The sequence below is a fragment of the Heyndrickxia vini genome, from assembly GCF_016772275.1.
In the GTDB taxonomy this organism is placed as follows: domain Bacteria; phylum Bacillota; class Bacilli; order Bacillales; family Bacillaceae_C; genus Heyndrickxia; species Heyndrickxia vini.
Genome location: NZ_CP065425.1, coordinates 57,672 through 115,342 on the forward strand (window position 1 = coordinate 57,672; position 57,671 = coordinate 115,342).

General features: G+C 38.9%; 47 protein-coding genes, 11 tRNA genes and 6 rRNA genes (2 of these 64 cut by a window edge). 61 read left to right on the forward strand and 3 right to left on the reverse strand.

Features of this window, described 5'->3' with window-relative positions:
• The 11 genes from pth to I5776_RS00350 form a co-directional block, all read left to right on the forward strand.
• A protein-coding gene (pth, locus tag I5776_RS00300; protein ID WP_202778502.1) for an aminoacyl-tRNA hydrolase crosses the window boundary here: on the forward strand, positions 1 to 117 show its 3' end. The gene continues 441 nt to the left of window position 1, outside the view; the window shows 117 of its 558 coding nt (coding positions 442-558); its start codon lies off the left edge, out of view; it ends in the stop codon at positions 115 to 117.
• Positions 118 to 188: 71 nt separating this feature from the next.
• Complete coding sequence (gene fin / locus I5776_RS00305; protein WP_202778503.1) at positions 189 to 419, forward strand: anti-sigma-F factor Fin; 231 nt, start codon at positions 189 to 191, stop codon at positions 417 to 419.
• 90 nt (positions 420 to 509) lie between these two features.
• Positions 510 to 4,040: a transcription-repair coupling factor gene (gene mfd, locus I5776_RS00310; protein ID WP_202778504.1), complete on the forward strand. Its 3,531-nt coding sequence runs from the start codon at positions 510 to 512 to the stop codon at positions 4,038 to 4,040.
• A 233-nt stretch (positions 4,041 to 4,273) separates the two neighbouring features.
• Entirely contained in the window at positions 4,274 to 4,810 is a 537-nt protein-coding gene (gene spoVT / locus I5776_RS00315; RefSeq protein ID WP_202778505.1) for a stage V sporulation protein T, read from the forward strand.
• 124 nt (positions 4,811 to 4,934) lie between these two features.
• A complete protein-coding gene (locus I5776_RS00320) occupies positions 4,935 to 6,503 on the forward strand; it encodes a putative polysaccharide biosynthesis protein (protein ID WP_246483864.1) in 1,569 nt (522 codons plus the stop codon).
• A gap of 15 nt (positions 6,504 to 6,518) precedes the next feature.
• Positions 6,519 to 7,979, forward strand: coding sequence for a bifunctional methyltransferase/pyrophosphohydrolase YabN (gene yabN / locus I5776_RS00325; protein WP_202778506.1), 1,461 nt, complete (start codon positions 6,519 to 6,521; stop codon positions 7,977 to 7,979).
• Positions 7,980 to 8,023: 44 nt separating this feature from the next.
• A complete protein-coding gene (locus I5776_RS00330; RefSeq protein ID WP_202780617.1) occupies positions 8,024 to 8,290 on the forward strand; it encodes an RNA-binding S4 domain-containing protein in 267 nt (88 codons plus the stop codon).
• A 175-nt stretch (positions 8,291 to 8,465) separates the two neighbouring features.
• Positions 8,466 to 8,774: a sporulation protein YabP gene (gene yabP / locus I5776_RS00335; protein ID WP_202778507.1), complete on the forward strand. Its 309-nt coding sequence runs from the start codon at positions 8,466 to 8,468 to the stop codon at positions 8,772 to 8,774.
• Entirely contained in the window at positions 8,771 to 9,409 is a 639-nt protein-coding gene (gene yabQ / locus I5776_RS00340; protein ID WP_202778508.1) for a spore cortex biosynthesis protein YabQ, read from the forward strand. Before yabP ends, yabQ begins: the two co-directional genes overlap by 4 nt.
• Before the next feature lie 54 nt (positions 9,410 to 9,463).
• A complete protein-coding gene (locus tag I5776_RS00345; RefSeq protein ID WP_202778509.1) occupies positions 9,464 to 9,865 on the forward strand; it encodes an FtsB family cell division protein in 402 nt (133 codons plus the stop codon).
• A 74-nt stretch (positions 9,866 to 9,939) separates the two neighbouring features.
• Complete coding sequence (locus I5776_RS00350; protein ID WP_202778510.1) at positions 9,940 to 10,347, forward strand: S1 domain-containing RNA-binding protein; 408 nt, start codon at positions 9,940 to 9,942, stop codon at positions 10,345 to 10,347.
• Between the two features lie 150 nt (positions 10,348 to 10,497).
• Here the strand turns inward: I5776_RS00350 and I5776_RS00355 are convergent.
• The 3 genes from I5776_RS00355 to I5776_RS00365 all read right to left on the reverse strand — a co-directional run bounded on the left by I5776_RS00355 (position 10,498) and on the right by I5776_RS00365 (position 12,248).
• Positions 10,498 to 11,846 (reverse strand): IS3 family transposase gene (locus tag I5776_RS00355; RefSeq protein WP_202778511.1). Its coding sequence is split into 2 segments (ribosomal slippage): positions 10,498 to 11,387 and positions 11,387 to 11,846, totalling 1,350 coding nucleotides; the frame shifts between segments, so codons are not numbered across the junction.
• Between the two features lie 81 nt (positions 11,847 to 11,927).
• A tRNA-Glu gene (locus I5776_RS00360) sits at positions 11,928 to 11,999 on the reverse strand.
• Between the two features lie 175 nt (positions 12,000 to 12,174).
• Positions 12,175 to 12,248, reverse strand: a tRNA-Met gene (locus I5776_RS00365).
• Positions 12,249 to 12,607: 359 nt separating this feature from the next.
• Here I5776_RS00365 and spoIIE point away from each other — a divergent pair.
• The 50 genes from spoIIE to rplA all read left to right on the forward strand — a co-directional run.
• Positions 12,608 to 15,088: a stage II sporulation protein E gene (gene spoIIE / locus I5776_RS00370; RefSeq protein WP_202778512.1), complete on the forward strand. Its 2,481-nt coding sequence runs from the start codon at positions 12,608 to 12,610 to the stop codon at positions 15,086 to 15,088.
• A 116-nt stretch (positions 15,089 to 15,204) separates the two neighbouring features.
• A complete protein-coding gene (locus I5776_RS00375) occupies positions 15,205 to 15,942 on the forward strand; it encodes a vWA domain-containing protein (RefSeq protein WP_202778513.1) in 738 nt (245 codons plus the stop codon).
• Positions 15,911 to 16,900 carry a protein kinase domain-containing protein gene (locus I5776_RS00380; RefSeq protein WP_202780618.1) on the forward strand — a complete coding sequence of 330 codons (990 nt, stop codon included), beginning with the start codon at positions 15,911 to 15,913 and terminating at the stop codon, positions 16,898 to 16,900. The genes I5776_RS00375 and I5776_RS00380 overlap by 32 nt, the downstream gene beginning before the upstream one ends.
• A 132-nt stretch (positions 16,901 to 17,032) precedes the next feature.
• On the forward strand, positions 17,033 to 18,448 hold the full coding sequence (gene tilS / locus I5776_RS00385; RefSeq protein ID WP_202778514.1) for a tRNA lysidine(34) synthetase TilS: 1,416 nt from the start codon (positions 17,033 to 17,035) through the stop codon (positions 18,446 to 18,448).
• Positions 18,445 to 18,990, forward strand: coding sequence for a hypoxanthine phosphoribosyltransferase (hpt, locus tag I5776_RS00390; protein WP_202778515.1), 546 nt, complete (start codon positions 18,445 to 18,447; stop codon positions 18,988 to 18,990). The genes tilS and hpt overlap by 4 nt, the downstream gene beginning before the upstream one ends.
• 115 nt (positions 18,991 to 19,105) lie before the next feature.
• Positions 19,106 to 21,124 (forward strand): ATP-dependent zinc metalloprotease FtsH, encoded by a 2,019-nt coding sequence (gene ftsH / locus I5776_RS00395; RefSeq protein WP_202778516.1) that lies wholly within the window; start codon positions 19,106 to 19,108, stop codon positions 21,122 to 21,124.
• Positions 21,125 to 21,243: 119 nt separating this feature from the next.
• Entirely contained in the window at positions 21,244 to 22,014 is a 771-nt protein-coding gene (locus I5776_RS00400; RefSeq protein ID WP_202778517.1) for a type III pantothenate kinase, read from the forward strand.
• 13 nt (positions 22,015 to 22,027) lie between these two features.
• Positions 22,028 to 22,906, forward strand: coding sequence for an Hsp33 family molecular chaperone HslO (hslO, locus tag I5776_RS00405; RefSeq protein ID WP_202780619.1), 879 nt, complete (start codon positions 22,028 to 22,030; stop codon positions 22,904 to 22,906).
• A gap of 151 nt (positions 22,907 to 23,057) precedes the next feature.
• Positions 23,058 to 23,984: a cysteine synthase A gene (cysK, locus tag I5776_RS00410; RefSeq protein ID WP_202778518.1), complete on the forward strand. Its 927-nt coding sequence runs from the start codon at positions 23,058 to 23,060 to the stop codon at positions 23,982 to 23,984.
• Between the two features lie 150 nt (positions 23,985 to 24,134).
• Positions 24,135 to 24,968, forward strand: a complete 834-nt coding sequence (gene folP, locus I5776_RS00415) for a dihydropteroate synthase (protein ID WP_202778519.1) — start codon at positions 24,135 to 24,137, stop codon at positions 24,966 to 24,968.
• A complete protein-coding gene (gene folB / locus I5776_RS00420) occupies positions 24,961 to 25,326 on the forward strand; it encodes a dihydroneopterin aldolase (RefSeq protein ID WP_202778520.1) in 366 nt (121 codons plus the stop codon). The genes folP and folB overlap by 8 nt, the downstream gene beginning before the upstream one ends.
• On the forward strand, positions 25,323 to 25,808 hold the full coding sequence (gene folK, locus I5776_RS00425; protein ID WP_202778521.1) for a 2-amino-4-hydroxy-6-hydroxymethyldihydropteridine diphosphokinase: 486 nt from the start codon (positions 25,323 to 25,325) through the stop codon (positions 25,806 to 25,808). The genes folB and folK overlap by 4 nt, the downstream gene beginning before the upstream one ends.
• Entirely contained in the window at positions 25,799 to 26,008 is a 210-nt protein-coding gene (locus I5776_RS00430) for a helix-turn-helix domain-containing protein (RefSeq protein ID WP_202778522.1), read from the forward strand. Before folK ends, I5776_RS00430 begins: the two co-directional genes overlap by 10 nt.
• A gap of 277 nt (positions 26,009 to 26,285) precedes the next feature.
• Positions 26,286 to 27,773, forward strand: coding sequence for a lysine--tRNA ligase (gene lysS, locus I5776_RS00435; RefSeq protein ID WP_202778523.1), 1,488 nt, complete (start codon positions 26,286 to 26,288; stop codon positions 27,771 to 27,773).
• A gap of 334 nt (positions 27,774 to 28,107) precedes the next feature.
• Positions 28,108 to 29,657, forward strand: a 16S ribosomal RNA gene (locus I5776_RS00440).
• Between the two features lie 189 nt (positions 29,658 to 29,846).
• A 23S ribosomal RNA gene (locus tag I5776_RS00445) occupies positions 29,847 to 32,796 on the forward strand.
• Between the two features lie 74 nt (positions 32,797 to 32,870).
• Positions 32,871 to 32,987, forward strand: a 5S ribosomal RNA gene (rrf, locus tag I5776_RS00450).
• 12 nt (positions 32,988 to 32,999) lie between these two features.
• Positions 33,000 to 33,075 (forward strand) — tRNA-Val (locus tag I5776_RS00455).
• Positions 33,076 to 33,095: 20 nt separating this feature from the next.
• Positions 33,096 to 33,171, forward strand: a tRNA-Thr gene (locus tag I5776_RS00460).
• Positions 33,172 to 33,185: 14 nt separating this feature from the next.
• Positions 33,186 to 33,261: transfer RNA gene (locus I5776_RS00465), tRNA-Lys, on the forward strand.
• A 10-nt stretch (positions 33,262 to 33,271) separates the two neighbouring features.
• A tRNA-Leu gene (locus I5776_RS00470) sits at positions 33,272 to 33,353 on the forward strand.
• Positions 33,354 to 33,370: 17 nt separating this feature from the next.
• Positions 33,371 to 33,445: transfer RNA gene (locus tag I5776_RS00475), tRNA-Gly, on the forward strand.
• A gap of 10 nt (positions 33,446 to 33,455) precedes the next feature.
• Positions 33,456 to 33,544, forward strand: a tRNA-Leu gene (locus tag I5776_RS00480).
• Positions 33,545 to 33,580: 36 nt separating this feature from the next.
• Positions 33,581 to 33,657, forward strand: a tRNA-Arg gene (locus tag I5776_RS00485).
• Positions 33,658 to 33,664: 7 nt separating this feature from the next.
• Positions 33,665 to 33,741: transfer RNA gene (locus tag I5776_RS00490), tRNA-Pro, on the forward strand.
• A 20-nt stretch (positions 33,742 to 33,761) separates the two neighbouring features.
• Positions 33,762 to 33,837, forward strand: a tRNA-Ala gene (locus I5776_RS00495).
• A gap of 146 nt (positions 33,838 to 33,983) precedes the next feature.
• Positions 33,984 to 35,541, forward strand: a 16S ribosomal RNA gene (locus tag I5776_RS00500).
• A 189-nt stretch (positions 35,542 to 35,730) separates the two neighbouring features.
• A 23S ribosomal RNA gene (locus I5776_RS00505) occupies positions 35,731 to 38,682 on the forward strand.
• 74 nt (positions 38,683 to 38,756) lie between these two features.
• A 5S ribosomal RNA gene (gene rrf / locus I5776_RS00510) occupies positions 38,757 to 38,873 on the forward strand.
• Together the 16S, 23S and 5S rRNA genes with 9 tRNA genes alongside form the textbook arrangement of a ribosomal RNA operon.
• Before the next feature lie 466 nt (positions 38,874 to 39,339).
• Positions 39,340 to 39,801, forward strand: a complete 462-nt coding sequence (locus I5776_RS00515; RefSeq protein ID WP_202778524.1) for a CtsR family transcriptional regulator — start codon at positions 39,340 to 39,342, stop codon at positions 39,799 to 39,801.
• A 17-nt stretch (positions 39,802 to 39,818) separates the two neighbouring features.
• The gene (gene mcsA, locus I5776_RS00520) at positions 39,819 to 40,367 is read left to right on the forward strand and encodes a protein-arginine kinase activator protein McsA (RefSeq protein WP_202778525.1); all 549 of its coding nucleotides are present in this window, start codon (positions 39,819 to 39,821) and stop codon (positions 40,365 to 40,367) included.
• Positions 40,364 to 41,437: a protein-arginine kinase McsB gene (gene mcsB / locus I5776_RS00525; RefSeq protein WP_202778526.1), complete on the forward strand. Its 1,074-nt coding sequence runs from the start codon at positions 40,364 to 40,366 to the stop codon at positions 41,435 to 41,437. The genes mcsA and mcsB overlap by 4 nt, the downstream gene beginning before the upstream one ends.
• 12 nt (positions 41,438 to 41,449) lie before the next feature.
• Positions 41,450 to 43,891, forward strand: a complete 2,442-nt coding sequence (gene clpC / locus I5776_RS00530) for an ATP-dependent protease ATP-binding subunit ClpC (RefSeq protein ID WP_202778527.1) — start codon at positions 41,450 to 41,452, stop codon at positions 43,889 to 43,891.
• Between the two features lie 241 nt (positions 43,892 to 44,132).
• Positions 44,133 to 45,509 carry a DNA repair protein RadA gene (radA, locus tag I5776_RS00535; RefSeq protein WP_202778528.1) on the forward strand — a complete coding sequence of 459 codons (1,377 nt, stop codon included), beginning with the start codon at positions 44,133 to 44,135 and terminating at the stop codon, positions 45,507 to 45,509.
• Positions 45,510 to 45,513: 4 nt separating this feature from the next.
• The gene (gene disA, locus I5776_RS00540; RefSeq protein WP_202778529.1) at positions 45,514 to 46,587 is read left to right on the forward strand and encodes a DNA integrity scanning diadenylate cyclase DisA; all 1,074 of its coding nucleotides are present in this window, start codon (positions 45,514 to 45,516) and stop codon (positions 46,585 to 46,587) included.
• Between the two features lie 145 nt (positions 46,588 to 46,732).
• A complete protein-coding gene (locus tag I5776_RS00545) occupies positions 46,733 to 47,827 on the forward strand; it encodes a PIN/TRAM domain-containing protein (RefSeq protein ID WP_202778530.1) in 1,095 nt (364 codons plus the stop codon).
• 17 nt (positions 47,828 to 47,844) lie between these two features.
• Complete coding sequence (ispD, locus tag I5776_RS00550; RefSeq protein ID WP_202778531.1) at positions 47,845 to 48,534, forward strand: 2-C-methyl-D-erythritol 4-phosphate cytidylyltransferase; 690 nt, start codon at positions 47,845 to 47,847, stop codon at positions 48,532 to 48,534.
• Positions 48,535 to 48,666: 132 nt separating this feature from the next.
• The gene (gene ispF / locus I5776_RS00555) at positions 48,667 to 49,143 is read left to right on the forward strand and encodes a 2-C-methyl-D-erythritol 2,4-cyclodiphosphate synthase (RefSeq protein ID WP_202778532.1); all 477 of its coding nucleotides are present in this window, start codon (positions 48,667 to 48,669) and stop codon (positions 49,141 to 49,143) included.
• Between the two features lie 120 nt (positions 49,144 to 49,263).
• Positions 49,264 to 50,721: a glutamate--tRNA ligase gene (gene gltX, locus I5776_RS00560; protein WP_202778533.1), complete on the forward strand. Its 1,458-nt coding sequence runs from the start codon at positions 49,264 to 49,266 to the stop codon at positions 50,719 to 50,721.
• 400 nt (positions 50,722 to 51,121) lie between these two features.
• A complete protein-coding gene (gene cysE, locus I5776_RS00565) occupies positions 51,122 to 51,793 on the forward strand; it encodes a serine O-acetyltransferase (protein ID WP_202778534.1) in 672 nt (223 codons plus the stop codon).
• Positions 51,774 to 53,171 (forward strand): cysteine--tRNA ligase, encoded by a 1,398-nt coding sequence (cysS, locus tag I5776_RS00570; RefSeq protein WP_202778535.1) that lies wholly within the window; start codon positions 51,774 to 51,776, stop codon positions 53,169 to 53,171. The genes cysE and cysS overlap by 20 nt, the downstream gene beginning before the upstream one ends.
• Positions 53,172 to 53,174: 3 nt before the next feature.
• A complete protein-coding gene (locus I5776_RS00575; protein WP_202778536.1) occupies positions 53,175 to 53,582 on the forward strand; it encodes a Mini-ribonuclease 3 in 408 nt (135 codons plus the stop codon).
• 34 nt (positions 53,583 to 53,616) lie between these two features.
• Positions 53,617 to 54,360, forward strand: a complete 744-nt coding sequence (rlmB, locus tag I5776_RS00580; RefSeq protein WP_202778537.1) for a 23S rRNA (guanosine(2251)-2'-O)-methyltransferase RlmB — start codon at positions 53,617 to 53,619, stop codon at positions 54,358 to 54,360.
• 2 nt (positions 54,361 to 54,362) lie between these two features.
• Positions 54,363 to 54,872 carry an NYN domain-containing protein gene (locus tag I5776_RS00585; protein ID WP_202778538.1) on the forward strand — a complete coding sequence of 170 codons (510 nt, stop codon included), beginning with the start codon at positions 54,363 to 54,365 and terminating at the stop codon, positions 54,870 to 54,872.
• Between the two features lie 84 nt (positions 54,873 to 54,956).
• On the forward strand, positions 54,957 to 55,595 hold the full coding sequence (gene sigH / locus I5776_RS00590) for an RNA polymerase sporulation sigma factor SigH (RefSeq protein WP_202780620.1): 639 nt from the start codon (positions 54,957 to 54,959) through the stop codon (positions 55,593 to 55,595).
• 110 nt (positions 55,596 to 55,705) lie between these two features.
• On the forward strand, positions 55,706 to 55,855 hold the full coding sequence (rpmG, locus tag I5776_RS00595; RefSeq protein ID WP_202778539.1) for a 50S ribosomal protein L33: 150 nt from the start codon (positions 55,706 to 55,708) through the stop codon (positions 55,853 to 55,855).
• Positions 55,856 to 55,911: 56 nt separating this feature from the next.
• Entirely contained in the window at positions 55,912 to 56,091 is a 180-nt protein-coding gene (gene secE, locus I5776_RS00600; protein ID WP_202778540.1) for a preprotein translocase subunit SecE, read from the forward strand.
• 164 nt (positions 56,092 to 56,255) lie between these two features.
• Positions 56,256 to 56,789, forward strand: a complete 534-nt coding sequence (gene nusG, locus I5776_RS00605; protein ID WP_202778541.1) for a transcription termination/antitermination protein NusG — start codon at positions 56,256 to 56,258, stop codon at positions 56,787 to 56,789.
• Positions 56,790 to 56,953: 164 nt separating this feature from the next.
• On the forward strand, positions 56,954 to 57,379 hold the full coding sequence (rplK, locus tag I5776_RS00610; RefSeq protein WP_202778542.1) for a 50S ribosomal protein L11: 426 nt from the start codon (positions 56,954 to 56,956) through the stop codon (positions 57,377 to 57,379).
• Positions 57,380 to 57,497: 118 nt separating this feature from the next.
• Positions 57,498 to 57,671, forward strand: partial view of a 50S ribosomal protein L1 gene (rplA, locus tag I5776_RS00615; protein WP_202778543.1) — the 5' portion only. It continues 528 nt past the right edge of the window; the window shows 174 of its 702 coding nt (coding positions 1-174); its start codon is at positions 57,498 to 57,500; its stop codon lies beyond the right edge, outside the window.

Here is a 57,671-nt window from a genome sequence, read left to right on the forward strand (position 1 = left end):
GGAAAGTTTAGGAAAGATGAGTGGGAAGAAATACAAACAACCATCCAAAAAAGTGCGGATGCATGTGAAGAATGGCTTAAGAAACCTTTCCTTGAGGTAATGAATAATTATAATTAAGCTTGCCGTGAATAACTCATTATTAACAGGTTAATACTAAATAAAAAGTACTGTTGATAGGGGGCCTCAATATGGCGATTCATTATTTTTGCCGTCATTGTGGTACAAATATAGGAAGTATTGACCATCAATCACTTCATTCAAAACAAATTGGCATTCAAACACTAACAAATGAAGAGAGACAGGAAATGGTTTCTTATGAGTCAAATGGGAATATTCATATCCATTCTATTTGTGAGGATTGTCAGGAAGCATTTGAAAGAAGTCCAAACTTACATGAATATGATTATTTGATTCATTAACCGCTTTGGAGAAAAGCTCCAAAGCATTTTTCTGTTTGAATAATCGGTTAAATATAGATAATTTCTTTTTTGAAGGGAGGGGCTATTAGTTTGAAAGATTTACAAAAGATTATTTTACAGCAAGATGAAATGAACTCAGTTATTACCGGTCTTGAGGCAGGGCTAAAAGAACAACTTATTGCTGGTCTTTCAGGGTCAGCAAGGGCACTATTTATTGCATCAATTTATCAAAAAGTAGGCAAGCAATTAATTATTGTCACTCATAATTTACTTCAAGCTCAAAAATTATATGAGGATTTACAAATTTTTATTGATGAAAATAGGCTCTATTTATATCCTGCGAATGAACTAATTGCAGCCGAAATTGGAATTGCTAGTCCGGAGTTAAAAGGACAAAGAATCGAAGCCCTAAACTTTATGATTTCTCGGTCAAACGGGGTTGTAATTGTTCCTATGGCAGGATTGCGGAGAATTCTACCATCCCCAACTACTTGGAAAAAGTATCAACTATCATTCAAAATTGGCCAGGATATTAATTTAGAAAATATATTAAACAATCTAATTATTATGGGTTACCAAAGAACAGAGATGGTGAGTGCTCCAGGAGAATTTAGTCTCCGAGGAGGAATATTAGACCTTTACCCATTAACGGAAGCAAACCCAATTCGTATAGAACTTTTTGATACTGAAATTGATTCTATTCGTTTATTTTCATTAGAAAGTCAAAAATCTCTTACAAAGGTAGAAGAGATTATTATTGGACCAGCCACAGAATCCCCAATCGATTCTGAGAAGTTACCAGTAGTGGCGGATAAGTTGGAAAAGAATTTATCAACTACTTTAAAAAAGGTTAAAAGGGATTCGGCGAAAGAACTGTTAGTTCAAAATATTGGCTATGATATCGAAATGCTTCGCAATAAGCAAAAACCTGAACAATTTTTTAAATATACATCATTAGCCTATGAAACTCCTGCTAGTTTACTAGATTATGCATCAACAGATGGAGTACTAATGCTTGATGAATATAGTCGAATCCAGGAAATAAATGATCGACTATTAAATGAAGAGGCAGAGTGGTTTACTGCAATGTTGGAAGATGGGCAGATTGTTCACGATATTGAGGTGTCACATAGTTTATCAAAATTATTAGTTCAAACCAATCTTTCTCGTATATACTTATCTTTATTTTTACGTCACATCCCTAACACAAGCCCACAAAATATTCTTAATATTACTTGCAGACCGATGCAGAATTTCCATGGGCAAATGCATGTATTAAAATCTGAAGTGGATCGATGGAAAAAAGGGCGTTACACGGTTATTTTCCTAGGAAGTGATAAAAATCGTGTAAACAAGTTACACAGTGTACTAGAGGATTACGATATCGAGGCTGCAGTTGTTGAAGAGAAAGAAAAGGTATTGCCTAATCATATACAAGTGATTGAAGGAAGCTTAAATACTGGTTTTGAACTATCCATGATGAAATTAGCAGTTATTACAGAAGAAGAGCTTTTTAATAAAGGTACGAAAAAACCAAAAAGTAGACAGAAGCTGTCAAACGCGGAGAAAATTAAAAGCTATTCGGAACTCAAAGTGGGCGACTATGTTGTTCATGTAAATCATGGGATTGGCAAGTATTTAGGAATAGAAACATTAGTGATTAATGGCATTCATAAAGATTATCTGCACTTAAGATATCAAGGGAATGATAAACTATATGTCCCTGTTGAACAAATTGAATTGGTTCAGAAATACGTTGGGTCTGAAGGAAAAGAACCAAAGATATATAAATTAGGCGGCAGTGATTGGAAGCGTGTGAAGAAAAAGGTTGAATCATCCGTACAGGATATTGCAGATGATTTAATTAAACTTTATGCAGAAAGAGAAGCTGCAAAAGGGTACGCGTTCTCACCTGATGGAGATTTGCAAAGGGAATTTGAAACAACCTTCCCGTACCAACCGACAGAGGACCAAATCCGTTCCGTGCAAGAAATTAAGCACGATATGGAAAGGGAACGGCCAATGGATCGTTTATTATGCGGGGATGTTGGTTATGGAAAAACAGAGGTAGCTATTCGATCTGCATTTAAGGCAATTATGGACGGTAAGCAAGTAGCCTTTTTAGTGCCTACCACAATATTAGCACAGCAACATTTTGAAACAATAAAAGAGCGTTTTCAGGACTACCCAATCAATATTGGTCTACTAAGTCGTTTTCGAACGAGAAAACAGCAAACAGAAACATTAAAGGGGTTAAAAAGTGGCACAGTGGATATTGTTGTAGGAACACATCGACTTCTTTCAAAGGATGTTCAGTATCATGATTTAGGCTTATTAATTATTGATGAAGAACAGCGCTTTGGCGTGACACATAAGGAAAAAATAAAGCAACTGAAAACAAATGTGGATGTATTAACATTAACGGCAACACCAATACCAAGAACGCTTCATATGTCCATGTTGGGTGTTCGAGATTTATCTGTCATTGAAACACCGCCAGAGAATCGTTTTCCAGTTCAAACATATGTAATGGAGTATAATGGTCACTTAGTTCGTGAAGCCATCGAACGTGAATTAGCCAGAAACGGACAAGTGTACTTTCTATATAATAGAGTAGAAGATATTGCAAGAAAAGCTGAGGAAATTTCCGCGCTAGTTCCTGATGCGCGAGTAACGTTTGCTCATGGTCAAATGACGGAAGGTGAATTAGAGTCAGTTATATTAAGCTTCTTAGAGGGCGAATATGACGTATTAGTAACAACAACGATTATTGAAACAGGTGTGGATATCCCAAATGTTAACACGTTAATTGTTTATGATGCAGACCGGATGGGCTTATCTCAATTGTATCAATTGCGTGGACGTGTTGGCCGTTCGAATCGGGTTGCATATGCGTATTTTACGTATCGAAAAGATAAAGTCCTTACCGAAGTATCCGAGAAGAGATTGCAGGCGATTAAGGAATTTACTGAACTAGGTTCGGGTTTTAAAATTGCGATGCGAGACCTATCGATACGCGGTGCAGGTAATATTCTAGGTGCACAGCAACATGGATTTATTGATTCTGTAGGATTTGACCTTTATTCCCAAATGTTAAAAGAGGCAATTGAAGAACGGAAAGGGCAAGGACAAACGACCTTACCTCCATTTGAAGTAGAATTAGAAATTGATGCCTATATACCAGATACATATATAGCTGATGGCCATCAAAAAATTGAGATGTATAAAAGGTTTAGAGGAATCACTTCTCTTGAAGAGGTTGAGGAGTTAAAGGAAGAGATGATTGATCGGTTTGGCGATTATCCACTGCAAGTTGCTCTTTTATTTAAGGTTGCCGAAATAAAAGTGTATGGATCAAGTGCGAAATTAGAATCAATCAAACAGGTGAAACAACAAATCACAATCCTTATGACAGAACAAGGAACAAAAAATGTGGACGGTCCGAAACTAGTAGAGTCTTTAAATAAATATGGACGTTCAGTTGGTTTTGGTATGGATGGTAACAAGTTGAAAATAACGTTAGTAACAAAAGGTCTAGAGCAAGAGAAATGGGTTTCACTCGCTTACCAAATTATAAAAGAAATAAAAGATGCGGTAAAAGAAGAGGAGCATGTCGGCTAAAGATATGCTCTTTTTCTTATTTAACGTTTTTTTTCTAAAAAATGGGGAAAAGAAAATTAGGATTAAGTTTTACAATATCTATTTTTTTCAAAAAGGTCAGCAGAAAAAATAAGTCATATGCATAGAACTTTTTAGATGTAAGATACTAATGTCAACAAAGGGAAAAGATTCAATTAAATCCATAGTAATAAAATAATGTAAAAAATCATCTGATGAAAGTGAGGCAACATAGGATGAAAGCAACTGGTATTGTTCGTCGAATTGATGATTTAGGAAGAGTGGTTATTCCGAAGGAAATTCGTAGAACCCTCCGAATTCGTGAAGGGGATCCATTAGAAATTTTTGTGGATCGTGATGGAGAAGTCATTCTTAAAAAATATTCACCAATTAGTGAATTAAGTGATTTTGCGAAAGAATATGCGGAGGCTTTATACGATAGTTTATCCTGCCAAGTGTTAATCTGTGATCGTGATGCAGTCATCTCTGTTGCAGGTGTATCCAAAAAGGATTACTTGAACAAAAATATCGGCGAAAAAGTGGAAAAAGTGATGGATGATCGTAACCCATTACTAGTGACGCAAAAAGGACAAGCAGCACTTGTGGAAGGTGTAGAGGAGGAGTTGTCTTCCTATACGGTTTCACCAATTATAGCAAATGGAGATCCGATAGGAGCAGTTATCCTATTCTCCAAAGATCGCACACTAGGTGAAGTGGAACAAAAAGCAGCAGAAACTGCTTCAGGGTTTTTGGCTAGACAAATGGAGCATTAAAAAATTAAAGTTACATACAAAAGGTATGTACTATCCCCTTTTAAAGAAGCAGTCACTCCTGCTTCTTTTTTTTCTGATATGCTATAATACATAAGATTTGAATAAATGAGGTAGGTCGAAAATAGTGCCTTTTGATAATTCAAGAGTATTAATTAAGGGTGCCTTTATCTTAACAATTGCGGCAACCATTACAAAAGTATTAAGTGCAGTTTATCGTGTTCCATTTCAAAATATAGTTGGTGATATTGGATTTTATATTTATCAACAGGTGTATCCAATTTATGGTCTTGCGATCGCCTTAACCACATATGGATTTCCTGTTATCATATCCAAGTTAGTTGCTGAAGCTGAAACTACTAAGGAAATGGATAGTCGTCAGATCGCACATACATCTTTTTTGCTATTAGGCATCTTTGGCCTTTTTACTTTTTTGTTAGTTTTCTTCGGATCAAATTTTATAGCAGGGTGGATGGGGGATAGACAATTAACACCACTAATAAAAATCGTCTCATTCTCATTTTTACTTGTTCCATTTATCTCTACGATTCGTGGTTATTTCCAAGGGAAAGGGAATATGATTCCAACAGCAATTTCACAAGTGCAAGAGCAACTCATTCGAGTAATCTTTATCCTTTTATTAGCAACAGTATTAGTGAAGAATGGGTCATCTCTTTATAAAGTTGGAAGCGGCACAGTATTAAGCTCTATTATTGGTAGTTTGGCTGCATTGTTGACATTATTCATTTTTTATTCTCGGCATAAGAGCAGTAATGTGAAGCTTACTACAAGCAGTGTGACATTTATAGCAAAAAATTTGTTAATACAAGGGACAGCCATTTGTATTAGTGGGGCGCTTCTTATTTTGCTTCAGTTTGTTGATTCGCTAAATATTTATTCTTTATTAATTAAATCTGGTGTAGAAATTGACCAAGCGAAAGAACTGAAGGGGATTTTTGACAGAGGACAGCCGTTAATCCAATTAGGTACTGTCGTTGCCACATCGTTTTCTTTAACACTTGTTCCTGCATTGACATCAAGTAGAACTTCAATAAGAGAAACTAACTTTTTTGATAAAATTGGTTTAGCTATTAAAATTAGTGTAATCGTTGGATTAGGTGCAGCTGTTGGCATCATTTGTATTATGGAGCCAACAAACATCATGCTTTTTTCTAATAATGATGGTACAAGTGTACTTCAAGTATTTTCAATCGCGATATTATTTGGTTCAATGATCTTAACGATGTCCGGAATTTTACAAGGGATAGGATGCATGAAGGATTCTGCAAAATATGTACTTATCGGTGTGCTTGTGAAGTATTTGGGAAACTACATATTCATTCCTAAATATGAAACAATGGGGGCAAGTTTTTCAACAATTATCGCCTTATTTTTAATATTAGTGCTATGTATATATAAGCTTAAAAAGATGGGTATACCATTATTATCCTATCTTTTTTACGCAAAAATTATTGTAAGTGCGTTTTTTATGGCATTTATTTTATACCTTTGGACAGCCGTTTTTAGCTATTTTAACTTAACGAGTAGAGGGTGGAGTACAATTAATGCTTTAGGCGGTGTGATGGTTGGGGGAATTGTTTATATATTCATGGTAAGGGGTTTAAAACTATTAAATGAAAAGGAATTAGAGAGCATCCCCTTTGGGAAATACTTCATACATACAAAGAAAAATTGAAGACGGAGGAATAGAATGTCCAAACAGATAACAATTATAGGATTAGGTGCCGGAAACATTGATCAGCTCCCTCTTGGCGTGTACCGTTTATTAAAAGGTGAAAGAAAAATATATCTACGAACGAAGGAACACCCCGTTATTCGTGAACTCGAAGGCGAAGGTTTGACGTATACAAGTTTTGATTCTGTATATGAAAGACATGATCAGTTTGAGGATGTGTACCAAGAGATCACAAAACTTCTCTTGGATGCGGCCCAAAGTGAAAACATCATATATGGTGTTCCAGGTCACCCGTTAGTTGCCGAAAAGACCGTTCAACTATTGATAGAAGAAGGACCAAAACAAAATGTGGTTATTACAATTGGTGGTGGCCAAAGCTTCATTGACGCCTTATTTTCCGCTGTTAAAGCCGATCCAATTGAAGGTTTTCAGCTTTTAGATGGGACAGATTTACATTTACACGATATTCGTACTGCACAGCATCTGATTATTGGCCAAGTGTATGATGCTTATGTTGCTTCAGATGTGAAACTTACTTTAATGGAAAAATACCCAGATGATTACGAGGTAACAATCGTAACGGCAGCTGGCAGTGATAAAGAATTAATACAAAAGGTGCCCCTTTTTGAACTAGATCGACAAATTTCCTTAAATAATTTAACAAGCCTTTACGTACCACCGATGAAAGAAGTGTTACTTAAGGAATTTGTCGCGTTAAGAGAGATTATTTCCGTATTAAGAGGGCCAAATGGATGCCCCTGGGATAAAAAGCAGACCCATCAATCATTGAAAAAGTATTTAATCGAAGAATCCTATGAATTACTTGAAGCGATTGATGAAGATGATATTGACCATATGATAGAGGAGCTTGGGGATGTTCTTTTACAGGTCATGCTTCATTCACAAATTGGTGAGGATGAAGGGATGTTTTCTATCGATGATGTAATTGAAAGTATTTCTGAAAAGATGATTCGAAGACATCCTCATGTGTTTGGTGATCGGCAAGTTTGGGATGCTGAAGAGGTTCTGAAAAATTGGAATGAATTAAAGGCAGAGGAAAAAGGCAGAGATGAAACTGCGACATCTATTATCAATCAGGCGGGAAAAGGACTACCAGCAATTATTCGAGCGTTTAACTTACAAAAGTATGCTTCGAAATTAGGTTTTGATTGGAAACATGCAAAGGATGCATGGGAAAAAGTTCATGAGGAAATAAAGGAATTTGAAATAGAAATGACGAATGAACATAAAGAGAATCAACTTGAGGAGTTTGGTGACCTTTTATTTGCGATCATTAATACGGCTCGCCTTCTATCTATTCATCCAGAAGAGGCACTTGAAAAGGCAAATCAAAAGTTTATTAGACGGTTTTCCTATATTGAAAATCATGTGAAGAATAGTGGGAAACCTTTTCGAGCGTTCACATTAGAAGAATTAGACGCTATTTGGAACGAAGCAAAAGTCAAAGGATTATAAAAGGGCAACGTTAAGATTTTAATGAGGTGATATAGATGTCAACGATGCGTTTAGATAAATTTTTAAAAGTATCAAGGTTAATTAAAAGAAGAACATTAGCAAAAGAGGTCGCAGACCAAGGAAGAATTACAATAAATGGTGTGACAGCAAAGGCAAGTTCAAACGTTAAGATAGGAGATGAATTACAGGTTCGTTTTGGGCAGAAACTTGTTACGGTAAAAATTACAAATCTCCATGAATCCACTCGTAAAGAAGATGCAGCAAACATGTATTCTATCCTTAAAGAAGAACGAATAAATGTAGAGCAATAATAGGTTAACCAAAAAGTATTTCAATAAGGTACTTTTTGGTTAACCTTTATTTTTTCAATTTCCCTGTATAAGTTTTTTGAAAATAGGAGTGTTCTTTTTTTAAAAAGCTTGTCATACATATAATACAAAGCTTGTTCAATAATTTAGAACTGTGTAATGAAAGCGGGGGAGTTCTTTGAATCAGTATTATGATAGTTCATCAAATAGTAAATCTACAACAACCCAAGAACATGATGTGATGATGAGAGGAAGGAAACTTTTAGATATTACTGGCGTAAAGCAGGTGGAAAGTTTTGATAATGAGGAGTTTTTACTAGAAACAGTTATGGGCTTTTTATCGATTCGTGGTCAAAATTTGCAAATGAAAAACCTGGATGTTGATAAAGGGATTGTATCGATTAAAGGTAAGGTTTTCGATTTGGTCTATTTAGATGATCATCATGGAGAGAAAGCTAAAGGACTCTTTAGCAAAATATTTCGATGAGCTTGGCTACCCAATTTTATACCATGCTTGCCATGATCTCCATGGGAAGCTTTTTTGGTGCAACCCTTGACACGTACAATCGATTTTTAAAGCGTAGTGTGAGGAAGCGTTGGATTGTTTTTATTCATGATGTTATGTTTTGGTTATTGCAAGGCTTACTAATATTTTATATTTTGTTTTTAGTGAATTTTGGGGAAATCCGTTTTTATATTTTTGTTGCATTAGTCTGTGGTTTTGCTGCATATCAAGCATTAATGAAAACAACTTATCTTAAATTATTGGAGACAATCATTTATGTTACAATAACAATCGTTTCTTTTCTTAAAGATATATTTACCGCATTAATATATAACCCTTTAAAATGGATGATTATCTTATTTATTACGATTTTAGTCGGGATAGGAAAAGGTTTATATTCTCTTGTACAATTTATTCTTAAGGTGTTATTATTAATGGTAAAGATTCTATTTAAACCAATTATTTGGATTGGCAAAATTTTATGGCGAGTATTTCCGACATCTGTTAAAAAATATATCGAAAAGTTTTATATAGGAATTGAAGGAATTGCAAAAAAAGGAACGAATAAATTAGTGAATGGCTTTAAAATAATCTTTCGTTCACACAAAAATAAATAATCCCGCCATCTAGGCAACAAAAATTTACTCATTACTAGAAAAGGAGGGGTAGAAATGGGTAGCAAATCAAAGCAAAAAATTATGGCAATGGAAAATACGTATACGAAACAACAAGAAGTAAAAGAAAGAGCATTAGCCAGGAGAAAAGTGCTGCTTTTGCGTCGTTTATCGTTATTATTAATAATAACTGTCGCCTTTTCCTATATCTTAATTTCTACTCTTATTTCTAGAAATGATCTTCTCAAGGAAAAGAAGCAAGAAAAGGTAAAGCTGGAAAAGACATTAGCGAAATTGGATAAGAAGAAATCACTACTGAAAGATGAAGTAGTAAAGTTGAATGATGATGAGTATATTGCCAAGCTTGCGAGAAGTGAATACTTTCTTTCTCAGGATGGAGAAATCATTTTTAATATTCCAGAGCCAAAAGAAAAAGAGGAAGAAGATGAGTTATATTGACACCCTTTTTTGTCGTTGGCTATAATATATAGTAAGGTTTATTTTTTATCTTATTAAGGAGGAAAACATTTTTTATGTCAATCGAAGTAGGCAGCAAGTTACAAGGTAAGGTAACAGGCATCACAAATTTCGGAGCGTTTGTAGAATTACCAGAAGGCTCAACTGGACTTGTTCATATTAGTGAAGTCGCTGATAATTATGTTAAAGATATTAATGAGCATTTAAAAGTAGGCGATGAAGTACTAGTAAAAGTGATCAATGAGAAGGATGGGAAAATCGGTCTTTCTATAAGAAAAGCGAAAGAACAGGCACAAGCTCAAACACATAGGCCTCGCCAAAACAAACCCAATAATAATTTCCGCACAAAGGAAAACTTTGAGCAAAAAATGGCGCGCTTCTTAAAGGATAGTGAAGATCGATTATCATCATTAAAGCGAAATACTGAATCAAAACGTGGTGGCCGTGGTGCTAGACGAGGCTAACTTGCTGTCTATTCCTATATAGCAGGTTGAACGTGAAAAAAGGCAGGACTGTATTGGACAGTTCTGCCTTTTTAATTTTCCTTTTCGGAATGTGGTTAAAATAAAAAGACCAGCAAATTTGATCTGAACCCCAAAAGTTAGACACGGGATTTAGGCAGCTACTGGGGCATGAGTTCGGTATTGAACCGGACTCATGCCTTTTAATTTTGCCTTAATCCGTTTGTGGTTATAGTAGTGAATGTAATTCACTAACTCTACTTTAAAATGTTCCATACTCTCAAATTCTTTTAGATAAAGCAATTCAGACTTTAATAAGCCAAAGAAGTTCTCCATGACTGCGTTATCCAAGCAGTTCCCTTTACGGGACATACTCTGAATGATTCCTCGTTCTTTTAATGCAGATCGATACTGATTCATCTGATAATGCCATCCTTGGTCAGAATGGAGGATAGGAGTGTCTTCCTCATTTAATCGGTCAAAGGCTTCGTCCAACATTTTTGAAACAAGTGAGAATACAGGGCGATGTTCTATATTATAAGCTATAATCTCACCATTATATAAATCCATAATTGGCGACAAATATAGCTTTTCCCCATGTAGGTGGAATTCTGTCACATCCGTCACCCACTTTTCGTTAGGTTTAGATGCATGGAAATCTCGTTCTAATATATTAGGTGCAGTTTTGCCCACTTGTCCTCGGTATGACCGATATTTTTTCATTCGTACGAGACACTTTAAACCCAGCTCAATCATTAAACGGCGGACCGTTTTATGATTAATTGTATACCCTTTATTACGTAATTCTAATGTAATTCGACGGTAACCATAACGTCCCTGATGTTCTTCAAAAATCTGCTTAATTAACTCCTTCATTTCCTTATATTTATCCGGTCGATCCATTTGTTTTACCCAATAATAATAAGTGCTACGTGGAATTCCAGCGATCTTTACTAACTCAATCACCTTAAATTCGTGCCTTAACTCATATATTATTTGCGCTTTGTCTTGTTCGGTGATTTTTCTTTTTCTTGAATTAAGGCTCGTAACTTTTTTAAATAGGCAATCTCCATGCGTAAACGCTCATTTTCAGCTTGTAATGCTTCATATGAACCCTCTACAGGAACTGATTTCTTAATTTCCTTTTTCATGGATGGACGCCCCTTTTTCTTTGGTAATAGAGCGTCCACACCTAATCTTTCAACCTGCCTCTGCCATTGAAGAATCGTAGAAGGGGAAGAAATATTATAAACAGCCGCAGCTTGTGTTAAGGACGCTCCAAATTCACTCATATAATTTAGTACGTCCATTTTAAATTGAATATCATAATTTGTATAGTTGGAAATTAAACCAGCTTCACCATTTTTTCTATAATGTGCCACCCAATTCTTTAAAGGAGTCAGGCTGACATTAAAACGGCTAGCGACTATTTGAAAGGAATCTTTGCCCTCTAAATAATCTAATACTGCCCTTAATTTTAATTCAAACGAATATTTAGACATAGAAAAACTGCACCTCCAATTGTTAGTTGTGTCTAACAATTGGGGTGCAGTTCATTTGCTGGTCTTTACCTGTTTCTTTGATGACCCGTACGGGATTCGAACCCGTGTTACCGCCGTGAAAGGGCGGTGTCTTAACCGCTTGACCAACGGGCCAAAGTATATCAATTCATTATTGTCCAGCTCAAGAGGCTGACAAAGATGCTCTCGCCTTTTTTATTGTCTAGCTCCAGCGCCTATCGACTAGAAAACTTCAGGACTTTTCCCTACGATAAGTCAAAATCCCGTAAGTCTTTTACGTCGATGAACAAGGCGCTTTCGCTTTTCTTGATAGCGGCGGAGGGGATCGAACCCCCGACCTTACGGGTATGAACCGTACGCTCTAGCCAGCTGAGCTACACCGCCATATTAAAAGATCAATTAAAAAACACAATTTCTATATTACATAGGAAATTAAATGGTGTCAATACATTTTTTAAGCTTTTTGTTGGTTCATGTAGATTTTCAACTGAATGCGCCATATTCTGAGGTTATTTATATTTTTGCAAAAAATGAAAGATGCGTAGAAATCCACATTATAAAGGATTTCTACGCATCTTTACTAATTAGAAGCTATCTAAATAATTCAAATATTGTATTGTTATTAAAGTTTTCGCTGAAAGAAGTCGAACTTTTCTTTCAATTGACCCCTCTATTTTGACAAAGTTTTATGCTTGTCCATTTTATAATGATAAGCAACGAATACGAATAGGGAGTGTTTAAAAATGGCGAAGGTGAATCAAAGCTTTTTTGAACCTGGACGAAATGTTGATTTACACGAAACAAAAGTTGAGTTTTCGGAAGGGCTAAGGCGTTTTCAACTAAAGTTAAACCTTTTATTTTTGCAGAAGGGAGTCGTTTTATTATTAATAGGGTTTTTACTTGGACGTGCTATGATATTATCTCATTTAACCCCTTTTGCATTACCGTTTTTTGCATCCGTTTATATGATGAGACGTAAAAAAGCTCCGATTGTTCTAATTGGACTAGCAGTCGGAGCATTAACCGTTTCGATGGGAAACTCCTTTTACACATTACTGTCGGGAATATTTTTTCTATTAACATATAAAACATTTAGTAAATTTCATAAGGATGAAATGAAAGTTATCCCTTTCTACGTATTAACCATTTCATTTATTTCCAAATGTTGCTATTTCTATATAATCCAACATCAAAATTTTACTATGTATGATAGTATGATGGCCGTTGTTGAAGCAAGTCTTTCATTTATTCTTACTCTCATCTTTATGCAGAGTATTCCGTTATTATCACTAAGAAAAAGGAAAAAAACATTAAAAACAGAAGAAGTAGTAAGCTTAATTATTTTATTAGCTTCCGTATTAACAGGCACGATCGGCTGGTCGATGTATGACTTGTCCATTGAGCATATATTATCGAGATATTTAGTCCTAATTTTTGCTTTTGTTGCCGGAGCAACAGTTGGTTCGACCGTTGGGGTAGTGACTGGGCTCATTTTTAGCTTAGCGAATGTTTCTAGTTTCTATCAAATGAGTTTACTTGCCTTTTCTGGATTATTAGGCGGTCTTTTAAAAGAAGGAAGAAAAGTTGGTACTGCAATAGGTCTCCTCATTGCTACTTTGCTTATCGGAATGTATGGAGAGGCAAAGGCACCGTTAATCGTTAATATCTATGAATCAGCAGTTGCGATTTTTCTTTTGTTTTTAACTCCTCAAAGTTTGACAGCTAAGCTTGCTAAACATATCCCTGGAACAAATGAACACACACAGGAACAACAACAGTATATAAGGAAAATAAGGGATATTACAGCCAATAGAGTGGAGCAGTTCTCCTCTGTTTTTCAGGCACTCTCCAAAAGTTTTTCACAATATGATCAGTGGAGGGATCATGATGGGGAAGAACGTGAAATTGATTATTTCTTAAGCAATGTGACGGAGAAGACATGTCAAACCTGCTTTAAAAAGGAGCATTGCTGGGCAAAAAACTTTAATAAAACCTATGATTTAATGAAAAAAGTAATTCATGAAACAGAAAACGGGGATGGGACAATTCCACATAGAGTTCATCGAGAATTTGATAAACATTGTACAAAAGCAAAAAAAGTAGAGGATGCAATCTTACAAGAATTGACGTTCTATCAAGCAAATCAAAAGTTAAAACTACAAGTTAAAGAAAGTAGGAAGCTTGTAGCAGAACAGTTGCTTGGGGTTTCAGAAGTAATGGGGGACTTTGCGAAGGAAATTCAACGAGAACGCGAAAACCATCATAAACAAGAGGAAATGATTTTGGATGCCCTTCAGGATTTTGGTCTGGATATTGAACATGTAGAAATTTATAGCTTGAATGTTGGAAACGTGGATATTGATATGACGCTCCCATACTGTAATGGTCATGGTGAATGTGAAAAAATAATTGCTCCTCTCCTTTCTGATATTCTTGGCGAAACTATTGTTGTACAGAAAGAAGAATGTGCATCGTATCCGGATGGTTTCTGTTATGTAACGTTTCGATCAGCTCAGGCATTTGTGGTAGAAACCGGTGTTGCGCATGCGGCTAAAGGAGGAGGGTTTGTGTCAGGCGACAGTTATTCAACAATAGATCTAGGTACGCGGAAATATGCAGTAGCGATAAGTGATGGTATGGGGAATGGGGAACGAGCCCATCATGAAAGCAATGAAACATTACGGCTTTTGCAAACTATTTTACAATCCGGGATTGAAGAGAAGGTAGCAATTAAATCTGTTAATTCAATTTTGTCTTTACGAACAACAGATGAGATTTTTTCAACACTTGATCTAGCAATGATTGATTTGCAAAATGCTAGTGTCAGGTTTTTAAAAATAGGATCGACGCCAAGTTTTATTAAACGGGGCGATCGAGTATTAAAAGTAGAATCAAGTAATTTACCAATGGGAATTATTCAAGAGTTTGACGTAGATGTAGTATCTGAGCAGCTTAAGGCAGGAGATCTTTTAATCATGATGAGTGATGGAATTTTCGAAGGACCAAAACATGTAGAAAATTATGATTTATGGATGAGAAGGAAAATCCGTGAAATTGAAACGAAAGATCCACAAGAGATAGCTGACTTAATAATGGAGGAGGTAATTCGAACACGATCAGGAATGATTGAGGATGATATGACAATTGTAGTATCCAAAGTGGAGCACAATACACCTAAATGGGCATCCATTCCAACCGGAAAACTTAAATCAATGATTTCCTAGGATAGTAGGTATGAATAGAATAGAAAATTCCTAAAGTATAAAATCTTTCCTAATCGTCGAAAATGATTGTAGGAATTCGATAATTAGCTTATCGACAGATTTAGGAGGGGAAAATATTGAAAACAGGTACGCTAAAACAAATCCTATTAATTACTGATGGCTGCTCCAATCAAGGTGAGGATCCAGTAGCGATGGCAGCTCTTGCAAATGAACAAGGTATTTCCGTGAATGTAATTGGTGTAGTAGAAAATGACGTAATTGATGAAAAGGGAATGAATGAAATTGAAAATATTGCAATGTCAGGTGGTGGTGTAAGTCAAATTGTTTACTCACAAACTCTATCCCAAACGGTACAAATGGTAACTAGAAAGGCAATGACCCAAACATTACAAGGTGTAGTAAACAAAGAATTAAAACAAATTTTAGGAAAATCGGTAATGATTGATGAGCTTCCTCCTGACCAAAGAGGTGAGGTGATGGAGGTTGTCGATGAATTAGGTGAAACAGTTGATCTGGAATTGTTGGTTCTTGTCGATACGAGTGCAAGTATGAAGCATAAACTTCCAACCGTTAAAGAAGCCTTATTAGATCTATCTTTAAGCCTAAATGCCAGAATGGGAAATAACCAATTCTCGGTCTTTGTATTTCCCGGGAAAAAGAAAGATGTCGAAAAATTGCTGGATTGGACACCTAAATTAGAATCTTTAACAGGCATTTTTTCCAAACTAAGTGTCGGTGGAATAACGCCTACAGGTCCCGCAATGAAAGAAGCTTTGGCTCATTTTAACAAAAAACGATCTTTAAGGGGATTGCTATCAAATGATGATGAACAATACTTTGAAGAATCAATATAGTTTTCCTTCCGGAACGATTGTCTATGGAAAGTGGCATCATAATCGTTACACCATCGTTAAGGAGCTTGGATCGGGTGCTAACGGAATTGTTTATTTAGCTAAATGCCAAAACGATTTGGTAGCATTAAAAATGAGTGATAACACAATGTCTGTTACTTCCGAGGTTAATGTTCTAAAAGCATTCAAGAAGGTCCAAGGGTCAACCCTCGGGCCTTCTTTGTTAGATATTGATGATTGGGAAAGGAAAACAAGGAGAATCCCTTTCTATGTGATGGAGTATATACAAGGCCCTGATTTATTAACGTTTATTCAAACAAAGGGTCATTCATGGTCGGGAGTCTTAATTCTTCAACTATTAAATGATCTTTATCGTCTCCACCAAGAAGGTTGGGTGTTCGGTGATTTGAAACCTGAAAATTTAATTATTACGGATTCCCCAACCAAAATTCGTTGTATTGATGTGGGCGGTACAACAATGCAAGGAAGAGCTATAAAGGAATTCACGGAGTTTTTTGACCGGGGATATTGGGGTGCAGGATCAAGAAAGGCGGAACCGTCTTATGATTTATTTGCAGTTGCTATGATACTTATTAATTTGTCCTTTCCTTCAAGATTCACAAAAAAAGGTGATGGCATAGAACAATTAATAAAGGTTGTTGAAGCGAAACCAGAGCTGGACAAATATCGTAATGTCCTAATAAAGGCGTTAACCGGTAAATATGTTACAGCATTAGAAATGCGAAAAGACCTTTTGAAAGTTCTATCAAATGATTCTAACGGTACCCAACAGCGAAAACCTATTCAAAGAAACAAAATGAAACCAAACGGGAAACCAATTAATCGAACTAGGCAGGGAAAACGGAAACAAAGAAAAACTACTCGTGTATTTGAAACGGTTTGCATTGTTTTGATTGTCTCCTTCCTCTATTTTATCTATATTTATGGTCAGTTATTGTAGAGAACATATTAAAACAAACTTTTCACAAATTAATCGATTATGAGAATTCATTTATTGGTACAATGAAAAGTATAAAATAGCCAAGTGGAAAGTTAGGAAAACCATTATTCATTACGAAAAGGAACGAGTTTAATGCTTGTGTTTGAAAAGAAAATAGCCGATTTTATTAAAAAGAATAACTTATTAAACCACGGTGATTCTGTTTTAGTTGGTGTGTCAGGTGGCCCTGATTCTATTGCATTACTTCATTACCTACATCAAAAGAAAACTAAATATCACCTTTCAATTATGGTGGCACATGTTGACCACATGTTAAGAGGGAATGAATCATATAATGACCTTAAGTTTGTTCAAAATCTTTGTGAACAGTGGGATATTTTTTGTGAGTCAGTCCAAATAAATATTCAAGAAAAAATGATACATGAACAAAAAGGGTTCGAAGAAACAGCACGAATATATCGTTATCAATTTTTTGCAGAAATGATGGAACGATATGATCATCACAAACTTTTATTAGGTCATCACGGAGACGACCAAATAGAAACCATATTAATGAGATTAACACGTGGTAGTACTGGTAAGGGAAGAGCAGGTATTCCAATCACTCGCCCTTTTGCAAACGGAGAAATTGTCAGGCCACTCCTTTGTTTAACTAAAAAGGAGATTGAAGAATATTGTAATTTTTATGATTTACATCCAAGAATAGATCCAAGCAATCATGATCAAGATTATACGAGAAATCGTTACCGATTAAAGGTTTTACCCTTTTTAAAAAGGGAAAACCCTCATGTACAGGAACATTTTCAACGTTTTAGTGAGGAAATAACCGAAGATGAGGATTATTTACAGGAATTAACGCTGCTAAAAATGAATAAGTTATGGAATAAAAATGAAAATGAAATTACGATTGAAATTCCCTTGTTCAATGCAATGCCTTTGCCTTTACAAAGAAGAGGGATTCAACTAATATTAAACTATCTTTACAAAGAAAATCTTTCTATTACAACTACCCATCATACAGACGCTATTCGAGACTTATTGGCAGATCAAAAACCATCGGGTCAACTAGACCTTCCATTAGGTTTAAAAGTAAGAAGGTCATATCAAAGATGTATATTCTCTTTTAAGCGAGAGAAGCAAACACATACATATGAAGTAGAATTATTCAAAGATAAGGAAGAAAGTTTACCTAATGGGTATTTGATGAAATTAACCGAAGGGAAGGTATATGAACTTCAAGATGATGAAATATATTTACAATTAGATGAAGCTCAGCTCCCATTAATTATAAGAAGCAAAAGAATTGGCGATCGAATGAGGGTAAAAGGACTAAACGGAACCAAAAAAGTGAAGGATATATTTATTGATGAAAAAATCCCGAAAGATAAAAGGGAAGATTGGCCGATTGTCACTGATAATGAAGGCAAAATTTTATGGATACCGCATTTGAAAAAATCCAGCTTCTGTTTTTTGCCAAATCCAGAACAATCTTGTTACATCTTACAATACTCAAAGCAAACAACTCCTAGGGGGCAAGCATTTCAATGAAACAGGATATTGAAAAGGTATTAATTAGCGAAGAAGAAATACAGAAGAAAACAAAGGAATTAGCTGAACAACTAACAATGGAATATAAGGATCGTTTCCCATTGGCAATCGGTGTTTTAAAAGGCGCTATGTTGTTTATGTCAGATCTGTTAAAGCAAGTGGATACATATTTGGAAATGGATTTTATGGATGTATCCAGCTACGGTAAATCTATGGTTTCTTCAGGAGAAGTGAAGATTTTGAAAGATCTCGATACTTCTGTTGAAGGAAGAGATATTTTAATCATAGAAGATATCATTGATAGCGGTCTTACTTTAAGTTATTTAGTTGAGTTATTCCGTTATCGAAAAGCAAAATCCATAAAAATTGTAACCTTATTAGATAAACCAACTGGAAGAAAAGCAAATATTGAAGCAGATTATGTCGGCTTTAATGTTCCGGATGCCTTTGTTGTAGGATATGGATTAGATTATGCTGAGAGGTATCGTAATTTACCTTATATTGGAGTGTTGAAACCATCTGTGTATAACAAAGGTGAATAAGTTCAAAATAAAGTTTGAGAACATCTAACATAATCCAAAAGGTAAATTGTTGTAATGTTGAGAATTTCTATGATACTATTGAATATAGTTTTTTGACCGTGGGAGGAGGTAAGGAATGAGTAGAATCTTTAGAAATACCATCTTTTATGTATTATTATTTCTCGTCCTTATTGGAATTGTAAGCTATTTTAACAATAACAATGAGTCGACAAAAGATTTAACATATGACCAATTTATTTCCCATTTAGAAAAAGGGGACGTAAAGGATTTTTCATCGCAGCCTGAAAGAGGTGTGTATGAAGTTCGAGGGGAATTAAAGGATAACGAAAAGACAAAGTTCGTTACGTATGTACTGAATAGTCCGTCAGCTCTCGAACGTATTGAAAAGGCGGTAAATGCCACTAATACTGAAATGAAAAATATGCCTGCTAAAGAAACCAATGGTTGGGTGTCGTTTTTCACATCAATTATTCCGTTTGTGATTATTTTTATCCTTTTCTTCTTCTTGTTAAATCAAGCCCAAGGCGGCGGTGGCCGTGTAATGAATTTTGGGAAAAGTAAAGCGAAGCTTTACAATGATGAAAAGAAAAAGGTTCGTTTCCGTGATGTTGCCGGGGCGGATGAAGAGAAGCAAGAACTTGTTGAAATAGTAGAGTTTTTAAAGGACCCACGCAAATTTGCTGAGTTAGGTGCAAGGATTCCGAAAGGTGTTTTACTTGTTGGACCTCCCGGAACTGGTAAAACTTTATTAGCGCGTGCTGTTGCCGGTGAAGCCGGAGTTCCGTTTTTCTCAATCAGTGGTTCTGACTTTGTAGAAATGTTTGTCGGTGTCGGTGCTTCTCGTGTTCGTGATTTATTTGAAAACGCGAAGAAAAACGCTCCATGTATTATCTTTATCGATGAAATCGACGCTGTAGGTCGTCAACGTGGTGCAGGTCTTGGTGGCGGTCATGATGAACGTGAACAAACATTAAACCAATTACTTGTTGAAATGGATGGCTTTGGAGCTAACGAAGGAATTATTATTGTTGCAGCAACAAATAGACCTGATATTCTCGATCCCGCTTTATTACGTCCCGGACGTTTCGACCGTCAAATTACTGTAGATCGTCCAGATGTAAATGGTCGTGAAGCTGTTCTGCGTGTTCACGCAAGAAATAAGCCGTTAGATGGAGATGTTGATTTAAAAGCCATTTCTCAAAGAACACCAGGATTTTCAGGTGCAGATTTAGAAAACTTATTAAATGAAGCGGCTCTTGTTGCAGCTAGACAAAACAAAAAGAAAATTGATATGTCAGATGTAGACGAAGCGACAGATAGAATCATCGCGGGTGTATCGAAGAGAAGCCGTGTTGTTTCTAAAAAGGAAAGAAAAATTGTTGCTTATCATGAAAGTGGACATACGATAATAGGGCTAGTGTTAGATGAAGCGGAAATGGTTCATAAAGTTACAATCGTTCCACGCGGTCAAGCTGGAGGGTATGCAGTCATGTTACCGAAGGAAGATCGTTATCTAATGACAAAACCTGAACTACTTGATAAAATCACAGGACTTTTAGGTGGACGTGTTGCAGAGGAAGTTACTTTTGGCGAAGTTTCGACTGGGGCTTCAAACGACTTCCAACGCGCGACTAATATTGCTAGAAAAATGGTGACTGAATACGGAATGAGTGACAAGCTTGGTCCTCTTCAATTTGGTCAATCACAAGGTGGTCAAGTGTTCTTAGGCCGCGATTTTAATAATGAGCAAAATTACTCTGATAAGATTGCTTATGAAATCGATACTGAGATTCAAGATATTATTAAAGAATGTTATGAACGAGCTAGAAAGATCATCCTTGAAAATCGTGAAAAATTCACGATCATTGCAGAAACATTGCTAGAAGTTGAGACGTTAGATGCTGAACAAATTAAGCATATTTATGATCACGGTACATTACCTGATAGAAAATCCTCTACAACTGAACAATTAAAATTCGATAAAGAAGACTCAACTGATCCGTTAAAGGTCAATATTCAGAAAAAGCAGGAAGACTTCATTAAATCAGATGAATCAAAAGATGAGGATCGTCCTGAAAAATTTGGACCTACAAGAGTTTCTAACCAAGAGGATAAAGACGAACCGAAAGAATAAAATATTTCTTAAAAGGACATCGTTATTATATAATAGCGATGTCCTTTTTTTTTACGTTTATAAGCAAAATTATGGTATGATGTTGGCATGTAAATTAGAATAGTTAAAGTGGTGAAAATATGTTATTCGTATTAGACGTTGGAAATACAAATATTGTATTAGGTGTATATGATAAAGATGATTTAAAGTATCATTGGCGCGTTGAAACTAACCGCCATAAAACAGAAGACGAATATGCAATGATTATCCGGTCGCTATTCCAGCATGTTGGAATAGAATTTAAAGATATAAATGGAATAATTATTTCAACCGTTGTTCCACCAATTATGTATACATTAGAAAGAATGTGTAATAAGTATTTTCATGTAAAACCTTTAGTAGTTGGACCGGGAATTAAAACGGGCTTAGATATAAAGTATGAAAATCCTCGTGAGGTCGGTGCAGATAGAATTGTTAATGCTGTGGCAGGGATTAATGAATATGGCAGTCCCCTTATTATTGTTGATTTTGGCACTGCGACAACCTTTTGTTATATAAATGAACATAGCCAGTATATGGGGGGAGCAATCTCTCCTGGCATTGGAATATCAGCTGAAGCTTTATATTCAAGAGCGGCAAAACTACCAAGAATAGAAATTGCAAAGACGGAAGAAATAATCGGCAAAAATACTGTTGCTGCGATGCAAGCTGGTCTTGTATATGGCTATGTCGGACAAGTTGAAGGTATTGTTAACCGTATGAAAGCAAACAGTAAAAAGGAGCCGATTGTCGTAGCAACTGGGGGCCATGCAAATTTAATAGCTAGTGAATCTAAGGCCATTGATATTGTAGATTCATTTTTAACTTTAAAAGGCTTGCGGCTAATTTATAAAAGAAATATGAATGATTGAAGGGAATGTTATCATGGGTGATTATTTAGTAAAGGCTTTAGCGTATAATAATCAAGTTCGTGCTTATGCGGTAACAAGTACAGAAACAGTCGGAGAGGCTGTTCGAAGACATTACACATGGCCGACAGCATCTGCTGCATTAGGACGCTCAATGACAGCGGGTGTGATGATGGGCGCAATGTTAAAAGGGGAAGAAAAACTTACTATCAAAATTGAAGGTAACGGTCCGGTTGGCCCGATTCTTGTTGATAGTAATTCAAAAGGTGAAGTGCGTGGCTATGTTACAAATCCCCAAGTTCACTTTGATTTGAATGAAAAAGGTAAATTGGATGTGCGAAGGGCTGTAGGCTCCGAGGGAACATTAACAGTTGTTAAGGATTTAGGTTTAAGGGAAAACTTCTCGGGGCAAGTTCCTATCGTATCTGGTGAACTTGGCGAGGATTTTACTTATTATTTTGCTACATCCGAACAAACTCCGTCATCCGTAGGTGTAGGAGTACTTGTAAATCCTGATAATTCGATTCTTGCATCTGGTGGATTTATTATTCAATTACTACCTGGAACAGACGATCGTGTCATTGATGAAATCGAAAAAAGACTTCAATCAACAGAACCGATTTCAAAATTAATCCAAAAGGGGTTGAAACCAGAAGAAATTTTAGAGAATATACTAGGGGAAGACAATGTAAAAGTTGTTGAAACGATGCCAGTACAATTTAAATGCAATTGTTCAAAAGAACGTTTTGGCGCAGCTATTATTAGCTTAGGAAAAGATGAAATTCAGGATATGATTGTTGAAGATGGAAAAGCCGAAGCTCAATGCCATTTTTGTAATGAAAAGTACTTATTTTCCAAAGAGGAATTAGAAGAACTCCTAGACGAAGCGAATTAATTATTCATACGGATATTTTAGGAAGAAAGGCATAAGTATATAATACTTGTGTCTTTATTTTTTAAAAGTTTTTTCTTTGACTTTTTAAGTAGTAAATGATAAATTTGAAATAATTAAACCAATAAAAATACTCGGAATTTGAGGTGGTAAAATGGCTCGTTTAGTTAATTCAATTGCCGAATTAGTCGGCGGAACACCGGTAGTGAAATTAAAACGTGCAACAAATGAAAATCAAGCAGAAGTATATCTCAAACTTGAATATATGAATCCTGGAAGTAGTGTGAAGGATCGTATTGCGCTAGCCATGATTGAAGCTGCGGAGAAGGATGGAAAAATAATGCCTGGTGATACAATTGTTGAACCTACAAGTGGAAATACAGGTATAGGTCTAGCGATGATTGCCGCGGTAAAAGGCTATAAGGCAGTTCTAGTGATGCCTGATACGATGAGCCTTGAACGTAGAAACCTGCTCCGTGCTTATGGTGCTGAACTTGTGTTAACCCCTGGGGCAGAAGGGATGAATGGTGCCGTTAAGAAGGCTGAAGACTTAGCTAGTGAGCATGGATACTTTATGCCTCAACAATTTAAAAACGAAGCAAATCCTGAGATTCATCGTCTAACTACAGGTAAAGAAATAGTCGAACAAATGGGTGATCAATTAGATGCGTTTGTATCTGGGATCGGTACAGGTGGGACGATTTCAGGTGCGGGTCAAGTTCTGAAAGAAAAATACCCCAACATTAAAATAGTTGCGGTTGAACCAAAAGATTCACCAATTCTTGCTGGTGGAAAACCTGGCCCTCATAAGATTCAAGGACTCGGTGCTAACTTTGTACCCGATACATTAAATAAAGAAATCTATGACGAGATTATTCATGTAGGCACTGAGGAAGCATTTGAAGCTTCAAGAAGAGTGGCTAAAGAAGAAGGGATCTTAGGTGGAATATCTGCTGGTGCGGCCATTTATGCTGCTTTAAAAGTTGCGTCAGAACTTGGAAAGGGCAAAAAGGTATTGGCTATTATTCCAGACAATGGAGAGCGCTATTTAAGTACTGCGTTATACCAATTTGAAGATTGAGGATAGTATAGCTTAATCTTTTAGGCAAACGGAAACCCCGTTTGCCATTTTTGTGTTTACATATTTATTTAACTTTGATTATGGGTTGTGAAATATAATGTGGAAGCGTTAGACTGTTAATAGGAATCGCTTATGGAAGGAGATTAATGAATGACTCAAGTACTTCATTGTCGCTCACATCAATTAGATTATAAAAATAAAACATTAATTATGGGAATTTTAAATATAACACCTGATTCCTTTTCAGACGGTGGAAAATACGACAATATAAGTAACGCAGTGAGACGCGCAAAACAAATGATTAGAGATGGTGCTGATATCATAGATATTGGAGGAGAGTCCACCAGACCTGGTCACGTTACAGTTGATGCTGAAGAGGAAATTTCGAGGGTTGTCCCTATCATAAAAGAATTATCTAATACAATCGATGCCCCTTTGTCTATCGATACATATAAAGCAAAAACCGCAGAACAAGCAATACTAGCCGGAGCGCACATTATCAATGATATTTGGGGTGCAAAGAAAGATCCTGAAATTGCAAACGTTGCTTCTGAATATAATGTCCCTATTATTCTTATGCATAATAGAGAGAATCTTAACTATACGGAGTTTATCCGCGATGTTATAGCAGATTTATTTGAGAGCATTACTATTGCAAAAAAGGCCGGAGTAGAGGATAAAAATATTGTATTAGATCCGGGGATAGGTTTTGCTAAAAGTTTAGAACAGCAAGTTGAATTGATGAAAAATCTAGATAAAATTGTTGGATTAGGGTACCCGGTTTTGTTAGGAACTTCAAGAAAATCAATGATCGGGCAAATTATGAACTTACCGGTTGAAGAAAGAATGGAAGCAACAGGGGCTACGGTGTGCTATGGTATTCAAAAAGGGTGCCAAATTATGAGGGTACATGATGTTAAAGAAATTAGTAGAATGACAAAAATGATGGACGTTCTTATAGGTAAGGGTGAAATAAATGGATAAAATATTAATTAATAATATGGAGTTCTATGGATATCATGGAGTATTGCCAGAAGAAAATCGACTTGGTCAAAGATTTCGGGTAACTTTAACACTTGAACTAGATTTACAAAAGGCGGGAAAAACTGATAACTTACATGATACTGTGAGCTATGCGGAAGTTTATGAAGTTTGTAAAGAAATCGTAGAGGGGAAACCCTACCAATTATTGGAGGCAGTTGCAGAAGAGATTTCCAAACTAGTTTTGGAAAAATTTCCGCGTATTGAACAAGTTACTGTTCAATTGATCAAGCCGGATCCGCCAATCCGCGGACATTACCAATCTGTAGCAGTTGAGATATCAAGGAGAACAAGCCGATGAAAAATATTGCGTATATTTCAATGGGGTCGAATATTGGTGATCGCGAAAAAAACTTGAAAGATGCATGTGCGTCGTTAAAAGATAATGGATTGGAACTACTGGCGGAATCTTCCGTTTACGAAACAGATCCCGTTGGCTATACTGATCAAGGTGAATTTTTGAATATTGTTGTTAAAGTAAAAACAGAGTTATTACCTGAACAGCTATTAAAAAAGTGTTTAGAGATAGAAAAGGAATTGGGGAGAACCAGGGATGTTAGGTGGGGACCAAGAACAATTGACCTTGACATTTTACTCTATAATAACGAAAATGTTGAAACAGAGCATTTGGTTATTCCCCATCCACGAATGCATGAACGAGCATTTGTGTTAGTGCCCTTAATTGAAATTGATCCTGGTGCTCAGTTGCCCAATGCAACAATTCCTTTACGTCAAGTTCTAAATGAAATACCTGATAAAGAAGGTGTTCGATTATGGAAATAGATAAATGGGGAAGACGAATTCGCGCGTTTCGAAAATTAAAAGGATATACACAAGAAAGTCTTGCGAAAGAACTTGGAATATCTGTCTCTATTTTAGGTGAAATGGAGAGAGGAACGCGTTTACCATCAGATGAATTTTTGAATAAGGTGGCGAGTCTTCTAGATATATCTGTAGATGAGCTAACACCTCCGGCAAATTAATATAAATGGATACATTAGTTGAAGCTGCTGAGTTTATAATTTGTATTTAAAACTTTTAACTTACTTTGTAAAAGAAGTTAAATCATGCTCTATTAAAGTTAGTTGATACAAAAAACTACTAGTTAGAACTGGTGGTTTTTTCTACATAATCATCCCTTAGAAATAGATTTTTAAAAATCTATTTCTAAGGGATGTCTGAAAATGTGAAATTGTGTACAATAATAAAGTATAATGAGATATTAGTACAAGCTTTATAATATAGGATGGAGTGACAAAAATGAGCTTTGAGGAATTAAATGACCAATTACAGGTTAGAAGAGAAAAAATGAATTCTATCCGTGATAAAGGTATGGATCCGTTCGGAAAACGCTTTGACCGAACTCACAATACACAATTAATTAAAGAACAGTACGAAGAGTTTTCAAAAGAAGAGTTAGATGAGAAAGAGGTAAATGTAACGATAGCTGGTCGGGTAATGACAAAAAGAGGCAAAGGAAAAGCTGGTTTTGCCCATGTTCAAGATTTGAATGGCCAAATCCAAATTTATGTACGTCAGGATAGTGTAGGCGAGGAACAATACGAGATTTTTAATTCAACTGATTTAGGTGACATTGTCGGAGTAACTGGAACAGTTTTTAAAACAAAAGTAGGAGAGCTTTCAATTAAAGTAAAAGACTTTAAACTATTAACCAAATCTCTTCGTCCGTTACCAGATAAATTTCACGGTCTAAAAGATATTGAGCAGCGTTATCGTCAACGATATTTAGATTTAATTATGAGTGACGATAGTAAGCGTACTTTTATTACAAGAAGTTTGATCATCCAATCAATGCGACGTTATCTGGATAGCCAAGGATATTTAGAGGTGGAAACACCGATGATGCATGCAATTGCCGGGGGAGCTTCAGCAAGACCGTTTATTACCCATCATAATGCGTTAGATATACCTTTATTTATGCGAATTGCTATTGAGTTACATTTAAAACGATTAATCGTTGGTGGACTAGAAAAGGTGTATGAAATTGGCCGAGTTTTCCGTAATGAAGGGGTTTCAACGAGACATAACCCTGAGTTTACCATGATTGAATTATACGAGGCGTACGCGGATTATAAAGATATTATGAAATTGACTGAAAATATGGTTGCTCATATTGCAAAAGAAGTTCTTGGTAGTACGAGTATCGAGTATGGAGAATATGAAGTAAATCTTGAACCGGAATGGCGCCGACTACATATGGTTGATGCTGTGAAGGAATATACCGGAGTAGATTTTTGGAATGTCACTTCTGTTGAAGATGCACGCCAGTTAGCAAAAGAACATGGAATTGAAATCACTGAGCACATGCAATATGGTCATATAGTTAATGAGTTTTTTGAACAAAAGGTTGAGGAAAAGCTTATTCAGCCTACGTTCATTTATGGTCATCCAGTTGAGATTTCACCATTAGCAAAGAAGAATGATGAAGATCCACGCTTTACGGATCGCTTTGAGCTTTTTATTGTAGGAAGAGAACACGCAAATGCCTTTACTGAATTGAATGATCCTATTGATCAACGTGAACGCTTTGAAGCGCAGCTAAAAGAACGTGAACAAGGTAACGATGAGGCACATATGATGGATGATGATTTCATCGAAGCACTAGAATACGGCATGCCTCCAACTGGTGGACTGGGTATTGGAATTGACCGTCTAGTCATGCTTTTAACTAATTCGGCATCTATTCGTGATGTTTTGTTGTTCCCATTAATGAAAAACCGTGATTAATTGCAATCTTAAACTCCAATCAATTAATTGATTGGAGTTTTTTTATCCATATAAAACAATCTATTTATTAGTATTTTGAAATAGTAATATTAAAAAATAAAAAGTTGAAAAAAAGTATTGCATCACCTGAAAAAAGGTGGTATATTATTATTCGTTGCCCCACAAAAGGACAACGAAGCAAATAAAAAGAAATAAAAAAAGTTGTTGACAATAACAACTTGAAGTAGTAAAATATAAAAGTCGCTTACGAAAGCGAAAGAAAATTGATCTTTGAAAACTGAACAAAACGAAACGTCAATTAATTTATTTTTAAACTAGAGCTATATCAAACATCTTTTTGGAGAGTTTGATCCTGGCTCAGGACGAACGCTGGCGGCGTGCCTAATACATGCAAGTCGAGCGAATCTTCGTGGGAGCTTGCTCCTGCGATGATTAGCGGCGGACGGGTGAGTAACACGTGGGTAACCTGCCTGTAAGACTGGGATAACTCCGGGAAACCGGGGCTAATACCGGATAACTTTTTTCTTCGCATGAAGGAGAATTGAAAGATGGCTCCGGCTATCACTTACAGATGGACCCGCGGCGCATTAGCTAGTTGGTGAGGTAACGGCTCACCAAGGCGACGATGCGTAGCCGACTTGAGAGGGTGATCGGCCACACTGGGACTGAGACATACTACCAGACTCCTAGGGAGGCAGCAGTAGGGAATCTTCCGCAATGGACGAAAGTCTGACGGAGCAACGCCGCGTGAGTGATGAAGGTTTTCGGATCGTAAAACTCTGTTGTTAGGGAAGAACAAGTATCGTTCGAATAGGGCGGTACCTTGACGGTACCTAACCAGAAAGCCACGGCTAACTACGTGCCAGCAGCCGCGGTAATACGTAGGTGGCAAGCGTTGTCCGGAATTATTGGGCGTAAAGCGCGCGCAGGCGGTTTCTTAAGTCTGATGTGAAAGCCCACGGCTCAACCGTGGAGGGTCATTGAAACTGGGAGACTTGAGTGCAGAAGAGAAGAGCGGAATTCCACGTGTAGCGGTGAAATGCGTAGAGATGTGGAGGAACACCAGTGGCGAAGGCGGCTCTTTGGTCTGTAACTGACGCTGAGGCGCGAAAGCGTGGGGAGCGAACAGGATTAGATACCCTGGTAGTCCACGCCGTAAACGATGAGTGCTAAGTGTTAGAGGGTTTCCGCCCTTTAGTGCTGCAGCTAACGCATTAAGCACTCCGCCTGGGGAGTACAGTACCGCAAGGCTGAAACTCAAAGGAATTGACGGTACCGCACAAGCGGTGGAGCATGTGGTTTAATTCGAAGCAACGCGAAGAACCTTACCAGGTCTTGACATCCTCTTGCCCTCCCTAGAGATAGGGATTTCCCTTCGGGGACAAGAGTGACAGGTGGTGCATGGTTGTCGTCAGCTCGTGTCGTGAGATGTTGGGTTAAGTCCCGCAACGAGCGCAACCCTTGACCTTAGTTGCCAGCATTTAGTTGGGCACTCTAAGGTGACTGCCGGTGACAAACCGGAGGAAGGTGGGGATGACGTCAAATCATCATGCCCCTTATGACCTGGGCTACACACGTGCTACAATGGATGGTACAAAGGGTTGCTAGACCGCGAGGTTACGCCAATCCCATAAAACCATTCTCAGTTCGGATTGTAGGCTGCAACTCGCCTACATGAAGCCGGAATCGCTAGTAATCGCGGATCAGCATGCCGCGGTGAATACGTTCCCCTTTGTACACACCGCCCGTCACACCACGAGAGTTTGTAACACCCGAAGTCGGTGAGGTAACCTTTGGAGCCAGCCGCCGAAGGTGGGACAGATGATTGGGGTGAAGTCGTAACAAGGTAGCCGTATCGGAAGGTGCGGCTGGATCACCTCCTTTCTAAGGAATATGGAAGACCACTGACGTGGTTACAAAAAGACGCTTTCGTTTTGTTCAGTTTTGAGAGGTTAATTCCTTTCAAACTAATTGTTCCTTGAAAACTAGATAAAATGAGAAATAACCAAGTAATAACCGAGAATCGCCACTTTATGGATGAATCCATTAAGTAAGTAATAAACAACCTTTTTAGGTTAAGTTAGTAAGGGCGCACGGTGAATGCCTTGGCACTAGGAGCCGATGAAGGACGGGACTAACACCGATATGCTTCGGGGAGCTGTAAGCAAGCTTTGATCCGGAGATTTCCGAATGGGGAACCCACTGCCCGTAATGGGGTAGTATCCTTACTTGAATACATAGAGTATGGAAGGCAGACCCGGGGAACTGAAACATCTAAGTACCCGGAGGAAGAGAAAGCAAACGCGATTTCCTGAGTAGCGGCGAGCGAAACGGAAGAAGCCCAAACCAAGAGGCTTGCCTCTTGGGGTTGTAGGACACTCTATACGGAGTTACAAAGGAACGAAGTAAATGAAGAGGTCTGGAAAGGCCCGTCAAAGAAGGTAACAACCCTGTAGTTGAAACTTCGTTCCCTCCAGAGTGGATCCTGAGTACGGCGGGACACGTGAAATCCCGTCGGAAGCAGGGAGGACCATCTCCCAAGGCTAAATACTCCCTAGTGACCGATAGTGAACCAGTACCGTGAGGGAAAGGTGAAAAGCACCCCGGGAGGGGAGTGAAAGAGAACCTGAAACCGTGTGCCTACAAGTAGTTAGAGCCCTATGCGTATTTCCTTCGGAAAGACGCCGGGTGATAGCGTGCCTTTTGTAGAATGAACCGGCGAGTTACGATTTCAAGCGAGGTTAAGCTGAAGAGGCGGAGCCGCAGCGAAAGCGAGTCTTAATAGGGCGAATGAGTTTGAGGTCGTAGACCCGAAACCAGGTGATCTACCCATGTCCAGGGTGAAGGTAAGGTAACACTTACTGGAGGCCCGAACCCACGCACGTTGAAAAGTGCGGGGATGAGGTGTGGGTAGCGGAGAAATTCCAATCGAACTTGGAGATAGCTGGTTCTCTCCGAAATAGCTTTAGGGCTAGCCTTAAGGTAAGAGTCTTGGAGGTAGAGCACTGTTTGGACTAAGGCCTCATCGGGTTACCGAATTCAGACAAACTCCGAATGCCAATGACTTATCCTTAGGAGTCAGACTGCGAGTGATAAGATCCGTAGTCAAAGGGAAACAGCCCAGACCACCAGCTAAGGTCCCAAAGTATACGTTAAGTGGAAAAGGATGTGGAGTTGCTTAGACAACCAGGATGTTGGCTTAGAAGCAGCCACCATTTAAAGAGTGCGTAATAGCTCACTGGTCGAGTGACTCTGCGCCGAAAATGTACCGGGGCTAAACGTATCACCGAAGCTGTGGATGGACACCGTCTGGTGTCCGTGGTAGGAGAGCGTTCTAAGGGCTGAGAAGCTAGACCGTAAGGACTGGTGGAGCGCTTAGAAGTGAGAATGCCGGTATGAGTAGCGAAAGAAGGGTGAGAATCCCTTCCACCGAATGCCTAAGGTTTCCTGAGGAAGGCTCGTCCGCTCAGGGTTAGTCGGGACCTAAGCCGAGGCCGAAAGGCGTAGGCGATGGACAACAGGTTGATATTCCTGTACCACCTCTTCACCGTTTGAACGATGGGGGGACGCAGGAGGATAGGGTAAGCGCGCTGCTGGAATAGCGCGTCCAAGCAGTTAGAGGGGTGACGAGGCAAATCCCGTCACCATGTACCTTGAGCTGTGATGGCGAGGGAAATATAGTACCGAAGTTCCTGATTCCACACTGCCTAGAAAATCCTCTAGTGAGGTGAAAGGTGCCCGTACCGCAAACCGACACAGGTAGGCGAGGAGAGAATCCTAAGGTGAGCGAGAGAACTCTCGTTAAGGAACTCGGCAAAATGACCCCGTAACTTCGGGAGAAGGGGTGCTCTGTTAGGGTGCAAGCCCGAGAGAGCCGCAGTGAATAGGCCCAGGCGACTGTTTAGCAAAAACACAGGTCTCTGCGAAGCCGCAAGGCGAAGTATAGGGGCTGACGCCTGCCCGGTGCTGGAAGGTTAAGAGGAGAGGTTAGCGCAAGCGAAGCTTTGAATTGAAGCCCCAGTAAACGGCTACGTAACTATAACGGTCCTAAGGTAGCGAAATTCCTTGTCAGGTAAGTTCTGACCCGCACGAAAGGCGCAACGATCTGGGCACTGTCTCAACGAGAGACTCGGTGAAATTATAGTACCTGTGAAGATGCAGGTTACCCGCGACAGGACGGAAAGACCCCGTGGAGCTTTACTGCAGCCTGATATTGAATTTTGGTACAGCTTGTACAGGATAGGTAGGAGCCTTTGAAGCCGGAGCGCCAGCTTCGGTGGAGGCGTCGGTGGGATACTACCCTGGCTGTATTGAAATTCTAACCCGCACCCCTGATCGGGGTGGGAGACAGTGTCAGGCGGGCAGTTTGACTGGGGCGGTCGCCTCCTAAAAGGTAACGGAGGCGCCCAAAGGTTCCCTCAGAATGGTTGGAAATCATTCGCAGAGTGTAAAGGCACAAGGGAGCTTGACTGCGAGACCTACAAGTCGAGCAGGGACGAAAGTCGGGCTTAGTGATCCGGTGGTTCCGCATGGAAGGGCCATCGCTCAACGGATAAAAGCTACCCCGGGGATAACAGGCTTATCTCCCCCAAGAGTCCACATCGACGGGGAGGTTTGGCACCTCGATGTCGGCTCATCGCATCCTGGGGCTGTAGTCGGTCCCAAGGGTTGGGCTGTTCGCCCATTAAAGCGGTACGCGAGCTGGGTTCAGAACGTCGTGAGACAGTTCGGTCCCTATCCGTCGTGGGCGTAGGAAATTTGAGAGGAGCTGTCCTTAGTACGAGAGGACCGGGATGGACGCACCGCTGGTGTACCAGTTGTCTTGCCAAAGGCATCGCTGGGTAGCTATGTGCGGAAGGGATAAGTGCTGAAAGCATCTAAGCATGAAGCCCCCCTCAAGATGAGATTTCCCTTAGTTTATCTAAATAAGACCCCCTGAAAGATGATCAGGTTGATAGGTTCGAGGTGGAAGTGTGGCGACACATGGAGCTGACGAATACTAATCGGTCGAAGACTTATCCTAATTTGATTCAATGTTATTACGAAGTATTTCTCATCTATCTAGTTTTGAGGGAACAAACCCTAAAATTTTTATAGTCTGGTAATTATGGCGAGAAGGTCACACCCGTTCCCATCCCGAACACGGAAGTTAAGCTTCTCAGCGCCGATGGTAGTTGGGGGCTCTCCCCCTGCAAGAGTAGGACGTTGCCAGGCTGTATAATAAATGGAGGATTAGCTCAGCTGGGAGAGCACCTGCCTTACAAGCAGGGGGTCGGCGGTTCGATCCCGTCATCCTCCACCATATTAACAAAATAGTAATATGCCGGCCTAGCTCAATTGGTAGAGCAACTGACTTGTAATCAGTAGGTTGGGGGTTCAAGTCCTCTGGCCGGCACCATTTTTAAAAGAAATGAGCCATTAGCTCAGTCGGTAGAGCATCTGACTTTTAATCAGAGGGTCGAAGGTTCGAGTCCTTCATGGCTCACCATTAAATTTACGCGGGTGTGGCGGAATTGGCAGACGCACCAGACTTAGGATCTGGCGCCGCAAGGCGTGGGGGTTCGACTCCCTTCACCCGCATTATAACTAATTAAGTCGCGGAAGTAGTTCAGTGGTAGAACACCACCTTGCCAAGGTGGGGGTCGCGGGTTCGAATCCCGTCTTCCGCTCCAGACAACCCTTGCCGGGGTGGCGGAACTGGCAGACGCACAGGACTTAAAATCCTGCGGTAGGTGACTACCGTACCGGTTCGATTCCGGTCCTCGGCACCAAAGTTTTTTTGCGAAGCGAAATAACTTTCATTATATGCGCCCGTAGCTCAATTGGATAGAGCGTTTGACTACGGATCAAAAGGTTAGGGGTTCGACTCCTCTCGGGCGCGCCATTAAGTACGGGAAGTAGCTCAGCTTGGTAGAGCACTTGGTTTGGGACCAAGGGGTCGCAGGTTCGAATCCTGTCTTCCCGACCATTATATACAAAAACTAATATGGGGCCTTAGCTCAGCTGGGAGAGCGCCTGCTTTGCACGCAGGAGGTCAGCGGTTCGATCCCGCTAGGCTCCACCATAAGATATTTTAATGAAAAAAGTTATTGACAAAGAAACTTAATAATGATAAATTATAAAAGTTGTCTTTGAAAAATTGATCTTTGAAAACTGAACAAAACGAAACGTCAATTAATTTATTTTTAAACTAGAGCTATATCAAACATCTTTTTGGAGAGTTTGATCCTGGCTCAGGACGAACGCTGGCGGCGTGCCTAATACATGCAAGTCGAGCGAATCTTTGTGGGAGCTTGCTCCTACGATGATTAGCGGCGGACGGGTGAGTAACACGTGGGTAACCTGCCTGTAAGACTGGGATAACTCCGGGAAACCGGGGCTAATACCGGATAACTTTTTTCTTCGCATGAAGAAGAATTGAAAGGTGGCACTAGCTACCACTTACAGATGGACCCGCGGCGCATTAGCTAGTTGGTGAGGTAACGGCTCACCAAGGCGACGATGCGTAGCCGACTTGAGAGGGTGATCGGCCACACTGGGACTGAGACACGGCCCAGACTCCTACGGGAGGCAGCAGTAGGGAATCTTCCGCAATGGACGAAAGTCTGACGGAGCAACGCCGCGTGAGTGATGAAGGTTTTCGGATCGTAAAACTCTGTTGTTAGGGAAGAACAAGTATCGTTCGAATAGGGCGGTACCTTGACGGTACCTAACCAGAAAGCCACGGCTAACTACGTGCCAGCAGCCGCGGTAATACGTAGGTGGCAAGCGTTGTCCGGAATTATTGGGCGTAAAGCGCGCGCAGGCGGTTTCTTAAGTCTGATGTGAAAGCCCACGGCTCAACCGTGGAGGGTCATTGGAAACTGGGAGACTTGAGTGCAGAAGAGAAGAGCGGAATTCCACGTGTAGCGGTGAAATGCGTAGAGATGTGGAGGAACACCAGTGGCGAAGGCGGCTCTTTGGTCTGTAACTGACGCTGAGGCGCGAAAGCGTGGGGAGCGAACAGGATTAGATACCCTGGTAGTCCACGCCGTAAACGATGAGTGCTAAGTGTTAGAGGGTTTCCGCCCTTTAGTGCTGCAGCTAACGCATTAAGCACTCCGCCTGGGGAGTACGGCCGCAAGGCTGAAACTCAAAGGAATTGACGGGGGCCCGCACAAGCGGTGGAGCATGTGGTTTAATTCGAAGCAACGCGAAGAAGAACCTTACCAGGTCTTGACATCCTCTTGCCCTCCCTAGAGATAGGGATTTCCCTTCGGGGACAAGAGTGACAGGTGGTGCATGGTTGTCGTCAGCTCGTGTCGTGAGATGTTGGGTTAAGTCCCGCAACGAGCGCAACCCTTGACCTTAGTTGCCAGCATTTAGTTGGGCACTCTAAGGTGACTGCCGGTGACAAACCGGAGGAAGGTGGGGATGACGTCAAATCATCATGCCCCTTATGACCTGGGCTACACACGTGCTACAATGGATGGTACAAAGGGTTGCTAGACCGCGAGGTTACGCCAATCCCATAAAACCATTCTCAGTTCGGATTGTAGGCTGCAACTCGCCTACATGAAGCCGGAATCGCTAGTAATCGCGGATCAGCATGCCGCGGTGAATACGTTCCCGGGCCTTGTACACACCGCCCGTCACACCACGAGAGTTTGTAACACCCGAAGTCGGTGAGGTAACCTTTTGGAGCCAGCCGCCGAAGGTGGGACAGATGATTGGGGTGAAGTCGTAACAAGGTAGCCGTATCGGAAGGTGCGGCTGGATCACCTCCTTTCTAAGGAATATGGAAGACCACTGACGTGGTTACAAAAAGACGCTTTCGTTTTGTTCAGTTTTGAGAGGTTAATTCCTTTCAAACTAATTGTTCCTTGAAAACTAGATAAAATGAGAAATAACCAAGTAATAACCGAGAATCGCCACTTTATGGATGAATCCATTAAGTAAGTAATAAACAACCTTTTTAGGTTAAGTTAGTAAGGGCGCACGGTGAATGCCTTGGCACTAGGAGCCGATGAAGGACGGGACTAACACCGATATGCTTCGGGGAGCTGTAAGCAAGCTTTGATCCGGAGATTTCCGAATGGGGGAACCCACTGCCCGTAATGGGGTAGTATCCTTACTTGAATACATAGAGTATGGAAGGCAGACCCGGGGAACTGAAACATCTAAGTACCCGGAGGAAGAGAAAGCAAACGCGATTTCCTGAGTAGCGGCGAGCGAAACGGAAGAAGCCCAAACCAAGAGGCTTGCCTCTTGGGGTTGTAGGACACTCTATACGGAGTTACAAAGGAACGAAGTAAATGAAGAGGTCTGGAAGGCCCGTCAAAGAAGGTAACAACCCTGTAGTTGAAACTTCGTTCCCTCCAGAGTGGATCCTGAGTACGGCGGGACACGTGAAATCCCGTCGGAAGCAGGGAGGACCATCTCCCAAGGCTAAATACTCCCTAGTGACCGATAGTGAACCAGTACCGTGAGGGAAAGGTGAAAAGCACCCCGGGAGGGGAGTGAAAGAGAACCTGAAACCGTGTGCCTACAAGTAGTTAGAGCCCTATGCGTATTTCCTTCGGAAAGACGCCGGGTGATAGCGTGCCTTTTGTAGAATGAACCGGCGAGTTACGATTTCAAGCGAGGTTAAGCTGAAGAGGCGGAGCCGCAGCGAAAGCGAGTCTTAATAGGGCGAATGAGTTTGAGGTCGTAGACCCGAAACCAGGTGATCTACCCATGTCCAGGGTGAAGGTAAGGTAACACTTACTGGAGGCCCGAACCCACGCACGTTGAAAAGTGCGGGGATGAGGTGTGGGTAGCGGAGAAATTCCAATCGAACTTGGAGATAGCTGGTTCTCTCCGAAATAGCTTTAGGGCTAGCCTTAAGGTAAGAGTCTTGGAGGTAGAGCACTGTTTGGACTAGGGGCCCTCATCGGGTTACCGAATTCAGACAAACTCCGAATGCCAATGACTTATCCTTAGGAGTCAGACTGCGAGTGATAAGATCCGTAGTCAAAAGGGAAACAGCCCAGACCACCAGCTAAGGTCCCAAAGTATACGTTAAGTGGAAAAGGATGTGGAGTTGCTTAGACAACCAGGATGTTGGCTTAGAAGCAGCCACCATTTAAAGAGTGCGTAATAGCTCACTGGTCGAGTGACTCTGCGCCGAAAATGTACCGGGGCTAAACGTATCACCGAAGCTGTGGATGGACACCGTCTGGTGTCCGTGGTAGGAGAGCGTTCTAAGGGCTGAGAAGCTAGACCGTAAGGACTGGTGGAGCGCTTAGAAGTGAGAATGCCGGTATGAGTAGCGAAAGAAGGGTGAGAATCCCTTCCACCGAATGCCTAAGGTTTCCTGAGGAAGGCTCGTCCGCTCAGGGTTAGTCGGGACCTAAGCCGAGGCCGAAAGGCGTAGGCGATGGACAACAGGTTGATATTCCTGTACCACCTCTTCACCGTTTGAACGATGGGGGACGCAGGAGGATAGGGTAAGCGCGCTGCTGGAATAGCGCGTCCAAGCAGTTAGAGGGGTGACGAGGCAAATCCCGTCACCATGTACCTTGAGCTGTGATGGCGAGGGAAATATAGTACCGAAGTTCCTGATTCCACACTGCCTAGAAAATCCTCTAGTGAGGTGAAAGGTGCCCGTACCGCAAACCGACACAGGTAGGCGAGGAGAGAATCCTAAGGTGAGCGAGAGAACTCTCGTTAAGGAACTCGGCAAAATGACCCCGTAACTTCGGGAGAAGGGGTGCTCTGTTAGGTGCAAGCCCGAGAGAGCCGCAGTGATATATACCAGGCGACTGTTTAGCAAAAACACAGGTCTCTGCGAAGCCGCAAGGCGAAGTATAGGGGCTGACGCCTGCCCGGTGCTGGAAGGTTAAGAGGAGAGGTTAGCGCAAGCGAAGCTTTGAATTGAAGCCCCAGTAAACGGCGGTACCGTAACTATAACGGTCCTAAGGTAGCGAAATTCCTTGTCAGGTAAGTTCTGACCCGCACGAAAGGCGCAACGATCTGGGCACTGTCTCAACGAGAGACTCGGTGAAATTATAGTACCTGTGAAGATGCAGGTTACCCGCGACAGGACGGAAAGACCCCGTGGAGCTTTACTGCAGCCTGATATTGAATTTTGGTACAGCTTGTACAGGATAGGTAGGAGCCTTTGAAGCCGGAGCGCCAGCTTCGGTGGAGGCGTCGGTGGGATACTACCCTGGCTGTATTGAAATTCTAACCCGCACCCTGATCGGGGTGGGAGACAGTGTCAGGCGGGCAGTTTGACTGGGGCGGTCGCCTCCTAAAAGGTAACGGAGGCGCCCAAAGGTTCCCTCAGAATGGTTGGAAATCATTCGCAGAGTGTAAAGGCACAAGGGAGCTTGACTGCGAGACCTACAAGTCGAGCAGGGACGAAAGTCGGGCTTAGTGATCCGGTGGTTCCGCATGGAAAGTACCATCGCTCAACGGATAAAAGCTACCCCGGGGATAACAGGCTTATCTCCCCAAGAGTCCACATCGACGGGGAGGTTTGGCACCTCGATGTCGGCTCATCGCATCCTGGGGCTGTAGTCGGTCCCAAGGGTTGGGCTGTTCGCCCATTAAAGCGGTACGCGAGCTGGGTTCAGAACGTCGTGAGACAGTTCGGTCCCTATCCGTCGTGGGCGTAGGAAATTTGAGAGGAGCTGTCCTTAGTACGAGAGGACCGGGATGGACGCACCGCTGGTGTACCAGTTGTCTTGCCAAAGGCATCGCTGGGTAGCTATGTGCGGAAGGGATAAGTGCTGAAAGCATCTAAGCATGAAGCCCCCCTCAAGATGAGATTTCCCTTAGTTTATCTAAATAAGACCCCTGAAAGATGATCAGGTTGATAGGTTCGAGGTGGAAGTGTGGCGACACATGGAGCTGACGAATACTAATCGGTCGAAGACTTATCCTAATTTGATTCAATGTTATTACGAAGTATTTCTCATCTATCTAGTTTTGAGGGAACAAACCCTAAAATTTTTATAGTCTGGTAATTATGGCGAGAAGGTCACACCCGTTCCCATCCCGAACACGGAAGTTAAGCTTCTCAGCGCCGATGGTAGTTGGGGGCTCTCCCCCTGCAAGAGTAGGACGTTGCCAGGCAAATGAAACACGGAGTGTATGCTCCGTGTTTTTTTGTTTTTATATATAAAAAGCAATAAAAAGACAGTCCCTGATAAAACAATTTGCAAAAATAAAAAGACCAATAAAAAAAGACTACAAATCAATCGAACAAGTAAAAGGACCAATCAAAAAAAGATAGAAACCAATCAAAAAAGGTCAGAAACGAATTAAATAAAGAGCAACCGATCAAAATAATTAACAAACCAATTATGAAAAGCTCAAAACCAATCAAAAAAACAGAAAGACCATTCAAAACTCCTCCCGCTAAAGTTTATCGCACCTTAGTAAGAGTGCCCTTCCACTATTATTTAGTATTTCAGTTTTAATCTTCATCTTCTTGGCAAAACTATTTTTAATAAACATTCTAATTGCATTTTTTTTACTAATTCATGTATAATTAAAGTCAAATATAGTCAAAGTCAACTCGGAGGAGGAGGTGGACTTGATGAAAAACATATCAGATATAATTGAAGGTTATTTAAAACAAGTTTTAGAAATGAATGGCAGTGAAATTGTTGAAATTAAAAGAAGTGAAGTGGCTGATAAATTTCAATGTGTACCCTCACAAATTAACTACGTAATCAATACAAGATTTACTATAGAAAGAGGTTATTTAGTTGAGAGTAAAAGAGGTGGTGGAGGGTATATTCGAATTATAAAAGTAAGACCACATGACCAGGCACATTTAATTGACCATTTATTGCGATTAGTAAAAACAAGAATATCTCAAGCAAATGCAGAAGATGTCATTATGCGTTTAGTGGAAGAAGAGGTTATTACCGAAAGGGAAGCTAAAATTATGCTAAGTGTGATGGACCGATCAGTCCTATATATTGATCTTCCAGAAAGAGATCAACTTAGATCACGAATGCTAAGCGCAATGTTGATGTCATTGAAATATAAATAATTGTAGAGGTGAATGTAATGATCTGTCAGGAATGTAATGAAAGACCGGCAACCCTACATTTCACCAAAATCATTAATGGAGAAAAGACTGAAATCCATTATTGTGATAAGTGTGCTCAGGAAAAAGGTGAAATGTTTATGTTCGAAGGAGAACCAGGATTTTCGATTAATAATATTTTAGCTGGGCTATTGAATTTTGACCCGGTGTTCCAACAGGCAAAGCAGGAAACAATTCAAAAAAATGAAATCCTGCAATGTCCAAATTGTAAAATGACTTTTAAACAGTTTGTAAATATTGGTCGCTTTGGATGTGCTCATTGTTATGATGCTTTTAGCGGGCGTTTAGAACCAATCATTAAAAGACTGCATGTTGGAAATCTTGAACATCACGGAAAGCTTCCTAAAAGAATAGGGGGAACAGTTCATATAAAAAGACAGATACAGCAATTGAAACTTGATTTACAACATGCAATAAAAAGTGAGGAATTTGAAAAAGCTGCAGAAATTCGAGATCAAGTTCGTGCTTTGGAGAGCTCACTTCTCAATGAAGGGAGTGAAACTTCATGAGCCTGGAAAGGTTTGTTAACCAAGCTGTAAGTGCATGGATGAATTTAGAAGGACCTAATTCTGATATAGTATTAAGTTCTAGAGTACGCTTAGCGAGGAATTTTAAACAATTTAATTTTCCAACCTTGTTTAGTAACGAGGAGGCAAGGGAAATAATTGCTAAAGTAGAGACTGCTTTACAATCCGAGTCATTTCATGAAAATAATATGGAATTACTAAGAATGGACGATTTACAAACCTTACAGAAAAAGGTTTTGGTTGAAAAACATCTTATCAGTCCGAATTTAGCAGATGAATCATCACATGGTGCTGTTATTTTAACAAGCGAAGAGGATGTAAGCATCATGATTAATGAAGAGGATCATATTCGAATTCAATGCTTATTTCCGGGCCTGCAATTGAAGGAGGCACTCGAAAAGGCAAGCAAAATCGATGATTTAATGGAGGAACATATTGATTATGCTTTTAGCGAAAAGTTAGGGTATCTTACAAGTTGTCCGACTAATGTAGGTACTGGTCTGAGGGCATCGGTTATGGTTCATTTACCCGGCTTGGTTTTAACTCAACAGATGAATCGAATTATTCCAGCAATTAGCCAATTAGGTTTGGTTGTTAGAGGAATTTACGGAGAAGGAAGCGAAGCATTAGGAAACATCTTTCAAATATCAAATCAAATTACCCTTGGTAAAACAGAAATTGATATTGTAGAAGATTTGATGAGTGTGGTGCAGCAAATAATAGCACAAGAAAGGTCAGCTAGAGAAGCATTGATTAAAACCTCAAACATACAATTAGAAGATAAAGTATATCGTTCCTTCGGAGTATTATCAAATAGTCGAATTATTGAGTCTAAAGAGGCGGCGCAGTGCTTATCTGATGTACGTTTAGGAATAGATACAGGATATATAAAAAATGTATCTAAAAATATACTTAATGAATTAATGATATTAACTCAACCTGGTTTTTTACAACAATATGCAGGTGGACCTCTTCGTCCCCATGAAAGAGACATACGTCGGGCAACGCTAATTCGAGAGCGATTAAAACTTGAAGAAGTAAATAATGGCTAGGAGGAGATCGTAATGATGTTTGGACGATTTACTGAAAGGGCTCAAAAAGTATTGGCGCTATCACAGGAAGAAGCAATACGGTTAAAACATAATAATATTGGCACAGAACATATTCTTCTTGGTTTAGTTCAAGAAGGTGAAGGGATTGCGGCAAAAGCATTGTATGGACTTGGATTGAGTCCAGAAAAAATTCAAATTGAGGTTGAAAATTTAATTGGTAAAGGGCAGGATTCCGGACAAACGGTTCATTATACCCCTCGAGCCAAAAAGGTAATTGAACTATCAATGGATGAAGCTAGAAAATTAGGTCATTCATATGTTGGCACAGAGCATATACTGCTTGGTCTTATTCGTGAAGGAGAAGGCGTTGCTGCAAGAGTTTTAAATAATTTAGGAGTTAGCTTGAATAAAGCAAGACAACAAGTCCTTCAGCTCTTGGGAAGTAATGAAGCAGGAAGTCATCAGGGAGGAAGCACTGCAAATGCAAATACACCGACCTTGGATAGTCTTGCACGTGATTTAACAGCGATAGCAAGGGAAGAGACGTTAGATCCTGTCATTGGTCGGAGCAAGGAAATTCAACGAGTTATTGAAGTTCTTAGCAGACGTACAAAAAACAATCCTGTGTTAATTGGTGAACCTGGTGTGGGTAAAACTGCTATTGCAGAAGGACTCGCTCAACAAATTGTTAATAACGAAGTACCCGAAACACTTCGTGATAAAAGAGTCATGACGCTGGATATGGGTACTGTAGTAGCAGGTACAAAATATCGGGGGGAATTCGAAGACCGTTTAAAAAAGGTGATGGATGAGATCCGCCAAGCGGGCAATATCATTCTGTTTATTGATGAGCTTCATACTCTCATTGGAGCTGGTGGTGCAGAAGGTGCAATCGATGCTTCAAATATTTTGAAACCATCTTTAGCAAGAGGAGAATTACAATGTATTGGTGCCACAACCTTAGATGAGTACCGTAAATACATCGAGAAGGATGCCGCTTTAGAACGGAGATTCCAGCCAATCCAAGTAGATGAACCTTCAACTGATGAGTCTATACAAATTTTAAAAGGGTTAAGGGATCGTTATGAAGCTCATCATCGTGTGTCGATTACAGACGAGGCGATAGAAGCTGCGGTGAAGTTATCTGATCGTTATATTTCTGACCGATTTTTACCGGATAAAGCTATCGATTTAATTGATGAAGCAGGGTCAAAAGTGCGATTACGCTCCTATACGACACCACCTAACTTAAAGGAATTAGAGATTAATTTGGAGGAAATAAGGAAAGAAAAAGATGCTGCGGTACAAAGTCAGGAATTTGAAAAGGCAGCCTCACTAAGAGATTCTGAGCAACGACTTCGAGAAAAATTAGAAGAAACAAAGAAATCGTGGAAAGAAAAACAGGGTCAAGAAAATAGTGAAGTAACAGTCGAAGATATTGCAACAGTTGTATCTAACTGGACTGGTGTACCTGTATCTAAATTAGCACAGACTGAAACGGAAAAATTATTAAAACTAGAAGAAATTTTACATTCACGAGTCATTGGTCAAGAGGAAGCAGTGAAAGCTGTTTCTAAAGCTGTTCGTCGTGCGAGAGCAGGGTTGAAAGATCCAAAACGGCCAATAGGCTCATTTGTATTCCTTGGTCCAACTGGAGTTGGTAAAACTGAGTTAGCCAGAGCATTGGCAGAGGCGATGTTTGGTGATGAAGATTCAATGATTCGTATCGATATGTCTGAATACATGGAGAAACATTCTACATCAAGACTTGTGGGGTCTCCTCCCGGATATGTTGGATACGAAGAGGGTGGACAATTAACTGAAAAAGTACGCCGTAAACCATATTCTGTTATTTTACTTGATGAGATTGAGAAAGCACATCCGGATGTGTTTAATATACTTTTACAAGTGTTAGAGGATGGACGTTTAACAGACTCAAAAGGACGCACGGTCGACTTTAGGAATACAGTGCTTATCATGACTTCAAATGTAGGTGCAGAATCTTTAAAAAGGAACAAATATGTTGGGTTTAACATTCAAGATGGAAATCAGGATTATAAAGATATGAAAGGTAAAGTAATGGATGAACTTAAAAGAGCCTTTCGTCCTGAGTTTTTAAACCGTATTGATGAAATTATTGTTTTCCATGCACTCGAAAAAGAGCATTTAAGAAATATCGTTTCATTATTATCTGATCAATTAGTTAAGCGATTAAAGGAAAAAGATATAGAATTGGAACTAACTGCAGCAGCAAAGGAAAAGATAGCGGAGGAAGGTTACGATCCAGAATATGGAGCTCGACCATTAAAAAGAGCTATTCAGAAGCATGTTGAGGATCGTTTGTCCGAAGAGCTGTTAAAAGGAGTTATACTTGAAGGCCAAAAGGTAATTATTGACGTACAAGAAGGGGAATTTATCGTTAGACCATCTGAAGTAACCGAAACAATTATATAATAATAGTAGTACATGAAAATCGTTGAAAATAAGCAAGTTCCATTTTTTGTAATGGAACTTGCTAATAAATGAAACTAAATGCATGATGTATTCGTCTATAAGCATAATAACTTTTTTGTAAAAGAAATTAGATAAGTGCATGAATAGTAAGTTTCAATAAAGACGCTTCGCATGTGCTTTTTTATTAGTGATGGGAATTACTATGCCAGAAAAGCATAGATATATAGAGAGGAAGTAAAATATGGCAAAAAAGACAACAAAATTTATTTGCCAGTCATGCGGGTACGAATCTGCAAAATGGATGGGAAGATGTCCGGGATGTAATGAATGGAACAAAATGGTGGAGGAAGTTGAAATAACTGGTAAACCTCGAAAAGGAGCATTTTTGCATTCTCCTGGAGGTGGTTTAGCAAAAGCAACTCCTATAACTTCGATTGTCTCTGAGCAAGAAGAAAGAGTCCTTACTGAATTAAAAGAGCTTAATAGAGTATTGGGCGGGGGAGTGGTTCCAGGATCACTTGTATTAATTGGCGGAGACCCTGGAATTGGAAAGTCTACACTTCTTCTTCAAGTATCATCTCAATTATCTAAACATAGTCACAAGGTATTATATATATCAGGTGAGGAATCCGTTAAACAAACAAAACTCCGTGCGGATCGTCTTGATATTTCATCAGAAACTCTTTATGTATTTTCCGAAACCAATCTTGAAGCGATTCATCAAACCATTCAAGAAATTACTCCGCAATTTGTTGTAATTGATTCCATCCAAACAATTTATCATCCAGAGGTAACTTCTGCACCCGGCAGTGTCTCGCAGGTTAGAGAGTGTACAGCTGAATTAATGAGAATTGCAAAAACAAAAGGTATTGCAATTTTTATTGTTGGGCATGTTACGAAAGAGGGATCAATTGCTGGTCCAAGACTTTTAGAGCATATGGTAGATTCAGTGCTTTACTTTGAAGGTGAGCGCCACCATTCATATCGAATATTAAGGGCGGTTAAAAACCGATTCGGTTCTACAAATGAAATGGCAATTTTTGAAATGAAGGAGTTTGGACTTACAGAAGTAAATAATCCTTCGGAAATCTTTTTGGAGGAACGGTCGAAGGGAGCATCTGGGTCAACTGTGGTTGCCTCAATGGAAGGAACGAGGCCGGTTCTCGTAGAAATTCAGGCCCTTATATCCCCTTCTATATATGGAATGCCAAGGAGAATGGGAACGGGCATAGATCATAATCGTGTGACATTATTGATGGCTGTATTAGAAAAAAGAGTTGGGTTATTATTGCAAAACCATGATGCTTATTTAAAAGTTGCTGGGGGAATAAAGTTAGATGAGCCGGCGATTGACCTAGGAATTATTATTAGTATTGCATCCAGCTTCCGTGATCAGCCAACTAATGCGGATGATTGTATAGTCGGAGAGGTTGGTCTTACGGGAGAAGTAAGACGAGTTTCTCGAATTGAACAACGTGTTCAGGAGGCAGCAAAATTAGGGTTTAGTAGAATCATTTTGCCAAAAAATAATCTTGGCGGATGGAAAATACCTCAAGGAATACAAGTAATAGGAGTTTCAACTGTTCAGGAAGCATTACAACATGCACTAGGAGGATGACTGAATGGATGAAAAAAAGCTTCAACAAAAATCCATGTCTGAAATCTTACAGTTAATTGCCCCCGGTACACCGATACGTGAAGGAATAGATAATGTTTTGCGTGCAAACACAGGTGGATTGATCGTTCTTGGATATAATGATCGTATAAAAACCATTGTTGATGGTGGATTTACGATTAACTGTGTGTTTAGTCCCAGTTATTTATATGAACTAGCTAAAATGGATGGTGCCATAATTTTAAATGAATCGGGAAATAAAATATTAATTGCAAATGCTCAGCTTGCACCGGATTCGTCTATATCCTCCTCAGAAACTGGAATGCGGCATAGAACCGCTGAAAGGGTTGCAAAGCAAACAAAGTCTTTAGTTATCGCCATTTCACAAAGACGTAATGTCATTACGTTATATCAAGGGAATTTTCGCTACGCTTTAAAGGATATTGGCGTAATATTAACGAAAGCTAATCAAGCAATTCAAACGTTAGAAAAGTATAAGATGGTTTTAGACCAGAGCATCGCGAATTTGTCGGTATTAGAATTTGAAGAATTAGTTACTTACGGTGATTTATTACAAGTACTACATCGAGTAGAAATGGTTATTAGAATAAAAAAGGAGTTAATAACCTATTTAAATGAATTAGGATCAGAAGGTAGACTAGTTCGTCTGCAGATGAAGGAATTGTTAACTGATATTGAAGAAGAAGCGATGCTCATTATTCGCGACTATGCATATGTAAATCAATTAAAACCAATTGAAATGCTACTACGTTTTCAAGATTTAGTTAGTTCAGAGGTATTAGATGATAATGTCATTATGAAATTACTTGGTTTTAACAACTATATTCATCCAGATGATCATGTATGTCCTAGAGGATATAGAGTGTTGAATAAAATACCAAGGCTACCTATATCCATTATAGAGAATCTCATTAATCAATTTAATACTTTGCCTAATGTTTTAAAGGCAACCGTCGATGACCTTGATGATGTGGAGGGAATTGGCGAGGTAAGAGCAAGGAAAATTAAAGAAGGTTTAAAATTGATTAAAGAACAAACATTCGCTGATCGTCAATTGTAGAAACTACGAGGAGTTAATATTAAATGTGTATAAAATTTTATCAATATAACGAAACCATGTCTAAAAGATTACATTCTAAAAATATTCATGAATCAAACGTTTTAAACTTTAGAAATTGTTTATAATGAATAAAGGAGGTGAAGAAATGTTAAAACGTATTGTTCAAGCTTGTTTTATTATCATTGGTGGGACACTTGGGATATTTCTTTTGCCCGAGCTTCTGAAACTATTGAATTTATCCCATCAAGTTGCGATTAATAATCCATATGTTACAGCTATTTTGGGCGCTATTATCTTTTATTTTATTTCTTTTTGGGCTGTAGATTATGTTGTGGGTTTTGTAAAGTGGTTTGAAGATTCAATTGTTAAAGCTCCAATTACGGAAATCATATCCGGAAGTCTTGGTTTAATTTTTGGTCTTTTTGTCGCATATTTATTCGGAATTCCTTTTAATCATATGGAGATTCCAATTTTAAATACAGTCATTCCGATCCTATTAACATTACTTCTTGGGTATGTAGGTTTTCAGGTAGGTTTTAAAAAGCGTGAAGAACTTATGAGTTTATTTACCATTCCTACACGTCAAAAAAAGAAAAGTTCAATTGAGTCAGAAGAAGAAGTCAAGGAATCAAAATCATTGAAACTTTTAGATACAAGTGTCATTATAGATGGGAGAATTGCAGATATATGTCAAACGGGGTTCCTTGATGGAATCATAGTTATTCCCCAATTTGTGTTAGAAGAGTTGCAGCATATAGCAGATTCATCTGATGCGCTTAAGAGAAATCGAGGTCGCCGTGGATTAGATATTTTAAAACGTATCCAAAAGGAGCTCCCAATCGAGGTTCAGATTTATGAGGGCGATTTTGAAGATATTCAAGAAGTGGATAGTAAGTTAATCAAGCTTGCAAAGTTAACAAACGGAATTGTTGTTACGAATGATTTCAATCTTAACAAAGTTTGTGATCTTCAAGGTGTACAAGTTTTAAATATTAACGATTTAGCGAATGCAGTAAAGCCGGTAGTTCTTCCAGGAGAAGAGTTAAATGTTCAACTAATTAAGGATGGAAAAGAATATCATCAAGGAATCGCTTATTTAGATGATGGTACGATGATTGTAGTTGAAGAAGGAAGAAACTATATTGGTAAACGAATTGATGTTTTAGTTACAAGTGTATTGCAAACATCAGCGGGAAGAATGATATTCGCTAAGCCGAAGCTATTAGAGAAAGCATTATAATAATAGGAGTATATTATATGGATTATCAGGTAATCATTCCTGCGGCTGGGCAAGGAAAAAGAATGGGTGTAGGGAAAAACAAATTATTGTTGGAATTACAAGAACAGCCAGTCATTCTTCATACGATAAATGTTTTCCTCCATGATCAAAACTGCAAAGGAATTATTTTAGTGATTCAACCTGATGATGAGCGGATATTTAAAGAATTATTAAAAACACGTCCTATGAAAGAGAAAATAAAAACCGTTTATGGTGGTACTGAGAGACAGTTTAGTGTGTACAATGGTCTACAGGCAGTAGAAAATACAGAAATTGTACTTGTCCATGATGGTGCTAGGCCTTTTATTAAATTAAGCGTTATTCATCAATTAGTGGAGAAAGCGCATAGACATGGTGCCGCGATTGCTGCTGTACCTGTAAAAGACACGATTAAAAAGGTCGATCAACACCAAGTAATGGAGACGGTAGAGCGTTCAAGCTTGTGGCAGGTTCAAACTCCACAGGCTTTTCGTTTTTCGATTCTTTTTCGCGCACATCAACAGGCTCATCGAGAAAACTTCCTTGGAACGGATGAATCTTCCCTTGTGGAACGACTAGGTTATTCAGTCAATGTCGTCACTGGAGATTATGATAATATTAAGTTAACAACTCCAGAGGATCTTTATTTTGCCGAAGCTATATTAAAGAAAAGGTCTGTTATGAAATAATAAATACAATTTAAAGAAAAGCCTTTGCTAAAGTTCAATGTTGAAATTGATGCCATGTCGATGGGAACAAAAATCAATAACCAAGCTTAACATAGCAAAAGAAAAAACAGAATAAAAGGAGAATACTTGCAGATGTTTCGAATAGGTCAAGGATATGATGTCCATCAATTAGTTGAAGGAAGACCACTTATTATCGGAGGAGTCCACATACCTTATGAAAAGGGGTTATTAGGTCACTCCGACGCGGATGTATTATTACACACAGTTGCCGATGCGAGTTTAGGTGCCATTGGTGAAGGCGATATAGGAAGGCATTTTCCGGATACAGACCCTCTGTTCAAAGACGCTGATTCAGCCGTACTTTTAAAGCATGTATGGAAGTTAGTTAAACAAAAGGGATATTGTTTGGGAAATATTGATTGTACAATTATTGCTCAACAACCTAAAATGGCTCCATATATAGAAGAAATTCGCCAAAGAATTGCAGAGCTTTTAGAAGGTGAAATTGAGCAAGTCAATGTAAAAGCTACAACAACTGAAAAATTAGGGTTTACTGGAAGAGGAGAAGGGATTGCCGCAATGGCGGTCATTCTTTTGGAACAAAAATAAGTGGGAAATATTTCGCGATGATTTAAATAAAGTTTCAAGAGGTTCCTTTTAACTTACATGAGCTGGTGATAAAATAAACCAGTATATAAAAAAAGAAATATCATTTAGGAGGAAAAATTCATGTCAGCCGATATACGTGTTCGATATGCACCAAGTCCAACTGGCCATTTACATATAGGAAATGCCAGAACGGCTCTTTTTAATTACTTGTTTGCTCGCAGTCAAGGGGGAAAGTTTATTATCCGAATTGAGGATACCGACCAAAAGCGAAATATTGCAGGTGGAGAGGAAAGTCAGCTGAAATATTTAAAATGGTTAGGAATCGATTGGGATGAGAGCGTCGATAAAGAAGGTGAATATGCACCATATCGTCAATCTGAACGTAGAACTATTTATCAAAAGTATTACAATGATTTACTCGAAAGAGATTTAGCTTATAAGTGCTACTGTACTGAAGAGGAATTAGAAGCTGAACGCGAAGAACAACTCGCTCGTGGAGAAACTCCGAAATACTCACGCAAATGCCGTCATTTATCTAAAGAAGAGCAAGAGCGACTTGAAAATGAAGGCAGGAAACCAAGTATTCGCTTTGCTGTTCCAGAAGGACGTGTCTATTCTTTTAAGGATATGGTGAAAGACGAAGTATCCTTTGAAGCAGATGGCTTTGGTGATTTCGTTATTATTAAAAAGGACGGAATTCCAACCTACAATTTTGCGGTAGCTGTGGATGATCATTTAATGGAAATATCCCATGTTCTTCGTGGAGATGACCATATTACAAATACGCCGAAGCAATTAATGATTTATGAAGCATTTGGTTGGGAGCCACCGGTGTTTGGACATATGACATTAATCGTAAACGAAAGTCGTAAAAAGCTTAGTAAACGTGATGAAAGCATTATACAATTTATTGAGCAATACGAAGAACTTGGTTATTTGCCGGAAGCATTATTCAATTTTATTGCTTTATTAGGCTGGTCTCCACAAGGTGAGGAAGAATTATTTACAAAAGAAGAGTTTATCAAGATTTTTGATGCCGAACGGTTATCTAAATCTCCTGCTTTGTTTGACAAACAAAAGCTTACGTGGATGAATAATCAATATGTAAAAAAGCTTGACTTAGATCGTGCTGTAGAAATTTCACTTCCACATCTTATTAAAGCTAAACTAGTAAGTGAGAAATTATCGGATCAAGAATATAATTGGGTTCAGCATTTAATTGCGCTATACCAAGACCAAATGAGTTATGGTGCTGAAATAGTAGAGCTATCGAAGTTGTTTTTTGCTGATACTATTGAGTACGATGAGGAAGCAAAAGAAATTCTCGGTGAAGAACAAGTACCTGAAGTACTATCAGCTTTTTTAAATGAGGTTAATGGAATAGAAGAATTTAAAGCTGAAGAAATACAAAAATCCATTAAAAGTGTTCAAAAGTCGACTGGCCATAAAGGAAAAAAACTATTTATGCCAATTAGGGTAGCGGTAACTGGGCAAGCTCATGGACCTGATTTACCAAAGGCGATTGAACTTTTAGGCAAGGAAAAAATTATTAAGCGACTTGATGCTCTTATTGGTTAACATTTTTAAGAAAATGTAATATAGTAAGATTAATAAATGAGAGTTAATGAAAATTATATAGATTAAAGTGTGGAAGAGGAGAAGTAAAAAAACGATTGCTTCAAAATGAATTTCCCTGTGTGAACTTCATTGAAAGAGAGAACCATCACCGGCTGAAAGTGGTTTAAGCCTCTCGTTATTTGAAATGCACCTCTGAATCTTTTTCCGAACGACACGGTTAAGTAGGATTAGGCGGTTACCCATCGTTAAAAGGGATGAGTTGGGATGTAATAGACCAGTTTGATCTATTATATTCAAACAGAGTGGAACCGCGTAGTAAGCGTCTCTGTCTATTCAGAGACGCTTTTTTTATTTCCAAAAAATATCGTTCCAATTATACATCGAAAGGGGGAGTGAGGGCATGTTTAAACGAATGAAGGAAGACATCGAAGTTGTATTCGAACAAGACCCAGCTGCTCGAAGTCATGTTGAGGTTATTCTTACCTACTCTGGACTGCATGCAATATGGGCACACCGAGTGGCCCACAGTTTTTATAAAAGAAAGTTATTTTTCATTGCCAGGGTCATTTCACAGGTAAGTCGCTTTTTTACAGGCATTGAAATACACCCAGGAGCTACGATTGGTCGCCGCTTTTTTATCGACCATGGGATGGGTGTAGTGATTGGTGAAACATGTGAAATTGGAGATAATGTAACTGTTTATCAAGGAGTTACATTAGGGGGAACAGGTAAAGAAAAGGGCAAGCGTCACCCGACAATTAAGGATAATGCATTAATTGCTACTGGAGCTAAAGTTTTAGGATCCATAACAGTTGGAGAGAATTCTAAAATAGGTGCAGGATCAGTTGTTTTAAGGGATGTACCTTCAAACTCCACGGTTGTTGGAATTCCTGGACGTGTCGTTATTCAAGATGGAGTAAAAATCAAGAAGGACTTAAATCACAGTGATTTGCCGGACCCAGTGGCGGATCGATGTTCTGCTATTGAGAAGAAAATACATTTGTTAGAAGCAGAAATTGTTCGGTTAAAAACGGAAGGAGTCGAAAAAGAAAATGTCAATTCAACTTTATAATACATTAACCCGAAAAAAGGAACCGTTTATCCCGCTTGAAGAGGGAAAAGTAAAAATGTATGTTTGCGGGCCCACTGTTTATAATTATATTCATATTGGAAACGCAAGACCTGCCATTGTTTTTGATACGGTAAGAAGATATTTAGAGTATCGTGGTTACGATGTGAATTTTGTATCAAATTTCACAGATGTTGATGATAAGCTCATTAAAGCGGCTAAAGAACTAGGTGAAGATGTACCAACGATTGCTGACCGCTTTATCGATGCATATTTTGAAGATGTTTCAGCACTCGGTTGCCATACAGCCGATGTTCATCCGCGAGTTACGGAGAATATGGATATTATTATCGAATTTATTGAGACCTTAATTAGTAAGGGTCATGCTTACGAATCTCATGGAGATGTTTATTATCGAACAAGAAGTTTTGATGAATACGGAAAATTATCTCATCAATCCATTGATGACCTTAAATCGGGAGCTCGTATTGAAGTAGGTGAAAAAAAGGAAGATGCCTTGGATTTTGCTTTATGGAAAGCTGCGAAAGAAGGAGAAATTTATTGGGAAAGCCCATGGGGAAAAGGGCGTCCAGGCTGGCATATTGAATGCTCGGCGATGGCACGAAAATATTTAGGTGATACAATTGATATTCATGCGGGAGGTCAAGATTTAACTTTCCCTCATCACGAAAATGAAATTGCTCAATCAGAGGCATTAACAGGTAAGCTGTTCTCCCGTTATTGGATGCACAATGGCTATATTAATATCGACAATGAGAAAATGTCTAAATCACTCGGAAACTTTGTATTAGTGCATGATATTATTAAACATTATGATCCGCAAGTACTTCGTTTCTTTATGTTAGCTGTGCACTATCGCAATCCGATTAATTATAGTGAGGAACTGTTAGGGAATGCAGGGAGCGGATTAGATCGTTTAAAAACCTCATATCAAAATATTAAACATCGTTTACAAAGCAGCAACAACCTAACAGATAATGATCAAGAATGGCTTGATAAAATTAATCATTATCATAATGAATTTATACAAGAGATGGATGATGATTTTAATACAGCAAATGGAATTTCCGTACTATTTGAGCTTTCGAAACAAGCGAACTATTATTTAAGAGAAAAAAATACATCCGAAAAAGTGCTGCATGCATTTATGGATGAATTCAAAAGTTTATTTGAAGTTTTAGGTTTAAAATTGGAATCCGATGAGCTCTTGGATGAAGAAATTGAAGCGTTAATTCAAAAACGAAATCAAGCAAGAAAAGATAGAGATTTTGGCTTAGCTGATGCAATCCGTGACCAATTAAAAGAAATGAATATCATTCTAGAAGATACCCCGCAAGGAATTAGATGGAAGAGAGGGTAAACAATGATAGAAATTGAAAAGAGTGTTGATGTAATGCAGCTGAATAGTCTTGCCTTGGCTTACATGGGGGATGCGGTATATGAAGTATATATACGGCATCACCTCCTCCATTTGGGAAAGACGAAGCCTCATCATCTCCACAAGGAAGCTACGAAATATGTTTCTGCTAAAGCACAAGCGTCTATATTAAAAAACTTTCAGGAAGAAAATGTTTTAACAGAAGAGGAACAAGTAATAGTGAAACGCGGTAGAAATGCTAAATCTGGATCAATTCCGAAGAATACAGATGTTCAAACATATAACCATAGTACCGGATTTGAAGCTTTAATTGGACATTTGTATTTAAATAAAGATTTAGCAAGATTAGAAAGTATTATTGCAAGCGCTATTCAAACAGTAGAGCGATTGTAATCAGATAATAAAAATAAGGCAGGAGGTTTCATCAATGGATCAAGATTATATTGCAGGAAAAAACCCTGTTATTGAAGCGCTAAAATCCAACCGTGATATTAATAAAATCTGGATTGCAGAAGGTTCAGCTAAGGGACAGATGCAGCAAGTTATACAGTTGGCCAAGCAGTCAAGAGTATTGGTACAATATGTTCCCAAACAGAAAATTGATCAAATGGTAAAAGAAAATCATCAAGGGGTAGTGGCGCTTGTAGCTGCATATCAATATGCGGAATTAGATGACCTATTTAAACGAGCGGAACAAAAAAATGAAGATCCTTTCTTCTTAATTTTAGATGAATTAGAAGATCCGCATAACTTAGGATCTATATTGAGAACTGCTGATGCGGCTGGAGTACACGGGGTAATTATACCGAAGCGTAGGGCGGTTGGACTAACAGCTACTGTAGCCAAAGCATCAACGGGAGCAATTGAGTATGTTCCTGTTGTGAGAGTTACTAATATAGCTAGAACGATTTCGGAATTAAAAGAACGAGGAGTATGGATATTTGGTACGGATGCAAAAGGTAGTCAGGACTACCGTTCAATGGATGGATCGATGCCGTTAGCTATTGTTATCGGAAGTGAAGGCAAAGGAATTAGTCGGCTGATTAAAGAAAATTGTGATTTTCTCGTCCACTTACCAATGATAGGCCACGTTACATCTCTAAATGCCTCGGTAGCGGCAAGTTTATTAATTTATGAGGTTTATCGAAAACGTTATCCTCAAGGTGAATAAAAATGGACATTTTGCTTGTGGATGGCTATAACATTATTGGTGCATGGCCAGAGCTTAGACAACTTAAGAACATTAATTTAAGTCATGCAAGAGATCGATTAATTGAGCGGATGGCGGAATACCAAGGATACACCGGGTACAGGGTCATTATCGTCTTTGATGCGCTTTATGTAAAAGGAATGGAAAAAAAATATCGACAACATAAGGTGGAAGTTATTTTTACAAAAGAAAATGAATCTGCTGATGAACGCATAGAAAAAATGGCCATTCAAATGAGCAATAGAAAAACTCAAATTCATGTAGCAACTTCTGATTTCACCGAACAATGGGCTATATTTGGCCAGGGAGCGCTAAGGATCTCTGCTCGAGAATTACTTAATGAAATGAATATGATTAATCAACAGATAGAAAAAAACGTAAGGAATTCACATCAAGATAAGCCCTTTTCAAGAATTGAGCTAAGTAAAGATGTTGCAGAAATGTTCGAAAAACTTCGAAGAGGAAAACAATGAGTATTGACGCTTGAAAATTCTGTAATGTATAATATTTCTATCTATTGCTTCAGAGCGGTCAGGGGGATTTATGTGAACCTAAATATGAAGGTACCACATAATGAAAATTATGTGATGATGGAAGATGAGCAATTGATTGAGTTGGTGCACAAAGGTGATAGTGATGCTTTAGACTATCTTATTCAAAAGTATCGCAATTTCGTCCGAGCTAAGGCACGTTCTTATTTTTTAATTGGTGCTGATAAGGAGGATATTGTCCAAGAGGGAATGATTGGTTTGTATAAGGCCATTCGTGATTATAAAGAGGACAAGCTTACTTCATTTAAAGCATTTGCAGAACTATGTATAACCCGCCAAATAATAACTGCAATAAAAACTGCCACCCGTCAGAAGCATATTCCACTGAACTCGTATGTTTCACTTGATAAACCAATATACGATGAAGAATCTGATCGAACCCTAATGGATGTAATATCAGGTGCAAAAATGATGAACCCAGAGGAACTAATTATTAACCGTGAAAAATACGGAAATATAGAGGGGAAGATTTCCGAATTATTAAGTGACCTGGAAAGAAAGGTATTAGCTTTATATTTGGATGGTCAGTCATATCAGGAAATTTCAGAAGAGTTAAATCGCCATGTTAAATCGATTGACAACGCATTGCAGCGTGTGAAGAGAAAGCTTGAGCGTTATTTGGAGGTCCGAGAATTTAGTTCATAATAAGCCTAATATTGACAAATTTAGATTTTGCATGTTACTTTTTAAACAGATAAATGAATTAGTAGATAATTTTATAATAAATTATGTTAACCTAAGTAGTAGGTGTTTTTATGCAAAGAAAAATAGTACTAGCTTGTGAACAATGTGGGTCGAGAAATTACTCGACATTTCATAATAAACAAACAGATACTGAACGGTTAGAAGTGAAAAAATTTTGTAAACATTGCAATACCCATCATGTTCATCGTGAAACAAAGTAAAATCGATATTTACTAGAATCATTGAGGATTCAACTTATATACCGGAGGTTACAAACATGTCGATTGCGAAATTCTTTCGAAATATAGCATCAGAAATGAGAAAAGTTAGTTGGCCAAAGAAGAAAGAGCTTACTAGTTATACAATTACGGTAGTATCTACAGTTGTTATACTTGCGGTATTTTTCATGGTCGTAGATTTAGGCATTTCATCACTAATTAAATGGATTTTAAAATAATATATTATAGATTTTAAATCTTTGTATTGAATAACTTCTATCTATGCATGGTATAATGGAAATAAATAAGTGCAATTTTTAGCCCGGTTAACGGGTTTTTTCAATTTTTAAAAATAATTAATAATTAATAAGCCGGGGAGGGACGGACGTTTAAGTCCTTATGAATGGAAAAGAATTGGTATGTTGTTCATACGTATTCTGGTTATGAAAACAAAGTAAAAGCTAACCTAGAAAAGCGTGTGGAATCAATGGCGATGCAAGATAAAATATTTCGGGTAGTTGTTCCGGAGGAAGAAGAAACAGAAATCAAAAATGGCAAGAAAAAAGTAACTAAGCGGAAGGTATTTCCAGGATATGTGCTAGTAGAAATTATTATGACAGATGATTCTTGGTATGTTGTACGTAATACACCAGGAGTAACAGGTTTTGTAGGGTCTGCTGGATCCGGTTCAAAACCGACTCCACTACTTCCTGATGAAGTAAAGGTCATTTTAAAACATATGGGAATGGAAGAAAAACGAGTGGATGTCGACTTTGAAGTTGGTGAATCGGTAACGGTAAAAGAAGGCCCGTTTGCTAACTTTACAGGAAAAATTGAAGAAATTGATCATGATAAAGGCAGAGCTAAAGTTATGGTTAGCATGTTCGGCCGAGAAACACCTGTCGATTTAGTTTTTACGCAAATTGATAAAATATAATTTGAAACAACTTGATATTTATCATTAAAAATGGTAACATTCTTTAGGTCAGTATGTTCTACTGAACAAATATATATATTCTTTATTTAAATAAAGATTCTTCTAAATGAGTGGGAGGGAAAATTCCCTATTACCACATCACGGACTTTAAGGAGGTGTGTCTCGTGGCTAAAAAAGTAGTTAAAATTGTAAAATTACAAATTCCTGCTGGTAAAGCAAACCCAGCTCCGCCGGTTGGTCCTGCACTTGGTCAAGCTGGTGTGAATATCATGGGATTCTGTAAGGAGTTTAACGCTCGTACAGCTGATCAAGCTGGATTAATTATCCCTGTTGAAATTACGGTATTTGAAGACCGTTCATTTACATTTATCACTAAAACCCCACCTGCTGCAGTTTTACTTAAAAAAGCAGCTGGAATCGAATCAGGTTCTGGTGAGCCTAACCGTAAAAAGGTAGCAACTGTTAAGCGTGACAAAGTACGTGAAATCGCTGAAACAAAAATGCCTGACTTAAATGCAGCAAGCGTTGAATCAGCAATGCGTATGGTTGAAGGTACTGCGCGCAGCATGGGTATTGTAATCGAGGATTAATCGATACAATAAAATTGGTTTTTCGTCCGACGGGGTTGCGATGCTAGAAAAAATTGCTCGCAACCTTTATTCGTGGGAGGTAAATCCGCTAAAACCACATTCGAGGAGGAAAATTAGAATGGCTAAAAAAGGTAAAAAGTACGTTGAAGCTTTAAAATTAGTAGATCGTACGAATGCTTATTCTGTAAATGAAGCAATTGAATTAGTAAAGAAAACAAACTTCACAAAGTTTGACGCAACAGTTGAAGTTGCATTTCGTCTTGGAGTAGATCCTAAGAAAGCAGATCAACAA

Coding starts and splice junctions, on each gene's coding strand:
- fin (WP_202778503.1), top strand. CDS start 189: ATGGCGATTCATTATTTTTGCCGTCATTGTGGTACAAATATAGGAAGT.
- spoVT (WP_202778505.1), top strand. CDS start 4,274: ATGAAAGCAACTGGTATTGTTCGTCGAATTGATGATTTAGGAAGAGTG.
- yabN (WP_202778506.1), top strand. CDS start 6,519: ATGTCCAAACAGATAACAATTATAGGATTAGGTGCCGGAAACATTGAT.
- I5776_RS00330 (WP_202780617.1), top strand. CDS start 8,024: ATGCGTTTAGATAAATTTTTAAAAGTATCAAGGTTAATTAAAAGAAGA.
- yabQ (WP_202778508.1), top strand. CDS start 8,771: ATGAGCTTGGCTACCCAATTTTATACCATGCTTGCCATGATCTCCATG.
- I5776_RS00345 (WP_202778509.1), top strand. CDS start 9,464: ATGGGTAGCAAATCAAAGCAAAAAATTATGGCAATGGAAAATACGTAT.
- I5776_RS00350 (WP_202778510.1), top strand. CDS start 9,940: ATGTCAATCGAAGTAGGCAGCAAGTTACAAGGTAAGGTAACAGGCATC.
- spoIIE (WP_202778512.1), top strand. CDS start 12,608: ATGGCGAAGGTGAATCAAAGCTTTTTTGAACCTGGACGAAATGTTGAT.
- I5776_RS00380 (WP_202780618.1), top strand. CDS start 15,911: ATGATGAACAATACTTTGAAGAATCAATATAGTTTTCCTTCCGGAACG.
- tilS (WP_202778514.1), top strand. CDS start 17,033: ATGCTTGTGTTTGAAAAGAAAATAGCCGATTTTATTAAAAAGAATAAC.
- hpt (WP_202778515.1), top strand. CDS start 18,445: ATGAAACAGGATATTGAAAAGGTATTAATTAGCGAAGAAGAAATACAG.
- ftsH (WP_202778516.1), top strand. CDS start 19,106: ATGAGTAGAATCTTTAGAAATACCATCTTTTATGTATTATTATTTCTC.
- I5776_RS00400 (WP_202778517.1), top strand. CDS start 21,244: ATGTTATTCGTATTAGACGTTGGAAATACAAATATTGTATTAGGTGTA.
- hslO (WP_202780619.1), top strand. CDS start 22,028: ATGGGTGATTATTTAGTAAAGGCTTTAGCGTATAATAATCAAGTTCGT.
- cysK (WP_202778518.1), top strand. CDS start 23,058: ATGGCTCGTTTAGTTAATTCAATTGCCGAATTAGTCGGCGGAACACCG.
- folP (WP_202778519.1), top strand. CDS start 24,135: ATGACTCAAGTACTTCATTGTCGCTCACATCAATTAGATTATAAAAAT.
- folB (WP_202778520.1), top strand. CDS start 24,961: ATGGATAAAATATTAATTAATAATATGGAGTTCTATGGATATCATGGA.
- folK (WP_202778521.1), top strand. CDS start 25,323: ATGAAAAATATTGCGTATATTTCAATGGGGTCGAATATTGGTGATCGC.
- I5776_RS00430 (WP_202778522.1), top strand. CDS start 25,799: ATGGAAATAGATAAATGGGGAAGACGAATTCGCGCGTTTCGAAAATTA.
- lysS (WP_202778523.1), top strand. CDS start 26,286: ATGAGCTTTGAGGAATTAAATGACCAATTACAGGTTAGAAGAGAAAAA.
- I5776_RS00515 (WP_202778524.1), top strand. CDS start 39,340: ATGAAAAACATATCAGATATAATTGAAGGTTATTTAAAACAAGTTTTA.
- mcsA (WP_202778525.1), top strand. CDS start 39,819: ATGATCTGTCAGGAATGTAATGAAAGACCGGCAACCCTACATTTCACC.
- mcsB (WP_202778526.1), top strand. CDS start 40,364: ATGAGCCTGGAAAGGTTTGTTAACCAAGCTGTAAGTGCATGGATGAAT.
- clpC (WP_202778527.1), top strand. CDS start 41,450: ATGATGTTTGGACGATTTACTGAAAGGGCTCAAAAAGTATTGGCGCTA.
- radA (WP_202778528.1), top strand. CDS start 44,133: ATGGCAAAAAAGACAACAAAATTTATTTGCCAGTCATGCGGGTACGAA.
- disA (WP_202778529.1), top strand. CDS start 45,514: ATGGATGAAAAAAAGCTTCAACAAAAATCCATGTCTGAAATCTTACAG.
- I5776_RS00545 (WP_202778530.1), top strand. CDS start 46,733: ATGTTAAAACGTATTGTTCAAGCTTGTTTTATTATCATTGGTGGGACA.
- ispD (WP_202778531.1), top strand. CDS start 47,845: ATGGATTATCAGGTAATCATTCCTGCGGCTGGGCAAGGAAAAAGAATG.
- ispF (WP_202778532.1), top strand. CDS start 48,667: ATGTTTCGAATAGGTCAAGGATATGATGTCCATCAATTAGTTGAAGGA.
- gltX (WP_202778533.1), top strand. CDS start 49,264: ATGTCAGCCGATATACGTGTTCGATATGCACCAAGTCCAACTGGCCAT.
- cysE (WP_202778534.1), top strand. CDS start 51,122: ATGTTTAAACGAATGAAGGAAGACATCGAAGTTGTATTCGAACAAGAC.
- cysS (WP_202778535.1), top strand. CDS start 51,774: ATGTCAATTCAACTTTATAATACATTAACCCGAAAAAAGGAACCGTTT.
- I5776_RS00575 (WP_202778536.1), top strand. CDS start 53,175: ATGATAGAAATTGAAAAGAGTGTTGATGTAATGCAGCTGAATAGTCTT.
- rlmB (WP_202778537.1), top strand. CDS start 53,617: ATGGATCAAGATTATATTGCAGGAAAAAACCCTGTTATTGAAGCGCTA.
- I5776_RS00585 (WP_202778538.1), top strand. CDS start 54,363: ATGGACATTTTGCTTGTGGATGGCTATAACATTATTGGTGCATGGCCA.
- sigH (WP_202780620.1), top strand. CDS start 54,957: ATGAAGGTACCACATAATGAAAATTATGTGATGATGGAAGATGAGCAA.
- rpmG (WP_202778539.1), top strand. CDS start 55,706: ATGCAAAGAAAAATAGTACTAGCTTGTGAACAATGTGGGTCGAGAAAT.
- secE (WP_202778540.1), top strand. CDS start 55,912: ATGTCGATTGCGAAATTCTTTCGAAATATAGCATCAGAAATGAGAAAA.
- nusG (WP_202778541.1), top strand. CDS start 56,256: ATGGAAAAGAATTGGTATGTTGTTCATACGTATTCTGGTTATGAAAAC.